This is a genomic window from Enterococcus sp. AZ104 (assembly GCF_050546705.1).
Classification (GTDB): Bacteria; Bacillota; Bacilli; order Lactobacillales; family Enterococcaceae; genus Enterococcus; species Enterococcus faecalis.
Window position 1 is genome coordinate 57672 of record NZ_CP172952.1, and the last position, 57671, is coordinate 115342.

Annotated in this window: 48 protein-coding genes and 3 pseudogenes (2 of these 51 cut by a window edge); 43 read left to right on the plus strand and 8 right to left on the minus strand. The window is 38.2% G+C overall.

Features of this window, described 5'->3' with window-relative positions:
* The 10 genes from IGJ37_RS00240 to IGJ37_RS00285 form a co-directional block, all read left to right on the plus strand.
* A protein-coding gene (locus IGJ37_RS00240) for a sigma-70 family RNA polymerase sigma factor (protein WP_325815133.1) crosses the window boundary here: on the plus strand, positions 1 to 276 show its 3' portion. The gene continues 291 nt to the left of window position 1, outside the view; the window shows 276 of its 567 coding nt (coding positions 292-567); its start codon lies beyond the left edge, outside the window; the stop codon is at positions 274 to 276.
* A 57-nt stretch (positions 277 to 333) separates the two neighbouring features.
* The gene (locus IGJ37_RS00245) at positions 334 to 636 is read left to right on the plus strand and encodes a Veg family protein (RefSeq protein WP_002383497.1); all 303 of its coding nucleotides are present in this window, start codon (positions 334 to 336) and stop codon (positions 634 to 636) included.
* Between the two features lie 180 nt (positions 637 to 816).
* The gene (gene ispE, locus IGJ37_RS00250; RefSeq protein ID WP_002356061.1) at positions 817 to 1668 is read left to right on the plus strand and encodes a 4-(cytidine 5'-diphospho)-2-C-methyl-D-erythritol kinase; all 852 of its coding nucleotides are present in this window, start codon (positions 817 to 819) and stop codon (positions 1666 to 1668) included.
* 165 nt (positions 1669 to 1833) lie between these two features.
* The gene (locus IGJ37_RS00255) at positions 1834 to 2787 is read left to right on the plus strand and encodes a metal ABC transporter substrate-binding protein (protein WP_023895205.1); all 954 of its coding nucleotides are present in this window, start codon (positions 1834 to 1836) and stop codon (positions 2785 to 2787) included.
* A 25-nt stretch (positions 2788 to 2812) separates the two neighbouring features.
* Entirely contained in the window at positions 2813 to 3505 is a 693-nt protein-coding gene (locus IGJ37_RS00260; RefSeq protein ID WP_002356064.1) for a metal ABC transporter ATP-binding protein, read from the plus strand.
* A gap of 162 nt (positions 3506 to 3667) precedes the next feature.
* Positions 3668 to 4507, plus strand: coding sequence for a metal ABC transporter permease (locus IGJ37_RS00265; protein WP_002383493.1), 840 nt, complete (start codon positions 3668 to 3670; stop codon positions 4505 to 4507).
* A 143-nt stretch (positions 4508 to 4650) separates the two neighbouring features.
* Positions 4651 to 5472: a pur operon repressor gene (gene purR, locus IGJ37_RS00270; RefSeq protein WP_002381336.1), complete on the plus strand. Its 822-nt coding sequence runs from the start codon at positions 4651 to 4653 to the stop codon at positions 5470 to 5472.
* A 201-nt stretch (positions 5473 to 5673) separates the two neighbouring features.
* A complete protein-coding gene (gene glmU / locus IGJ37_RS00275; protein WP_002356067.1) occupies positions 5674 to 7059 on the plus strand; it encodes a bifunctional UDP-N-acetylglucosamine diphosphorylase/glucosamine-1-phosphate N-acetyltransferase GlmU in 1386 nt (461 codons plus the stop codon).
* A gap of 440 nt (positions 7060 to 7499) precedes the next feature.
* Complete coding sequence (locus IGJ37_RS00280) at positions 7500 to 11615, plus strand: 5'-nucleotidase C-terminal domain-containing protein (RefSeq protein WP_430598942.1); 4116 nt, start codon at positions 7500 to 7502, stop codon at positions 11613 to 11615.
* A gap of 135 nt (positions 11616 to 11750) precedes the next feature.
* Positions 11751 to 13430 (plus strand): peptide ABC transporter substrate-binding protein, encoded by a 1680-nt coding sequence (locus IGJ37_RS00285; RefSeq protein ID WP_002361487.1) that lies wholly within the window; start codon positions 11751 to 11753, stop codon positions 13428 to 13430.
* Between the two features lie 46 nt (positions 13431 to 13476).
* On the opposite strand, the gene IGJ37_RS00290 is transcribed toward IGJ37_RS00285, so the two are convergent.
* Together IGJ37_RS00290 and IGJ37_RS00295 are read right to left on the minus strand one after the other, a co-directional pair.
* A complete protein-coding gene (locus tag IGJ37_RS00290; protein WP_002356070.1) occupies positions 13477 to 13701 on the minus strand; it encodes a DUF896 domain-containing protein in 225 nt (74 codons plus the stop codon).
* 14 nt (positions 13702 to 13715) lie between these two features.
* The gene (locus tag IGJ37_RS00295) at positions 13716 to 14702 is read right to left on the minus strand and encodes an LLM class flavin-dependent oxidoreductase (RefSeq protein WP_252671656.1); all 987 of its coding nucleotides are present in this window, start codon (positions 14700 to 14702) and stop codon (positions 13716 to 13718) included.
* Between the two features lie 218 nt (positions 14703 to 14920).
* Between IGJ37_RS00295 and ruvA the strand changes: the two genes are divergently transcribed.
* The 5 genes from ruvA (at position 14921) to IGJ37_RS00320 (ending at position 21384) form a co-directional block, all read left to right on the plus strand.
* Complete coding sequence (ruvA, locus tag IGJ37_RS00300) at positions 14921 to 15535, plus strand: Holliday junction branch migration protein RuvA (RefSeq protein WP_002361491.1); 615 nt, start codon at positions 14921 to 14923, stop codon at positions 15533 to 15535.
* 12 nt (positions 15536 to 15547) lie between these two features.
* Positions 15548 to 16564 (plus strand): Holliday junction branch migration DNA helicase RuvB, encoded by a 1017-nt coding sequence (ruvB, locus tag IGJ37_RS00305; protein ID WP_002381340.1) that lies wholly within the window; start codon positions 15548 to 15550, stop codon positions 16562 to 16564.
* A gap of 141 nt (positions 16565 to 16705) precedes the next feature.
* Positions 16706 to 17404, plus strand: a complete 699-nt coding sequence (locus IGJ37_RS00310) for an N-acetylmannosamine-6-phosphate 2-epimerase (protein WP_002370615.1) — start codon at positions 16706 to 16708, stop codon at positions 17402 to 17404.
* Positions 17405 to 17581: 177 nt separating this feature from the next.
* Positions 17582 to 19921 (plus strand): alpha-glucosidase, encoded by a 2340-nt coding sequence (ygjK, locus tag IGJ37_RS00315; RefSeq protein ID WP_078131114.1) that lies wholly within the window; start codon positions 17582 to 17584, stop codon positions 19919 to 19921.
* A 728-nt stretch (positions 19922 to 20649) separates the two neighbouring features.
* Positions 20650 to 21384 carry a Cro/Cl family transcriptional regulator gene (locus IGJ37_RS00320; RefSeq protein WP_100224588.1) on the plus strand — a complete coding sequence of 245 codons (735 nt, stop codon included), beginning with the start codon at positions 20650 to 20652 and terminating at the stop codon, positions 21382 to 21384.
* Between the two features lie 42 nt (positions 21385 to 21426).
* Here the strand turns inward: IGJ37_RS00320 and IGJ37_RS00325 are convergent, their stop codons facing one another.
* Positions 21427 to 22080, minus strand: coding sequence for a Crp/Fnr family transcriptional regulator (locus IGJ37_RS00325; protein ID WP_002356081.1), 654 nt, complete (start codon positions 22078 to 22080; stop codon positions 21427 to 21429).
* A gap of 273 nt (positions 22081 to 22353) precedes the next feature.
* On the opposite strand from IGJ37_RS00325, the gene IGJ37_RS00330 reads away from it, so the two are divergent.
* The 14 genes from IGJ37_RS00330 to IGJ37_RS00395 all read left to right on the plus strand — a co-directional run bounded on the left by IGJ37_RS00330 (position 22354) and on the right by IGJ37_RS00395 (position 30937).
* Entirely contained in the window at positions 22354 to 23247 is an 894-nt protein-coding gene (locus IGJ37_RS00330; protein WP_252671655.1) for an SDR family oxidoreductase, read from the plus strand.
* Positions 23248 to 23259: 12 nt separating this feature from the next.
* Positions 23260 to 23832 (plus strand): alkaline shock response membrane anchor protein AmaP, encoded by a 573-nt coding sequence (gene amaP / locus IGJ37_RS00335; protein ID WP_002381343.1) that lies wholly within the window; start codon positions 23260 to 23262, stop codon positions 23830 to 23832.
* A 12-nt stretch (positions 23833 to 23844) separates the two neighbouring features.
* Positions 23845 to 24036 carry a DUF2273 domain-containing protein gene (locus tag IGJ37_RS00340; RefSeq protein WP_002356087.1) on the plus strand — a complete coding sequence of 64 codons (192 nt, stop codon included), beginning with the start codon at positions 23845 to 23847 and terminating at the stop codon, positions 24034 to 24036.
* Positions 24037 to 24048: 12 nt separating this feature from the next.
* The gene (locus IGJ37_RS00345) at positions 24049 to 24561 is read left to right on the plus strand and encodes an Asp23/Gls24 family envelope stress response protein (RefSeq protein ID WP_002383483.1); all 513 of its coding nucleotides are present in this window, start codon (positions 24049 to 24051) and stop codon (positions 24559 to 24561) included.
* Positions 24562 to 24619: 58 nt separating this feature from the next.
* A complete protein-coding gene (locus IGJ37_RS00350) occupies positions 24620 to 25180 on the plus strand; it encodes an Asp23/Gls24 family envelope stress response protein (RefSeq protein WP_002356090.1) in 561 nt (186 codons plus the stop codon).
* A gap of 23 nt (positions 25181 to 25203) precedes the next feature.
* On the plus strand, positions 25204 to 25446 hold the full coding sequence (locus tag IGJ37_RS00355; RefSeq protein ID WP_002356092.1) for a GlsB/YeaQ/YmgE family stress response membrane protein: 243 nt from the start codon (positions 25204 to 25206) through the stop codon (positions 25444 to 25446).
* 164 nt (positions 25447 to 25610) lie between these two features.
* Positions 25611 to 26126 (plus strand): hypothetical protein, encoded by a 516-nt coding sequence (locus IGJ37_RS00360; protein WP_252671654.1) that lies wholly within the window; start codon positions 25611 to 25613, stop codon positions 26124 to 26126.
* Between the two features lie 39 nt (positions 26127 to 26165).
* Positions 26166 to 26681: a hypothetical protein gene (locus IGJ37_RS00365; protein ID WP_252671653.1), complete on the plus strand. Its 516-nt coding sequence runs from the start codon at positions 26166 to 26168 to the stop codon at positions 26679 to 26681.
* A 39-nt stretch (positions 26682 to 26720) separates the two neighbouring features.
* Positions 26721 to 27236: a hypothetical protein gene (locus tag IGJ37_RS00370; RefSeq protein WP_252671652.1), complete on the plus strand. Its 516-nt coding sequence runs from the start codon at positions 26721 to 26723 to the stop codon at positions 27234 to 27236.
* Entirely contained in the window at positions 27236 to 28627 is a 1392-nt protein-coding gene (locus IGJ37_RS00375; protein WP_252671651.1) for a triacylglycerol lipase, read from the plus strand. The genes IGJ37_RS00370 and IGJ37_RS00375 overlap by 1 nt, the downstream gene beginning before the upstream one ends.
* A complete protein-coding gene (locus IGJ37_RS00380) occupies positions 28624 to 28929 on the plus strand; it encodes a hypothetical protein (RefSeq protein ID WP_016616687.1) in 306 nt (101 codons plus the stop codon). The genes IGJ37_RS00375 and IGJ37_RS00380 overlap by 4 nt, the downstream gene beginning before the upstream one ends.
* A 9-nt stretch (positions 28930 to 28938) precedes the next feature.
* Positions 28939 to 29205 carry a hypothetical protein gene (locus tag IGJ37_RS00385; RefSeq protein WP_002356100.1) on the plus strand — a complete coding sequence of 89 codons (267 nt, stop codon included), beginning with the start codon at positions 28939 to 28941 and terminating at the stop codon, positions 29203 to 29205.
* Positions 29206 to 29501: 296 nt separating this feature from the next.
* Positions 29502 to 30737 (plus strand): MFS transporter, encoded by a 1236-nt coding sequence (locus tag IGJ37_RS00390; RefSeq protein ID WP_002356101.1) that lies wholly within the window; start codon positions 29502 to 29504, stop codon positions 30735 to 30737.
* A 20-nt stretch (positions 30738 to 30757) separates the two neighbouring features.
* Positions 30758 to 30937, plus strand: a complete 180-nt coding sequence (locus IGJ37_RS00395; RefSeq protein WP_002381345.1) for a hypothetical protein — start codon at positions 30758 to 30760, stop codon at positions 30935 to 30937.
* Positions 30938 to 31092: 155 nt separating this feature from the next.
* On the opposite strand, the gene IGJ37_RS00400 is transcribed toward IGJ37_RS00395, so the two are convergent.
* A complete protein-coding gene (locus IGJ37_RS00400) occupies positions 31093 to 32577 on the minus strand; it encodes a helix-turn-helix domain-containing protein (protein ID WP_002359246.1) in 1485 nt (494 codons plus the stop codon).
* Positions 32571 to 34058, minus strand: coding sequence for a helix-turn-helix domain-containing protein (locus tag IGJ37_RS00405; RefSeq protein WP_002396763.1), 1488 nt, complete (start codon positions 34056 to 34058; stop codon positions 32571 to 32573). Before IGJ37_RS00405 ends, IGJ37_RS00400 begins: the two co-directional genes overlap by 7 nt.
* Before the next feature lie 711 nt (positions 34059 to 34769).
* Here IGJ37_RS00405 and fss1 point away from each other — a divergent pair.
* From fss1 to IGJ37_RS00445, 8 genes and pseudogenes are all read left to right on the plus strand, one after another.
* Positions 34770 to 40868, plus strand: a pseudogene (gene fss1 / locus IGJ37_RS00410) (fibrinogen-binding MSCRAMM adhesin Fss1).
* A gap of 273 nt (positions 40869 to 41141) precedes the next feature.
* Complete coding sequence (locus tag IGJ37_RS00415) at positions 41142 to 42056, plus strand: diacylglycerol/lipid kinase family protein (protein ID WP_002403939.1); 915 nt, start codon at positions 41142 to 41144, stop codon at positions 42054 to 42056.
* Positions 42057 to 42137: 81 nt separating this feature from the next.
* Positions 42138 to 43643, plus strand: coding sequence for a helix-turn-helix domain-containing protein (locus IGJ37_RS00420; protein ID WP_002359252.1), 1506 nt, complete (start codon positions 42138 to 42140; stop codon positions 43641 to 43643).
* Positions 43644 to 43987: 344 nt separating this feature from the next.
* Positions 43988 to 44227 carry a hypothetical protein gene (locus tag IGJ37_RS00425; protein WP_002356115.1) on the plus strand — a complete coding sequence of 80 codons (240 nt, stop codon included), beginning with the start codon at positions 43988 to 43990 and terminating at the stop codon, positions 44225 to 44227.
* Positions 44224 to 46893, plus strand: a pseudogene (locus tag IGJ37_RS00430) (glycosyl hydrolase family 28-related protein); the annotation flags it as partial. The gene IGJ37_RS00425 and the pseudogene IGJ37_RS00430, both read left to right, overlap by 4 nt.
* A 51-nt stretch (positions 46894 to 46944) precedes the next feature.
* A pseudogene (locus tag IGJ37_RS00435) lies at positions 46945 to 47589 on the plus strand (LPXTG cell wall anchor domain-containing protein); the annotation flags it as partial.
* A gap of 176 nt (positions 47590 to 47765) precedes the next feature.
* Positions 47766 to 48527, plus strand: coding sequence for a formate/nitrite transporter family protein (locus tag IGJ37_RS00440; RefSeq protein WP_010707950.1), 762 nt, complete (start codon positions 47766 to 47768; stop codon positions 48525 to 48527).
* 155 nt (positions 48528 to 48682) lie between these two features.
* A complete protein-coding gene (locus IGJ37_RS00445) occupies positions 48683 to 49468 on the plus strand; it encodes a lipoprotein (protein WP_002356118.1) in 786 nt (261 codons plus the stop codon).
* 58 nt (positions 49469 to 49526) lie between these two features.
* Here the strand turns inward: IGJ37_RS00445 and IGJ37_RS00450 are convergent, their stop codons facing one another.
* Positions 49527 to 50147, minus strand: coding sequence for a helix-turn-helix transcriptional regulator (locus tag IGJ37_RS00450; protein WP_002383467.1), 621 nt, complete (start codon positions 50145 to 50147; stop codon positions 49527 to 49529).
* 316 nt (positions 50148 to 50463) lie between these two features.
* Between IGJ37_RS00450 and IGJ37_RS00455 the strand changes: the two genes are divergently transcribed.
* The 4 genes from IGJ37_RS00455 to serS are packed head-to-tail and all read left to right on the plus strand — an operon-like array spanning position 50464 to position 54458.
* Positions 50464 to 51570, plus strand: coding sequence for a PTS sugar transporter subunit IIC (locus IGJ37_RS00455; RefSeq protein WP_002383466.1), 1107 nt, complete (start codon positions 50464 to 50466; stop codon positions 51568 to 51570).
* Positions 51557 to 52252 carry an L-serine ammonia-lyase, iron-sulfur-dependent subunit beta gene (sdaAB, locus tag IGJ37_RS00460; RefSeq protein ID WP_002387470.1) on the plus strand — a complete coding sequence of 232 codons (696 nt, stop codon included), beginning with the start codon at positions 51557 to 51559 and terminating at the stop codon, positions 52250 to 52252. The genes IGJ37_RS00455 and sdaAB overlap by 14 nt, the downstream gene beginning before the upstream one ends.
* 14 nt (positions 52253 to 52266) lie before the next feature.
* Complete coding sequence (sdaAA, locus tag IGJ37_RS00465; RefSeq protein ID WP_002356122.1) at positions 52267 to 53160, plus strand: L-serine ammonia-lyase, iron-sulfur-dependent, subunit alpha; 894 nt, start codon at positions 52267 to 52269, stop codon at positions 53158 to 53160.
* Between the two features lie 26 nt (positions 53161 to 53186).
* Positions 53187 to 54458 carry a serine--tRNA ligase gene (gene serS, locus IGJ37_RS00470; RefSeq protein WP_002356123.1) on the plus strand — a complete coding sequence of 424 codons (1272 nt, stop codon included), beginning with the start codon at positions 53187 to 53189 and terminating at the stop codon, positions 54456 to 54458.
* A 36-nt stretch (positions 54459 to 54494) separates the two neighbouring features.
* On the opposite strand, the gene IGJ37_RS00475 is transcribed toward serS, so the two are convergent.
* A complete protein-coding gene (locus tag IGJ37_RS00475) occupies positions 54495 to 55445 on the minus strand; it encodes an alpha/beta hydrolase (RefSeq protein ID WP_002373779.1) in 951 nt (316 codons plus the stop codon).
* 130 nt (positions 55446 to 55575) lie between these two features.
* Positions 55576 to 56055: an arginine repressor gene (locus IGJ37_RS00480; RefSeq protein ID WP_002356125.1), complete on the minus strand. Its 480-nt coding sequence runs from the start codon at positions 56053 to 56055 to the stop codon at positions 55576 to 55578.
* A gap of 218 nt (positions 56056 to 56273) precedes the next feature.
* Between IGJ37_RS00480 and IGJ37_RS00485 the strand changes: the two genes are divergently transcribed.
* Together IGJ37_RS00485 and arcA are read left to right on the plus strand one after the other, a co-directional pair.
* Positions 56274 to 56786 (plus strand): arginine repressor, encoded by a 513-nt coding sequence (locus IGJ37_RS00485; RefSeq protein WP_002387472.1) that lies wholly within the window; start codon positions 56274 to 56276, stop codon positions 56784 to 56786.
* 306 nt (positions 56787 to 57092) lie between these two features.
* Positions 57093 to 57671 carry the 5' portion of an arginine deiminase gene (arcA, locus tag IGJ37_RS00490; RefSeq protein WP_002356129.1) on the plus strand. It continues 648 nt past the right edge of the window, so the window shows 579 of its 1227 coding nt (coding positions 1-579); it begins with the start codon at positions 57093 to 57095; the stop codon falls past the right edge of the window.

A 57671-nucleotide genomic window follows, 5' to 3' on the forward strand; every position in this document is an offset into this window, starting at 1 on the left:
ATTTCTCTGGAACAACGATTAGAAAGCGCTGGTGAAGAGTTAGTGGACTATTTAGGGACAGCGGCTACCGACCCATTAGGTCAATTAATGATTCAAGAAAAATTGGCAGCTTTTCCGACACGTCTTTCCTCGTTGGAACAACAAATTTTAAACGCATACTTAAAAGGCTACACGTTAGAAGAAATCGCTAAAGTGCGTGGGGGAACTTTTTCAGCTGTCCGAAGTGCCTATGATCGTGCCAAAGAAAAAATGAAATATACATTAGAAAATGAATAAAAATTCGACAAAACAGCCGGTTTGTCGAGCAAAAGTAGTTGCAAACAGACTTCTAGTATGATAAACTTGAAATTTTTTAAAAAAAGTGATATAATGTTTCTCGAGGTGAATGCAATGCCAACAACGTTATCGTCAATTAAGAAAGATTTGGAAGGCCGTATCGGCAGTGAAATTATGTTAGTTGCTCAGACTGGAAGAAAGCGCCAAACAGAACGTAAAGGAATCTTAACGGAGACTTATCCATCTGTTTTTGTTGTTGACTTGGATCCAGACGAGAACTCATTTGAACGTGTATCTTATAGCTATTCAGATGTTTTAACACGCACCGTTGAAATCGAATTCATCGGTCAAGCCGTATAATTTAGAAAGTCCGCTTAGGAGTGAAGGAAGAGCCCTTCGTTCCTAAGCTCTTTTTAATTTCAGCCATCTGTCGTCAGAGAAAGAGCAATCTTCGGTGTACTTCTTCATGGACATATGATAGAATCTAAAAGATTAAAATGTTGGTAGACAAAAGATTAAGGAAGGTGAATCAGGGAACCGATGGAAATAATCGAACGAGCTCCTGCGAAAATTAATCTTGGGTTAGATGTTCTGCATAAACGTGTGGATGGCTATCATGAAGTTGAATCTATTTTTGCAAGTGTAGATTTAGCCGATCATTTAACTTTTGAAAATCTAGAAGAAGACATCATTCGTATTGAAACGGACAGCTCTTTTTTACCCGTGGATCGACGGAATCATGTCTATCAAGCAGTTGACTTATTAAAGCGTACCTATAATATTCATAAAGGAATTAAAATATATATTGAAAAACGTATCCCCGTGGCAGCTGGTTTAGCAGGGGGTAGCAGTGACTGTGCCGCAGCATTACGAGGCTTGAACAAGCTGTGGAATCTGGGGTTGACGATGGACGAACTCTGTGAAATTGGCAGCCAAATTGGTATGGATGTTCCTTATTGTTTAAGGGGCGGAACAGCCTTTGCAAACGGACGTGGGGAGAAAATTGAAGCATTACCGACCATGCCTCAATGTTGGATTGTGTTAGTTAAACCAAGAATTAGTGTATCTACTAGTACCGTTTTTAATGATTTAGCGGTAGATGAATTGCACCATCCAGATATTGCTGGACTAAGAATAGCTATTGAAAATGGTGATTATACTGGGATGACCCAAACGGTTGGCAATGCGTTGGAAAGTGTCACGATTGCCAGACATCCAATCGTGCAACAAATCAAGGATCGCATGCTGAAGTACGGCGCTGATGCAGCGTTGATGAGCGGCAGTGGACCGACAGTCTTTGCTTTATGTGAAAAGAAAACACGAGCACAACGGATTTATAATGGACTTAAAGGCTTTTGTGAAGAAGTTTATTTGGTTCGGACATTGAAATAAATAAAAACAACAGAGCGTGGAGCAAAAACCCAAAGTGATTTTTGTCCCATGCTCTGTTGTTTTTTAAATTTATTCCTTGACGTCCCGTGATCCATTTGGTACATTATTCCTGGCAAATCGTAAATATTACGGTTTATAATAGGTAAATCGAAAAGAGGACAGAACATGACGAAAATCTACCGCCGTTTGATAATCGGCGTTACTTTAGCAATCAGTGCTTTTCTTTTAGCTAGCTGTGGGCAAACCACACAATCGCCAAAAGAGAAGAAAGAGCTCACGGTAATGACTACTTTTTATCCGATGTACGACTTCGCAAAACAAGTCGTTGGTGATGAGGGAGAGGTTGAGCTGTTGATTCCAGCTGGAACGGAACCACACGATTATGAACCAAGCGCAAAAGACTTAGCGAAAATTACTGATGCGGATGTCTTTGTTTATAATAGTAAAGAGCTAGAAACTTGGGTTCCGAATGTTATTGAAAACTTGGACACGAAAAAAGTTTCAATCGTGGAAGCCAGTCAATCCATTCAATTGATGCAAGGAACAGAAGAGGAAGAATCTGGCGAAGAAGGTCATGAAGGCCATAACCATTCCCACGAACTGGATCCGCATGTCTGGTTAGATCCCGTGTTAGCGCAAAAAGAAGTAACAGCGATTCGGGATGCGCTTATCAAAAAATATCCTGAGAAAAAAGCCGTATTTGAAAAAAATACCGCTGCTTATTTGGAAAAATTGACTGCGCTAGATAAGGAATACCAAGCTGCATTTGCAGACGCTAAAAATCGGACCTTTGTGACGCAACATGCTGCATTTGGCTATTTGGCAAAACAATATGACTTGACCCAAGAACCGATTGCTGGGATTTCTCCAGACCAAGAACCTTCGCCAAGTCGTTTAGCCGAATTAAAAAAATATATTAAAACAAACAATGTTTCTGTGATCTATTTTGAAGCATCGGCTTCTACAAAAGTAGCCAAAACATTGGCAGATGAGACAGGCGTCGAATTAGCCGTATTGAATCCTTTAGAGAGTTTAACTCAAAAAGAACAAGAAGCAGGCGAGAACTACGTGTCTGTCATGAAAGAAAACCTCGCTGCTTTACAAAAAAGCATTCATTAATCTGGCAACAGAAAGGAGCCAACTTATGCATTATATTGAAGTCGAAAATTTAACCTTCTATTATGATGATGAACCTGTTTTAGAAGATGTTTCTTATTATGTTGATCCAGGGGAATTCGTTATTTTAACAGGAGAAAATGGCGCTGCCAAGTCAACGCTGATCAAAAGTACCTTAGGGTTATTAAAACCAACAAGTGGCAAAATTACGGTCGCTAAAAAAAATAGTGCTGGTGAAAAAATCAGCATTGGCTACATTCCACAACAAGTCGCTTCTTTCAATGCGGGCTTTCCTAGCACCGTCATTGAATTAGTACGTTCAGGTCGCTTTCCCAGAAATCGTTGGTTCAAACCGTTGACGAAAAAAGATCATCTTCATGTGGAAAAAGCTTTGAAATCAGTGGACATGTGGGAAATGCGCCACAAACGAATTGGCGAGCTTTCTGGAGGGCAAAAGCAACGAATTAGTTTAGCACGAGTGTTTGCGACAGATCCAGATTTGTTTATTTTAGATGAGCCAACAACAGGTATGGATGAACAATCGCGAAACGAATTTTATCAATTGTTGCAACACAGTGCGCATGAACATGGAAAAGCTATTTTGATGATTACGCATGATCATGAAGATATCAAAACCTATGTGGATCGTCAAATTCGTCTTGTCCGCAAAGAAGATTCAAAATGGCGTTGCTTCCATATGAGTGAAGAATCGTATACGTAAATTTTCCAATAAAACGTTATCTGGCTCGATAATAACGAAAGCCAAGGAACGGCTTAGAGAAATGTTGGAAAAATTTAAAAAATAAGCAGGAATTAAAAAATTTAATTCGCTTAAACGTCGCTACAATGGTAGTGTTCATTTTAGCGGTAAGGAGTGAATCGTATGGCAGAAATGCTTTCTTATGCATTTATGCAAAAGGCCTTTTTAGCAGCACTGTTTATCTCAGTGATTGCCCCAATGCTCGGCGTCTTTCTAGTTATTCGCCGACAATCTTTAATGGCAGATACCCTTTCACATGTGTCATTAGCCGGTGTGGCACTAGGCTTCTTTTTTAATTGGAATCCTAATTTAATGACCTTAATTGTCGTGATTGTGGCTGCAATCATTCTAGAATATTTACGAATGATTTATAGCACCTATTCAGAAATTTCGATTGCTATTTTAATGTCAGGCGGTTTGGCTTTGGCGTTAGTTTTAATGAATTTAACAGGAGGCAATTCAGCTGCTAGTATTCAATCGTATTTATTTGGTTCCATCGTCACGATTACGTGGGATCAAGTGGTTATGTTGGCAATTTTATTCGTAGTTTTAGTTCTATTGTTTATGTTATTTAAACGTCCAATGTATGTTTTAACATTTGATGAAGATACTGCTCATGTTGATGGGCTACCTATTCATTGGATGTCGATGCTTTTTAATGTAATTACTGGTGTGGCGATTGCTGTGATGATTCCGATCGCGGGAGCCTTGTTAATTTCAGCAATTATGGTCTTACCAGCTGCAATAGGTATGCGAATTGGTAAAGGCTTTAACACGGTGATTATTATCAGTGTGTTTATGGGCTTGATTGGCATGCTAACAGGGTTGACTAGCTCGTATTATTTGGAAACACCACCGAGTGCAAGTATTACCCTAATTTTTATTGGTTTATTCTTATTAGTCAATATTTATCGCCGAGTGGTTGTTATGGTCCAACGAAAACAAAAAATGCAAAGAAACTAAGGAGAAAAACGAAAGTTTTTCTCCTTTATTTCTTTTTTTTAAAAGAAATGGCGAACTATTTTCAGTTATTTGAAAAAAATCCTCGAATTTTTCGGTTAAACCCCTTATAATAAGGAACGATAGAATGAAAAGGAGTGACGAATTTGAAAATTCGGAGAAGTGAACGATTAATCGATATGACCCAATATCTTTTAGATCATCCCCATACATTGGTTTCTTTGACATATTTTGCTGACCGATACCAATCTGCCAAGTCTTCCATTAGTGAAGATTTAGCAATTGTTAAAAAAACATTTAAAGAACGTGGAACAGGTATTTTAGAAACGATTCCAGGCGCTGCAGGCGGTGTCCGCTTTATCCCTGAAATTCCTTATGAGGAAGCGGAGCAGTTGATTATGGATTTGTGTGATCGTTTGTCAGAACAAGATCGCTTATTACCTGGGGGTTATGTTTATCTTTCAGATTTACTTGGGGAACCGAATTTATTAAGACAAGTGGGCCGGATTATTGCTTCTAAATATTTAGGCAAACAAATTGATGCGGTAATGACCGTTGCGACCAAAGGAGTGCCAATTGCGCAAGCTGTGTCTTATTACTTAAATGTTCCGTTTGTGATTGTTCGTCGCGATTCTAAGATTACTGAAGGTTCAACGGTGAGCGTGAACTATGTATCAGGGTCTTCAGAACGTATCGAAAAAATGGAACTTTCAAAACGCAGCTTAAAACGCGGCTCAAAAGTTTTAGTCGTGGATGACTTCATGAAAGGCGGCGGCACCGTCAATGGTATGAAGAGTATGATTGAAGAATTTGAAGCAGAACTTGTGGGCATTACCGTTTTTGCTGAGTCAAAATTCAATGGCCGTCGTGCAATCGATGACTATACTTCGCTATTGTACGTGGAAGATGTGGATACACAAACAAAAACGATTAGCGTAGTCCCAGGAAACTATTTCACAGAGAAATAATTTGAAAAAGAGCGTGGAAATGGTCCATTCCATTTTCAGGTTCTTTTTTTCTGTTTTATTCCTTTAAAAAAAGATGAGAAAATAAATTGGTCTACCTTTTAAATGCCTTATTTTGTTGAAAAAGACAAAAGAGTAAGATAAACTAGAAAAGGTATAATGAGGACGATTTAGAAGAAAATCAAACAATTTAGTTAATTTGAGGTGGCAAACGTGGAAAATAGATACGCAATTATTTTAGCAGCTGGTAAAGGAACACGCATGAAATCTAAACTTTATAAAGTATTGCATCCAGTTGCTGGTAAACCAATGGTCGAACATATTTTAGATCAAGTAGAACAAACAGAACCAACAGAAATCGTGACAATCGTTGGACACGGGGCGGAAATGATTAAAAGCCATTTAGGCGAACGTAGTCAATATGCCTTACAAGCTGAACAATTGGGAACTGGGCATGCAGTCATGCAAGCACAAGAGTTATTAGGTGGTAAACAAGGAACAACATTAGTTATTACAGGGGATACGCCGTTATTAACTGCGGAAACCTTGAAAAATTTATTCGATTACCATCAAGGTAAGAATGCAAGTGCGACTATTTTAACAGCGCATGCGGAAGACCCAACAGGCTATGGTCGAATTATTCGTGATCATGTGGGCATTGTTGAACGAATCGTGGAACAAAAAGATGCCAGTGAAGAAGAAGCACGTGTTCAAGAAATTAATACAGGAACCTTCTGTTTTGATAATGAATCATTGTTTGAAGCGTTAGCGAAAACAGATACAAACAACACACAAGGGGAATACTATTTAACAGATATCATTGAAATTTTGAAAAAAGAAGGCAAAGCTGTCGCTGCTTACCAAATGGCAGACTTTGACGAAGCAATGGGTGTAAATGATCGTGTTGCTTTATCCACTGCTAATAAAATTATGCATCGTCGTTTAAATGAGATGCATATGCGAAATGGTGTTACATTTATTGATCCAGATACAACATATATTGATGAAGGCGTGGTAATTGGTTCAGACACAGTCATTGAAGCGGGAGTCACTATCAAAGGAAAAACAGTGATTGGCGAAGATTGCTTGATTGGCGCACATTCAGAAATCGTTGATAGTCATATCGGCAATCAAGTGGTTGTTAAACAGTCTGTGATTGAAGAAAGTGTGGTTCGCGAGGGGGCCGATGTGGGTCCGTATGCACATTTACGTCCTAAAGCAGATGTGGGGGCAAACGTACACATTGGTAACTTCGTGGAAGTAAAAAATGCAACAATCGATGAAGGCACAAAAGTGGGCCATTTAACATACGTTGGTGATGCAACATTAGGCAAAGATATTAATGTCGGTTGCGGCGTTGTTTTTGTTAATTATGATGGCAAAAATAAACACCAAACAGTCGTGGGTGATCACGCGTTTATTGGCTCTGCAACGAACATTGTTGCGCCAGTCACGATTGGTGATCATGCGGTGACTGCTGCTGGTTCAACCATCACAGAAGATGTCCCTTCAGAAGATTTGGCGATTGCCCGGGCACGTCAAGTGAATAAAGAAGGCTATGCTAAAAAGTTACCTTACATGAAGGATTAACCTCAAATAAAAAAGAACGCTCTTTTGCTTAAGCAAAAGAGCGTTCTTTTTCCTCCTTAAATACTAGACCAATTGCTGCTAATATTTGTTTAGAGGCATTCAAGGACTAGACCAATGCTGTTTATTCGGTATTTTTAGTTATTTTTTTCAAAAAAATAGTTTTTGTTCTGCTTTTCCAATATAAAAAGACTTTCTTTTTTATAAAGTTCGTGTTTTGGTAAAAATTACTATTTTTTTCACAAACAAATCCGCTGTATTGTCCAAAAATAAAAACAATTTACAGGAAAAACATCTTATTTTAACGGAATTTACTGTTTTTTATTTAACGGATATATTATGATAGGAAAAGAAGAGCAGCGTGATGGGGGAAGGCTCTTTTTGTTGTTTGTTACTTTGACAATTGTTTGTTGCAAATGGGTTGAAACACAAGGAGGAAATTTGTGAAAAAGTTGAGCTTTAAAAAAGTGAAGTGGGGCATGCATTTTTTAATGGCTGTTGCGTTGATAGCGCCAAGCGTTACTAGTACGGCATATGCAGTAGAAACAACGAGTCAACAAAGTTCAGAAGCAGTAACAAGTACCACCGATTCAAGTAGAAAACAAGAACCAATCATTACACAGGAAACAACAGACATCAAACAAGAAGCACCAAATCAGGCTACGAGTGACAGTGTCAAGCAGTCACAAGAAACCACAGCACCAACAGAGACGACGAATTTAGAAACGTCAACCGCTGAAAAAGAAGAAACGAGCACGCCGCAAAAAATAACAATTTTAGGTACGTCAGATGTTCATGGTCAATTATGGAATTGGTCTTATGAAGATGATAAAGAACTACCAGTTGGTTTGTCCCAAGTAAGTACAGTCGTCAACCAAGTCCGGGCACAAAACCCAGCAGGCACCGTTTTAATTGATAATGGCGACAATATTCAAGGCACTATTTTAACAGATGACTTGTATAATAAAGCGCCTTTAGTGAATGAAAAGACCCATCCAATGATCACCGCCATGAATGTGATGAAGTATGATGCAATGGTTTTGGGAAATCATGAGTTTAATTTTGGTTTACCGTTAATCAAAAAAATTCAACAAGAAGCCACTTTTCCAATCTTGTCTGCGAATACCTACAATAAGGAAGATGGTCTTCGTTTTGTTGAAGGGACTACCACGAAGGAACTTGATTTTAATCAAGATGGGCAGCCAGATTTAAAAGTTGGGATTATCGGCTTAACAATTCCGCACATTCCTTTGTGGGATGGCCCTCGTGTTACTTCGCTTAATTTTTTACCTTTGAAAGAAGAAGCAGAAAAAGCAGTTGCTGAGTTGAAAACTAACGATCAGGCTGACATTATTGTTGCTTCGATTCATGCGGGACAACAAAATAGTGATCCGGCTGCCAGTGCCGACCAAGTAATTGAAAATGTCGCGGGGATTGATGCGTATATTCTAGGCCATGACCACCTTTCTTTTACCAAGCAAGGAGCAGCGCCGAATGGAAAAACTGTACCGGTAGGGGGACCGAAAGATACGGGGACAGAAGTTGTTAAGATTGATCTTTCAGTTGCTAAAAATGCCGATAAGTGGGAAGTGCAAGAAGGTACAGCAACGATTGTACCAACAACGAATGTTCCAGCAGATGAAGCAGTTAAGGCAGCGACAAAAGAATACCATGAAAAAACGCGAGCGTTTATTCAGAAGGAGATCGGCACAGCAACAGCTGATTTTTTACCAAAACAAGAAATTAAAGGAATTCCCGAAGCACAATTACAACCAACAGCGATGATTTCTTTAATTAATAATGTTCAAAAAGAAGTAACAGGCGCACAATTAAGTGCGGCAGCGTTGTTTAAATACGACAGTAAATTACCTGCGGGGAAGATTTCCTATGCCACGATTTTTGATATCTACAAATACCCGAATACCTTAGTGAGTGTTCCCATTAACGGTGAAAACTTACTGAAGTATTTAGAAAAACAAGGGGCGTACTATAACCAAACACAGCCAGATGATTTGACCATTAGTTTTAATCCAAACATTCGTGTATATAACTATGACATGATTTCTGGAGTGGACTACAAGATTGACATTTCAAAACCAGTGGGTGAACGAATTGTAGATGCGAAAATTGACGGCCAACCGCTGGATCCTGCCAAAGAATATACGATTGCTATGAATAATTATCGTTACGGCGGTTTAGCTAGCCAAGGGATTCAAGTAGGGGAACCTATTAAAAATTCTGATCCAGAAACCTTACGAGGAATGATTGTTGATTATATTAAGAAAAAAGGAACTCTTGATCCAGAACAAGAAATCGAACGAAATTGGTCAATTATTGGGACAAATTTTGATGAAAAATGGCGAGCCAAAGCAATCGAATTAGTGAATGACGGCACTCTTCAAATTCCGACTTCTCCTGATGGACGTACACCAAACGCCGCTGCTATTACGAAACAAGATGTCCGTAATGCGGGCTTTGATTTAGATAATGCATATACCATTATGCACACAAATGACGTTCATGGCCGACTAGAAGCAGGGAAAGGCGAATTAGGTATGGCGCGTCTAAAAACCTTTAAAGACCAAGAAAACCCAACCTTGATGGTGGATGCAGGAGATGTTTTCCAAGGATTACCAATCTCCAATTTCTCCAAAGGCGCGGATATGGCCAAAGCAATGAATGAAGTTGGTTATGATGCCATGGCGGTGGGAAATCACGAGTTTGATTTTGGTTTAGAGATTGCACTAGGTTATAAAGATCAACTGAATTTTCCGATTTTATCTAGTAATACGTATTACAAAGATGGCAGTGGACGGGTTTTTGATCCGTATACTATCGTAGAAAAAGCCGGGAAAAAGTTTGCCATTGTAGGTGTGACGACCCCAGAAACAGCAACGAAAACACACCCGAAAAACGTGGAGAAGGTGACATTTAAAGACCCGATTCCAGAAGTAGAAGCAGCGATTAATGAAATTAAAGAGAAATACGCGGATATTCAAGCTTTCGTGGTTACTGGGCATTTAGGCGTAGATGAAACGACGCCGCATATCTGGCGTGGTGATACGCTAGCAGAAACCCTTAGTCAAACATATCCTGAGTTAGATATCACTGTGATTGATGGCCATTCGCATACAGCCGTCGAAAGCGGCAAACGTTATGGCAAAGTGATCTATGCTCAAACAGGTAATTATTTAAATAATGTTGGGATCGTCACAGCACCAGAGAGTGAACCAACTAAGAAAACAGCAAAATTGATTTCAGCAGCAGAGTTGCTAGAATTGCCAGAAAACCCGGCAGTTAAAGTCATCGTTGATGAAGCACGTACGAATTTTAACGCTGAAAATGAAAAAGTAATTGTCGATTATATTCCATTCACATTGGATGGACAACGAGAAAATGTGCGCACACGAGAGACCAACTTAGGGAATTTGATTGGTGATGCGATTATGTCATATGGCCAAGACGCGTTTAGTCAACCTGCTGATTTTGCAGTAACTAATGGTGGCGGCATTCGCGCTGATATTAAACAAGGGCCAATTAAAGTTGGTGATGTCATTGCTGTGTTACCTTTTGGCAATAGCATTGCGCAAATTCAAGTAACCGGCGCTCAAGTTAAAGAAATGTTTGAAATGTCTGTTCGTTCGATTCCACAAAAAGATGAGAATGGCACAATTTTACTAGATGATGCTGGCCAACCAAAACTTGGCGCAAATGGTGGTTTCCTACATGTTTCAAGCTCCATTCGTATCCACTATGATTCCACAAAACCAGGTACTCGCTTGGCTAGTGACGAAGGCAATGAAACAGGACAAACGATTGTCGGTAGTCGCGTATTAGGAATAGAAATTAAAAATCGGCAAACACAAAAGTTTGAACCATTGGATGAGAAGAAACAATACCGGATGGCTACCAATGATTTCTTAGCTGCTGGTGGTGATGGTTACGATATGCTAGGTGGTGAACGAGAAGAAGGGATTTCACTAGATGCTGTCTTAATTGAATACTTGAAAAGTGCAACCAGCTTGCGGTTGTATCGTGCAGCAACGACGATTGATTTAGCACAATATAAAGAACCATTCCCAGGCGAACGAATTGTTTCTATTTCGGAAGAAGCTTACAAAGAGTTAATCGGTGGAGGAGAGACGCCAAAACCAGATCCAAAACCAGATCCAAAACCAGATCCAAAACCAGATCCAAAACCAGATCCAAAACCAGATCCAAAACCAGATCCAAAACCAGATCCAAAACCAGATCCAAAACCAGATCCAAAACCAGATCCAAAACCAGATCCAAAACCAGATCCAGACCCGAAACCAGACCCAACATCAGATCCAAAATCAGACCCGAAACCAACACCAGAAACACCAGTAGCAACCAATAAACAAAACCAAGCGGGAGCAAGACAGAGCAATCCATCCGTAACAGAGAAGAAAAAGTATGGCGGCTTTTTACCTAAAACGGGTACAGAAACAGAAACGCTTGCATTATATGGTTTACTGTTCGTTGGACTTTCTTCTTCTGGCTGGTATATTTATAAACGACGTAACAAAGCTAGTTAGTCATTTTTTAAGAACCGTCCTTCGGGATTGGTTCTTTTTTTATTTTAATGCTTGCCATTTGTTTTTAATTTTAGTATTATAAGAATATTCTAAAAATTAAAAAATGAAGAGTTTTTTCTGTGAAGGGAGAAAGGCATGAAAAGTAAACGTATAAAAGGACTTATCGGGTTAAGTTTAACAACGCTATTAGTTTTAGCTGCTTGTGGTGGTGATGGGGGAGCTGGCGCCGAAAAAGCAAAAGGCGGATCAGAGAAAACTGCCGCTAAACAAGAATTTAAAGTAGTAGTTCAACAAGAAATGCCTTCTGCAGATTTATCTTTAGGAACAGATACAATTAGTTTTACGGCACTGAATAATGCGTATGAAGGAATTTATCGTTTAGATGATAAAAGCAAGCCGCAACCAGCAGGGGCTAAAGAAAAAGTGCAAGTCAGTGATGATGGTCTGACGTACACAGTGAAACTAAGAGAAGAAGCAAAATGGTCCAATGGTGATCCTGTCACAGCTGCCGATTATGTTTTTAGTTGGCAACGTACAGCAGATCCTCAGACTGGCGCTGAGTATGCTTATTTTCTAGAAATGATTGAAAACGGCGCAGATATTGTAGCTGGTAAGAAACCAGTTTCTGAATTAGGCATTAAAGCAAACGGGGATTATGAGCTAGAAATTAAACTGGCAAAACCAACACCATATTTTGATTATTTACTGGCCTTTCCACTATTTTTCCCGCAACATCAAGCAACCGTAGAGAAATATGGCAAAGATTACGCTGCTTCCAGTGAAAAAGCAGTCTATAATGGTCCGTTTGTCTTAGCTAACTTTGAAGGGGCTGGCTCAGATACCAATTGGACTTTGGAAAAAAATGAAAACTATTGGGATAAAGACAATGTCAAATTAGATAAAATCAATTTTGATGTCGTCAAGGAGGCACCAACTGCCTTGAACTTATTCCAAGATGGTCAAGCAGACGATGTTATTTTAAGTGGCGAATTGGCCCAGCAAATGGCGAAGGATCCAGAATTGGTTATCGAAAAAGAAGCACGAACCAGCTATTTGGAATTTAATCAGCGAGATAAGAATTCACCGTATAATAATGTGAATTTACGCAAAGCAATTTCAGCAGCGATTGATCGCAACGCATTAGTAGATAAAATTTTAGGCGACGGCTCAGTAGTCGCTACAGGCTTAATTCCAGAAGGGATGTCGTATTCGCCGACAGATGACAAAGATTTTGCTGATGAAAATAAAAAAATTGTTGAATATAGCCCAGAAAAAGCAAAAGAATATTGGGCAAAAGCGAAGAAAGAATTGGGCATAACAACACTCAAAATGGATATTGTTGCCGATGATGTCGATTCTACGAAAAAGTTAGCGGAATATATTCAAGGTACGTTAAAGGATACTTTAGAGGGCATTGATGTAACAGTGAGCCCAGTGCCGTTTTCAGTTCGAATTGATCGAGGTAGTCGCGGCGATTTTGAGACAATCTTAGGTGGTTGGGCTGCGGATTACGCAGATCCAAGTAGTTTCTTAGACCTTTTTGTTACTGGTAATAACTATAATCGCGGGCGTTTTTCAAGTAAAGCCTACGATGAGTTGATCGAGGCTTCAGCTACAAGAGATGCTTCAGATCCTGAAAAACGTTGGGAAGACATGGTTAAGGCTGAGAAGTTATTGATTGGTGAAGAGACCGCTTTAGCACCACTTTATCAAAAGGCGACTGCCCATCTACGCAGTAAAGAAGTGAAAGGCGTCGTTGCCCATGGTGCTGGCGCACAATATGATTATAAGTGGACATATGTGACAGAAGAGTAGTTAAAAAGAGACACAGAATAGTCAAATCGACTGTTCTGTGTCTCTTTTAATCAAAATATTTCTGCTGTTCTTCTTTTAATTTTTCTGGGGTTACATCTTCACCAGTAGGATCATAAATAGTGACGCCCATTAATGTTTTATTGAATTGTTCACGAATGGTCCGCAAATATTCTTGTCGCAAATCGACACGAAGAGCTTGTTCTTCAGATGTTAAACCTTGTTCACGCTCTTTTTGTGCAAGCGTATTAATTCTTTTTAAAACCTCTAACATTTCTCATTTCCTTTCTATAATAATTCTTTTGCTAGGCGTTCAAACGATTGAAAGCGCGTTTGTTTGTCATAACCTGGGGTGATTAGCATCGCTTCTGTCAACCCTAGTTCTTCTTGTTGGTGGAAAAACTCCGCAACTTCTTGGCTACTGCCAATGACAAAGCGTTGTTTATTTTGTTCTAAAACCAGTTTGTCCATTTCACTGTAAGGGAAAGCTAGGGCTTCTTCTGGCGATAAAAATTTATTTGGAAGCCCATGTTCGGTGGCAAAGATATAATGCTCGAAACTAGCCGCATGGTATTCTGCTTCTTCTTTCGTGTCGGCGGCGAAAGTGAAATACGCAGCGCTCACTTGAGGCTCTTGTTGTTCAGTTACTGGTCGGAAATGCTTGTAATATGCTGACAATACTTCTTTGGGCAAATGTCCATGAATAAACTGCGCAAAGGAAAAATTAATGCCATATTCACCAGCTGAACGTGCGCTTTCTTTACTAGCACCTAGTAACCAGGGTTGTGGTAATAGAACTTCCCGCGGAACAGCTGAAATTTTAGAATATAAATGATCTTCAGGAAATTCCTCTCTTAAAAAGAGTAAAATTTCAGGTAATTTATCAAATTGGTCTAGCTGTGGTGGCTGACCATTATTTAACGCCAACGTAGTTAAAGGTCTGCCGCCAGGCGAGCGGCCCATGCCTAAATCGATTCGATCAGGATATAAAGCTGCTAATGTTTTAAACGTTTCTGCGACTTTAAATGGCGCATAATGCATGGTCATGATGCCACCCGCGCCAACACGAATTTTTTCGGTGGCGCTAGCAATATGTGCAACTAAAATTTCTGGCGTTGCACTGGCAAAGGCGTCTGAACCGTGATGTTCGGCATACCAAATTCTTGTGTAGCCAAGTTTTTCCGCTAATTGAGCGAGCTCTTTGGCTTCTTGTAATGTGTCGCTTGCTGATTGATTTTTAGGAACCGTTAATTGATCTAAGATACTTAATTTCATGTATGTAGTCTCCTTTTTGGTTATTTTTTTGAAGCTACCGCTATTATCACGCAAGCATGTCAAAAAAAACAGTACGCACTTTTTAATTCCCTAGTGAGCGAAAAGTAACAAATAGATGTAGCCAAGATCGATGATAAAAAATTCTCCGCTATGGCTTTTTGATGCTTTGTGTTAAAATGGAACATATGTACGCAATCAGCAATTGGAAAGGTGACAACATGTACGAATATATTATTGGAAAAGTAACGTTTGTTAGCCCATACTATATTGTCGTTGAAACAAATGGCATTGGCTATCAGATTTCAGTCGATAACCCGTATCGCTATTCAGGAAAAATGGATACGGATATTAAACTATATCTTCACCAAGTCGTGCGGGAAGATGCACAACTTTTATTTGGTTTTGGCAGTTTAGAAGAAAAACAATTGTTCTTAAAATTAATCAGTGTCTCTGGAATTGGACCTAAAAGTGGCTTAGCTATCATGGCTTCTGTGGCTGATCATGGTGGTTTAATCAATGCAATTGAAGGGGAAGATGTTACATATTTAACGAAGTTCCCAGGTGTTGGCAAGAAAACAGCCCAACAAATGATTTTAGATTTAAAAGGAAAACTAGGCGAATTAGAGTCTTCCGAAGCAGCGGTGGCGGCCATGACCGCAACCGAAGTAGTGACAACAAGCAATCAAGCATTGGCAGAAGCGTTAGAAGCATTAAGTGCCCTAGGCTACAGTGACCGAGAGATTAAGCGTATCACTAAGCAATTGGAAGCGTTAGGTGAGACAACGACAGATGTTTATTTGAGCAATGCGTTAAAATTCATGATGAAACGCTAAGGAGGAATAACGATGACAGAAGAAGAACGGTTGCTTTCAGCTGCAAGTCAAGAAGCAGAAGCTTCAATTGAAAAATCGTTACGTCCACAATTTTTAGCACAATATATTGGTCAAGACAAAGTAAAACAAGAACTAACGATTTATATTGAAGCGGCGAAAAATCGGAATGAAGCGTTGGATCATACCCTTCTTTATGGTCCGCCAGGTTTAGGGAAAACGACAATGGCGATGGTCATCGCCAATGAAATGAATGTGAACATTCGTACCACAAGTGGACCAGCCATCGAACGGGCGGGAGATTTAGTCGCTATTTTGAACGAATTAGAGCCTGGTGATGTGTTATTTATCGATGAAATTCATCGTTTGCCGCGAGTTGTGGAAGAAATGCTGTATTCCGCAATGGAAGATTTTTACATTGATATCATGGTCGGTCAAGGAACCACGGCACATCCCGTTCATTTTCCATTACCGCCTTTTACTTTAGTGGGCGCTACCACACGGGCAGGGATGCTTTCAGCGCCATTACGAGATCGTTTTGGGATTATTTCTCACATGGAGTATTATCAAGAGCAGGATTTAAAAGAAATCGTTCTTCGTTCCGCGGATATTTTTCAAACGGAGATTTTTGAGGAAGGTGCCTTTGAAATTGCGCGCCGCTCAAGAGGAACCCCCCGAATTGCTAACCGTTTGTTAAAACGTGTCCGTGATTTTGCCCAAGTCCAATCAGATGGCAAAATCGACCGAGCGATTGCAGACAAAGCGTTAACCTTACTGCAAGTGGACCATCAAGGCTTGGATTATGTCGATCAAAAATTGTTGAAAACAATGATTGATTTATACGGTGGCGGTCCGGTTGGTTTAAGTACCTTGTCTGTAAACATCGGTGAAGAAACCGAAACGGTGGAAGATATGTATGAACCCTATCTTATTCAAAAAGGTTTCATTAAACGAACACCGCGAGGACGAATTGCAACGCCATTTGCGTATGCACATTTTGGGTATGATTATTTAGAGGGTCGTAAAAATTAAAAATAAGTCAAAAGAAAGCAAGCCTTAACCGCTTGCTTTCTTTTGTTTCACGTGAAACGTTTGTTCTTATTTAGAAGAGTGGCATATTTCAGCTGTTGTAGTTATACTGTGTTTGTAATCGCTTTTAAATTGGAGGGATCAATGTTGAATAAAGAAATCAAAGGGGCATTAATTGTTTCTTGCCAAGCGTTGGCAGACGAACCGTTGCATAGTTCTTTTATCATGTCCAAGATGGCTTTGGCCGCTAAACAAGGAGGGGCTAAAGGTATTCGAGCAAATTCTGTGGTAGACATTCGAGCAATCCGGAAAGAGGTTGATTTACCAATCATTGGGATTATTAAACGAGATTATCCTGATGCAGAAGTATATATTACTGCAACTATGCGTGAGGTAGATGAATTAATGGCTGTTCAGCCAGAAATTATCGCTCTCGATGCAACCCATTCGAAACGACCAAATGGCGAAACGTTAGCCACATTTTTCAAAAGAATAAAAGAAAAGTATCCTAACCAAGAATGGATGGCGGATTGTTCCACACTGGAAGAGATGATTGAAGCGGCGGAGTTAGGTTTTGATTATATTGGCACAACGTTAGTCGGCTATACGCCGCAAAGTGAAAATCAGCGGATTGAACAAAATGATTTTGAACTGTTAAGAGAAGCAAAGAAGCATTTTACTACACCAATTATTGCAGAAGGAATGATTGATACGCCAGCAAAAGTCCAACGTGTTCTGGAGCTAGGTGCTTATAGCGTGGTGGTGGGATCTGTTATTACACGACCGCAAAAAATTACTGAAAAATTTGTGGAAGCTACGAAAATAAAACAGAATCAAGCATAAACTAAATACACTATCGATACACTCGTTATTTTTTGATCAATACACTTCGATACGGTCGCTTTTTTTCTAGAGAAAGTTGAATCTTTCAATAATAAAAAGGGATACACTCCATTTGGCATAGTCCTTGCTGATAATAAATCAGTGTATAAAGCGCTATCATTTTATAGGAGGGGTTTTATGAAGGGTTTATCAAAAAAGAAACGGGTGTCTACTTGGTTAGCGTTAGGAATCACCGTAGTCAGCTGTTTTGCGTTAAGCGGGGAAGTGCAAGCAAGTGTTGAAAGAACAAAAGTTGATGAATTTGCAAATGTTTTAGATGTGAGTGCATCACCAACCGAACGGACGAATGGCGTATACGATACCAATTATTTTAATAATTTTTCTGATTTAGGTGCATGGCATGGCTACTATTTACCTGAAAAAAGCAATAAAGAGCTACTGGGTGGTTTTGCGGGGCCATTGATTATTGCGGAAGAATATCCAGTAAACTTGGCGGCAAGTTTAAACAAATTAACGGTCAAAAATAAAAAAACGGGAGAAACCTATGATTTAAGCCAAAGCAACCGCATGGACCTGTCTTATTATCCTGGGCGCCTAGAGCAAACCTATGAATTAGACGATTTAACGATTCATTTAGCTTTAATTTTTGTCAGCAATCGAACGGCGCTTATCCAAACGACACTTGAAAACACTGGTGAAGAGCCCTTGTCACTTGGAGCAAGCTGGACAGGTGCGGTCTTTGACAAAATTCAAGAGGGAACGGAAACCTTAGATATTGGCACTCGTTTAACTGCTAAAGACAATGACATTCAAGTGAATTTTGGTGAAGTCAGAGAAACGTGGAATTATTTTGCTACGAAAGACACAAAATATACGATTCATCATGCGGATAAAGTTTCAACAAAAATTGATAATCGGAATTATACAGCAACCGCTGAACCAATTGAATTGAAGCCTAAACAAACGTACAACACCTATACGACAGAAAGCTATACTTTTACAAAAGAAGAAGAGGCAAAGGAACAACAACAAGCACCCGAATATACCAAAAATGCGGCGCGCTATTTCAAAGAGAACAAGCAAAGATGGCAAGGATATCTAGATAAAACGTTTGATCAAAAGAAAACAGCAGAATTTCCTGAATATCAAAATGCGCTAGTCAAATCGATTGAAACGATTAATACCAATTGGCGAAGTGCGGCAGGTGCCTTTAAGCATGACGGGATTGTTCCGTCCATGTCTTATAAATGGTTTATTGGTATGTGGGCTTGGGATTCGTGGAAAGCGGATGTAGCAACGGCTGATTTTAATCCTGAGTTAGCTAAAAATAATATGCGGGCCTTGTTTGATTATCAAATTCAAAAAGATGATACCGTACGTCCACAAGATGCAGGAGCGATCATTGATGCTGTCTTTTACAATCAAGACAGTGCGCGTGGTGGTGAAGGTGGCAACTGGAATGAACGAAATTCTAAACCACCATTGGCTGCATGGGCAGTTTGGCATATTTATCAAGAAACCAAAGATAAGGAATTTTTAAAAGAAATGTATCCCAAACTTGTGGCTTATCATAATTGGTGGTATACCAACAGAGACCACAATAAAAATGGGATAGCAGAATATGGAAGCATGGTCAGTGATGCTCACTGGCAAAAAGACGACAAGGATCAAATCATTAAAGATAAAAATGGCCAACCTAAAGTGGATGATGATGCTGTTATTGAAGCAGCCGCGTGGGAAAGTGGCATGGATAACGCTACACGGTTTGACAAAGAAGGTGTGGGCAAAGGCGACGTTGGAGTTAAAGTTTTTGAAAACAAAAATAAAGGAAAAGTAGTGGGGTATTCGATTAATCAAGAATCAGTGGATTTGAATGCGTATCTCTACGCTGAAAAGGGCTATTTAGCTTCGATAGCAGAAGAACTAGGCAAAAAAGAGGACTATAAGAACTATCAAAAAGAAGCGAAGAAACTAAAAAAATATATTCAAGAAAATATGTTTGATGAAAAAACAGGCTTCTTCTATGACTTACAAATAAATGAAGACGGCTCGAAAACAAAATTGTTAGTCAATCGTGGCAAAGGAACAGAAGGCTGGTTGCCGCTCTGGGCAAAAGTAGCGACCAAAGAACAGGCGGCGGCAGTTAAGAAAAACATGATGAATCAAGAAATGTTCAATACCTTTATGCCATTCCCAACGGCATCCAAAGACAATGAAAAATTTGCTGCAACGAAATATTGGCGGGGACCAGTTTGGCTTGATCAAGCCTTGTTTGGTGTAGAAGCTCTTCAAAACTATGACTATACAAAAGAAGCGAAAGAAATGACACAAAAACTCTTCTTACATGCCGAAGGATTGATGGGAGAAGGCCCTATTCATGAAAATTATGATCCACTGACAGGGAAGGGCTTAAGTACGAAAAACTTTAGTTGGTCAGCAGCAGCGTACTATTTATTGTATAAAAACACCTTATTAAGTAATAACCCCACAACGCAAACTGCTTTTGAGATAAAATAGAAAAACAGCTCTTGAGAAAATATCTCTCAAGAGCTGTTTTTTTCTTCACTTGCTACAATCTGTTTCCCTCTGATTTAATTAAATGTAATTTATTTGTTTAAATAAATATATTCCGTATAATTAAATAAAACATCTAAAAATAAACGATATGTACTTTTATTAAAAATGTTATTTAATAAAAATGAAATAGATATTCAGTGAAATTGATTGTACAATGGTTAGTGAAGAGTGGGTTTAACGGAATAGTGTAATAAGGAATAAGCTGATATCAAAACCAAACATATGCAAAACCTCCTTCTTTGTTAGCTATATTGACTTCTATTATAGAACATTTCTTTTGGTTTTTTCAAGGGAAGTTAAGTATATAAGTTTTTATGATTATCAAAATATTACAATATTATAATTACGGAAATAATAAAAATGAATATTTTGAAATATTTATTAATGTTTTCGCTGATTTTGTTTAATTTGTACAGGTATTGTTGGATCTTTAAGTTAATAAAAAAATAATATTTAATATTATTTTTATTATAAAAGGGGGATATTATGGATGTTCTAGGTGCTCTAAAATATTTTAGAAAAAAGAAAAAAATTGCTCAGAAAGATGTTTTGCCAAAAAAGGGGAAACAAACCTATCGAAGAATCGAAATTGGTGAAGCCAAGCTAAGTTACGAGGATTTAATGACGGCATTACAGTCATTGGGGATTACTTTTAATGAATTTTTTTTATGGTATCTGATACGAGAATCATGGCTTCTTCAGAAGTCAAACATCAAATTGAATGTTGTCAAATGGGGTTGAACAATACAAGTGAAAAAAAGAATCTGATTCATTATTTTTATCAATTAGAGCGCAATCCTCATAAAAATGCGTTGGAAATGTCTATTTACACAGATATTAAATTAACGTTTAGTAATGATTGGGAGGAAATTCCAGAATTTGATGAAACCGATCGAATGGTAATTCTCGCGCTTATCTCTAGCAAAAGCTACTATACATACTACGATTATCAAATGGTGACTAATCCTGCCGCCTTGTTTTCTGAAAATGAAGTCCTTCAGATTCTTGAGCAGATGTTTCCTGTCAAAGATGCTGAATTACGTGATACCCAAACACTAAATGTTGCCTATGGTTTTTACCTAAATATCATTACTGGGGAACTTTATAAGAAAAATTATGCGAAAGCTCGGGAATATTTAGCGCTAGTGAGTGTTACCACGATTCCTGCTGAAATCTACTATATTCATTTTAACTTACGTTACTTAAAAAACCTTACGTATTATCTGTACACTGGCAAAATGAGATATTATAAAGAAGTAATCGCCGTTATTGATATGATTGAAAGCTTTGGCGATGTACGTTTGGCGGAAGGCATGAAAAAAGAAATGCTTCAGCTGACGGCTGGTCGGACATTTAATTTAGAAAAAGGTCAGTTTCCATTGAATATTGTCACTGAAAAATAAAAAGCACCCCCCGCAAGGTCAAACTTGCGGGGGGTGCTGATGTTAAACAATAATGTTATCTCTAATCATATCTAAATCTTTAATCAAAATTTTGCGGTTACGTAGTTCAATTGCCCCTAACTCTTTTAGTTGCTGCATCATCCGGTTAACGCTACTAGCAGAAGTTATCCCACAAAAATGTGCAATTTCTTCATTGGTCACCACGAAATCAATTAAAATACCTTCCTCTGTTTCTACGCCAAATGAATCGTACATTTCATAGATTTGTGTACAAACGGCCCCAAATTTGCCATTCATCAACATTTGCTGCATCTTTTTCATGGAATGCATTAAACGGTCCCGATAGTATTCTTTGACATACATTTGCAAGTCTTTACTATTATTGATATCCCGCCAAAATTGAACACGGTCGATTTGGTAAAGTTCTGCTTGTGGAGATTCGATGCGAATATTAAAAGGTGCATCAATAAATTCTGAATATTCATCACGTAGCAATGAAACAATTTCCAAATTGTTGATATAACGTAAATTAAATTCACGACCGTCTTTGGAAATAACGCTAGTTTTGATGATGCCACTTTTTAAAATATAGGCATAACGATCTTGCAGTCCTTCATAAGTTAAATAATTTTTCTTCTTTTTTACAACGACTCGAAAGGAATGTTCATCTAAGTAGTCTTGTAAAACATTTCTCATTGGCGGTAACTCCTCAATTATCTCTAAATATTTTTGTTTTTGCCTGTTGGGCTTCTTTCTTATTTAAGCGAATTGGACATCATATGTCAATAACAAATGTTGATAAAAAAGGTCAATTAAACGCTATTTTGAAAAATAAAATCAGCTTTTAGATAATTTTGCCAAAAATTTCGCTTAATGAGTATTAAAAATATTTTTTTTATTTTATGTGCTCAAATATTTTTCAAAAAGAAAAAATTGTATTAAGGTAATAGTAGAAAGGGAGGAGATTTAATGACAGAACCAAACTTAAAAGACCCAAGAAAGTTATTTTATAGTGATGGATTTCCGCAACAAGATCAAGAAACTCCCGCATTACAGGACAAAATGGTCCCTAAACCAGATTGTGGGGAAGACAGCTATGTCGGAAATCACAAATTAGAAAATCGTCGGGTATTAATTACAGGCGGTGATTCTGGGATTGGACGAGCTGTGGCGATTGCTTTTGCTCGCGAAGGCGCAGATATCGCATTACATTTTTTCCCAGGTGAAGAAAAAGACGCCGAAGAAGTGGCGCACTATATACGAGAAGCTGGCCGAAAAGTCGTTCTTTTGCCAGCAGATTTAAGAGATAAACAGGCACCTGAAGAATTGGTTGCACAAGCTCGTGAATCTTTAGGCGGCTTGGATACCCTCGTTTTAAATGCAGCCCAACAAATTTCCTGTGCTGCTATTGAAGAATTGCCAATGGAACAAGTGATAGACACTTTCCATGTCAATATTATTGCGATGTTTGGCATTGTCAAAGCAGCAGTGCCTCACTTGCCTGCCGGAAGTAGCATTGTGACAACGACTTCCGTCCAAGCTTTTAATCCCAGTGAGCATTTGTTGGATTATGCAGCAACGAAGGCATCAATTGCCAACTTTACCGTTGGTTTAGCAAAACAACTGGCACCAAAAGGCATTCGGGTAAATGGCGTGGCTCCAGGACCAATCTGGACACCGTTACAGTTAGATCATGGACAACCAATTGAAGAGTTGCCAGAATTTGGGCAACATTCTTTACTGGAACGTGCGGGTCAGCCTGCTGAATTAGCCCCTGTTTATGTTTTCTTGGCGTCCAATGATGCAAGTTATGTTACGGCTCAAGTTTATGGCGTAACTGGTGGAGAAGCAATTAATCTTTAGGAGGGATGTTCCGTGAATAAAGTTGTTAAAATACTTTTGCTTCTAGGTTCACTGATTTTAATGGCATTATTTGGCGCGGTGGCCATTACCACTTGGTCAGCCGATACAGCTTGGCAACCACCAGATAATGTCCAATGGTTCTTGCAAGACAACGAGTACGCACGTCAAGCAATCTTTTGGGTAGCGCTAGTTTTACTAGGAATTATGCTCTTTCTCTTTTTATTCATTCTTTTATTCCCAAGAAGAAAAGGCACGTTTGAATTAAAAGAAGAGCAAGGAAAGTTAGTGTTACACCGTAAAGCCATCGAAGGATTTGTACGCTCTAGCTTGCAAGACAGTGACTTTCTGGAAGCACCAACCATTCGTGTAAAGGCGACAAAACGGCGCATTAAGGTCAATGTCAAAGGCACACTGAAACGAACGGCAGATTTAATTGGACAAACAGAAGCTTGGTCAAAAACAATGGAAGAACGGCTTGCTCGTTTGGTGGGAACTGGTCACAAGATTACGATTGATGTTCATTTTGAAGATATTCAATCAATGAAACGACCACAACAACAGCAAACACAAGCACGTGTGGAGTAGGAGGGATGTACAATGGTTGAATGGATAAAACAATATGCCGTTCCGTTAATTGGTGGCCTAGTCGGCTTGGTTTTTGCAATCTTGTTTCTGTCAATCGGCTTCTTTAAAACATTGTTAGTAGTACTCCTGACAGGACTAGGTATTTGGCTAGGTTTGTATTTGGAACAGACAGGCATTGTCAAAAATTATTTTCATCATAAATAGGAGGTTTTGGCTATGGAAAATGCAAATGTATCGATTGTTAAAGGTGAGTTGACGTTTGAGGATAAAGTAATCCAAAAAATTATTGGCATTGCTTTGGAAGAAGTCGACGGTTTGTTAACTGTGGACGGTGGTTTTTTCTCGAATTTACGAGATAAAATGATTAATAGTGAAGATGTTACAACAGGCATTCACACCGAGGTCGGCAAAAAACAAGTCGCAGTGGATATGGACATTGTAGCCGAATACGGGAAAGATATCGAGACCATTTATGATCAAATGAAAGAGGTTATTACTCGCGAAGTCCAACAAATGACTCACTTGGAAGTAATCGAAGTCAATGTCAACGTAGTAGATATCAAAACACAAGCAGAGTACCAAGAAGAAAGTGAAACGGTCCAAGATAAACTTGGCAACGCCGCTGAAGCGACAGGTAGTTTTATGTCAAAACAAACCAACAAAGCCAAACATGCGGTAACTAAAGGCAAGACAAAAGTCAAAGAAAACACGGCACCTCGTGTTCAATAATTGGTTATTATTTTATTAAAAATAAAGCAATAATAGAAGAAACTAGGAGGAATGAACCATGAGTAACGAAAAATTCAATAATGTACCAAAACCAGCAGGAAACGGACCACACACACCAGAAGATCATGCAATCAAAGGTGAATTAACATTTGAAGATAAAGTCGTTCAAAAAATTATCGGTTTAGCCTTAGAAAATGTCGATGGTCTATTAACAGTCGATGGCGGCTTTTTCTCAAATATTGCTGAAAAATTAGTAAACACAGATAACGTCACAGCGGGTATTGATACCGAAGTTGGTAAAAAACAAGTCGCTGTTGATATGGATATCGTGGTAGAATACGGCAAAGATATTCAAGACATTTACGAAAAAATGAAAGAATTAATCAGCCGTGAAGTGAAAAAAATGACCCACTTAGATGTGATTGAAGTGAATGTTAACGTAGTCGATATCAAATCAAAAGAAGAATACGAAGAAGATAGCGAAACGGTTCAAGATAAAGTCACAGGCGCTGCCAAAAGTACCGGTGAATTTGCTTCTGAACAAACAGAAAAAGCAAAAAAAGCTGTGAATAAAGGAACAGAACAAGTCAAAGAAAATATGGAACCACGTGTAGAATAAACAGTTAAAGGGAGGAAACAATCATGGGCTTTATTTGGGCATTAATTGTCGGTGGTGTCATTGGGGCAATCGCTGGAGCAATTACTAAAAAAGGATCATCGATGGGTATTATTGCCAATATCATTGCAGGGTTAGTTGGTTCAACAATTGGTCAAGCCATTTTAGGCACATGGGGACCAAGCTTAGCTGGGATGGCTATTGTGCCATCGATTATCGGGGCAGTGATTTTAGTTGCCATCGTTTCATGGATTTTAGGACGAAAATAGAGAAGATTTTTCAGAAGAGTTTGGGCGATTGTCCAAACTCTTTTTTTATATTCTTTAATATTATCCAGTTTATTAAAATTAGATTAAATATAACTTTCCTTTGATAGGTGGTTTTGTTAAAATTTAATTAAAAAATCGTTGCGTGGCAAAAAGGAGGTGAATCAGTGAAGCATAAAAAGCAATGGTTAATCGGACTACTCATTATTTTAATCATCGGAATTGGAGGGAAATGGTACATGGACGAACAAGAAAAAGCAAAATTACACGAAATCCAAACAGATTTAGCGAACTATTTGTATAATAACTATCGGTTATATACAGTGAACGAAAAAGAAGAAGAGAAAATTTTTAAAGAATTTAATAGAGGTAAAGGTTCCCTGACAGAACAAGAGTTTTTTGACAAGCTTGAAAAACTAAAAGAATACTCTGATATCAACAAAATAGAATTTACAAGTTTTTCAATAGGCCCAGTAAACACGTTGAAAGTTTATTTTACCATCAACGACGTGTATGAAGAAGAAGTGGATTTAGACACGATATCAGCAGAAACTGAAAAGTTCATTTATAGCATAACAAATGGTACAGGCAAAGGTCCCTATTACATTGAAAAAAAAGATAAACCTACAAAGGAAAGAATGCCAGAAGACTTAATTGTGTATGATGAAGGAGGGATAAAGTAATGGATAACTATCGTACATAAAGAACAAGGAGGTGAATCAGTGAAACATAGGAAGCAATGGTTAATCGGATTACTCATTATTTTAATCATAGGAATTGGAGGGAAATGGTACATGGACGAACAAGAAAAAGCAAAACTACACGAAATCCAAACAGACTTAGCGAACTATTTGTATAATAACTATCGGATTTATACGAGAAATCAAAAAAAAGTCGAAGAGATTTATCAAGAGTTTAATAAGGGAAAAGGAAGTATTTCAGAAGAGGAGTATTTTAATAAATTAAGTGCGTTAAGAGAATACTCCGACATTACCAAAATAGAATTTACAAGTTTTTCAATAGGGCCAATGAAAGGTTTAGAGGTCGAATTTATTATTAACGATGTGTATGAAGATAATACAACATTAAGTACTATCTCAGCAGAAACAGGAAAATTTCGCTATAGTTTGGATCCAGGAAATACGAGAAATAATTATGTTTTAGAAGAAAAAGAACAGCCAACTTCTGTAACAATGCCCAAGAATAAAATTATGTATTATGAAGGAGGGATAAAGTAATGGATAACTATCGTACATAAAGAACAAGGAGGTGAATCAGTGAAACATAGGAAGCAATGGTTAGTTGGAATACTCATTATCTTAATCATAGGAATTGGAGGAGCAATGTATATGAACGAAAAAGAAAAAGCAGAATTACACGAAATCCAAACAGACTTAGCGAACTATTTGTATAATAACTACAGACTTTACACAGTAGATGAAGCAAAGGATGAACAGCTAAATAAGGAATACAACAGAGGAGAAGGTAGTTTAACTACGGAAGAATTTTTAAAAAAATCAGATGAACTAAAAGAATACAGCGATATTAAAAAAATAGAATTTACCAGATTTTCGGTGAGTCCAATGAAGATGTTGAAAGTACACTATACAATAAATAATAAGCTAAATAAACAGACGTATCTCAACACTATTTCCGCAGAGACAAATAAGTTAGTATTTAAAATCGGTGTGCATGAGGGCGAAGGCCCCTATTATCTTGAGAAAAAGCCAATAGCAACCAATTTATCTGTACCAGAAAATTTAGTGACGTATGATGAAGGAGGAATTCGTTAATGGATCAGAATAGAATTTTATCAGATCAAGTGTATGGTGTCCAATATGAAAAAATTAAAATAAATACTAGAATAGAAAATACAAATCACATTGTAATAGATACCATCGATACCGATAAAGATACTCTCGGATACGAACATGAACCAAGAAGCAACAGCATGCAAGCTATGACAGTGGCTGAAATCAAAGATGAATATAAGTCATATAAGGATAGTAAATTAAAAGAAATCAAAGGCTATCCCCAATCCGTAATCAGTCAAAACCTCACCATTGTCTACGCTGGTACCAAATCATGGCAAGATTGGAAAACCAATTTTCGAGAAATTGGCTTTAATGACAAACACCAAGCTGGAGCGTTCCAATCTGCTTTAACATATGCCAGTCAGATTGAGCGCCAATATTCTTCTGGAGCTGGCTATACAATTAACACGACAGGTCATTCTCTTGGTGGTGCCGAAGCAATTTATGTTGCGGTTTTGAAAGGCTACAATGCCATCACGTATGGTGCGGCTGGTTCAGGATTGACAGACGAACAAATTAAAAACTACAAAGGTCAAATTATTAATTTCTATGATACTTCAGATGCGGTCACCAGCAGTTTTGTAACAGGTGGACAAGGGAAAATTCCTTTTTATAGTTTTGGAGTTGATAATTATAGTGGCGTAATTGTTGGCTGGGTTAAAAAGACGTTCGGCCATGATTTGGATATGTTTGAAATTGATGATGCCGGTAATTATATTGATAAATTTGGCGATATTGCTGTCTATTCAGATGGGCATGGTGGGGTTGCAATCGAGCAAACCATTCTGGCGCAGCAGATTTTAGAAAATAAAAATAGAATCCGTGGGCTGGAGACTTACGACGGCACGAATCCTGAGACATTGGCAGAAATCAACCGTTTAAAAAAAGAAAACAAATGGCTTCAAGAACAACTGAAACAATTTAATCAGTTGAATGAATTACGTGTTTCTTTAACGGCGAGCGGTGGCGGATTATCTAGTAATGAACGGATTTATTTAGAAGATAGTCAAGCCTTAGCGGTTGTTAAAGTCGCCGCATCACAATTTGATGTAGCGATGGAAGAGTGCCTACATATTTACAAAAAAGTGATGCAAGAATTACAAGAAGATTGGGAAAACGGATTGCAACTCATTCAACGACATACACCAGAACTTTCGTATGCAGAAATGAGAGAGGCGATGGATCAAGTCCAATGTACGAAACAAACGATGGTTGACCAAGATCTGGAATATTTCCAGCAAAAATTCAGCAAAATCAATCGTATTAGAACTTCATTTGTTCAATTAACCCAACAAATTACCGCTAAAATAAATGAATTGGTTCAGAGAGATCAAGAATTAGCGAACCAACTGAAAGGAGCCTTAACATGACGACAGCCGATGAGCTAGAAAGATGCCGCAGACAATTGCGGGAGTTAGATGAGCAAGAAATGATCTTAGCTTCTTATCAGAGAAAAAGCCAACAACTCGCTGAAGAAACCTATTATAACATTCAGTCTGCTATTCGAATGATTGCCGAAAATCAGCAACCACTACAACAAGCGAGACAAGAGCTTGGCCGATTAGAATATGACTTTTCAGAAGAAGTAAGTCATGCTAAGAGAAAACTTTACCGTCAGAGGGAAGAGCTAGAAATAACGTATAGAAAATTAAATGCACAGCGGGAAAGTTAACGAAGGAGGATGTTCATGGAGTTATTGGAGAAATTATGGAAAGAATACCAAAAGAATCTGCAAAAAGTAACAGCGCAGTCTCTCGGTTTATCGCTGTTACAACAACAGAGTAAAAAAGTACAGAAAAGCAAGCGAAGGGAAAAAAATGCTTTAGGACAAGCCAAACGCTCAATAGAAAATGCAAATACTGGCTTAGAAAAGTCGGTCCAAGGACAATTTGGTAAAAAAGTAACCGATGTCTTAGACATACAGAGTCAAACTATAGACAGTTTGTAATAGATGTGAACTTATTTTTAATTAAAAGAAAGAGTCCTCAACCATTCGATATTTTGAGAATAGTTGAGGACTCTTTCTTCAACAAAAATCAACAACATTTGTTGAAGTTATTTGTAGATAACGTTTATCATTCACAAATTTACATTTTTTTGTAACGGATATCTCGTATAGTAATAACTGCAAATGAATTTCAGAAAATTTTTTGATAAGTCATCAAAGTGAGGGGATAGCGGTCTTTTATTGAAAAATAGCAACACAAAATAAACAGAACAAAAGAGAGAGGAATTCAAAGAATTATGACAGAACAAACACCAACAAAGCTTTTGAATAAAGGCTTTATCAGTATTACAGTGATTAATTTCATTGTCTATCTTGTTTATTATTTATTAATGGTTATTATTGCGGTGATTGCGCAAGATAGCTTACACGCTACTTTAGGTCAAGCTGGTTTGGCCTCAGGAATTTACATCATCGGGACATTGCTTGCACGACTTTTCATGGGGAAACTCCTTGAACTGATTGGGCGCAAACAAGTCTTACGTTATGGGGCTTTGTTTTATCTTTTAACGACTGTTGCGTATATGTATATGCCAAGTATGGGCATTCTTTATCTGGTCCGTTTTTTAAATGGGTTTGGTTACGGAACCGTTTCGACAGCGACCAACGCAATTGTTACCGCCTATATCCCTAAAAACAAAAAAGGGGAAGGGATCAATTATTATGGTTTGAGTACTAGTTTAGCAGCCGGCATTGGGCCATTTATTGGGATGTTATTGTTAAATGTTTCCAACTTCCATGTCATTATTAACTTTTCAATTATTTTAATTTTGTTAACAACCATTGCTTGCTTCATTTTCCCAGTGAAAAATATTGAGTTAACACCTGAACATCGTGAAGCTTTATCTAAATGGAATTTTGATAGTTTTGTTGAAAAGAAAGTTTTATTTATTACATTTATCGCCTTTTTAATGGGTCTTGCTTATTCAAGTGTCTTATCTTTCTTATCTTCTTATGTCAAAGTAATCGATTTAGTTGACGTCAGCACCTTCTTCTTTATCGTCTATGCGGTCGTGATTACCTTAACACGTCCATCGACAGGTCGGATTTTCGATGTCAAAGGGGAACGCTACGTTATGTATCCGAGCTACATTTTCTTAACACTAGGCCTGTTCTTATTAAGTATGACTACGTCTGGTTGGATGTTATTAGTCTCAGGTGGGTTAATTGGCTTAGGTTATGGTACTTTCATGTCAAATGGCCAAGCGGTTTGTCTTCAAGAAAGCCCAAGTCCTCACCGTATCGGGATTGCTTTATCGACTTATTTCATCGGTTTAGACCTTGGATTAGGGGTTGGTCCGTACGTTTTAGGTGAATTACGTAACTTTATGTCATTCCAACAAATGTACTTCTTAGCAGGCTGTATCCCAATCGTTTGTACCATTTTATATATGGTCTTCCACAAAGCTAAAAATGATGCCAAAGATTTGTCTCTTGAAACGATTGAAGAGATTGAACACGGCTCAGAACTATAAATGGACAAGGAGTGATTTCAATGCCTAACGATGAACGGATTTTAAATGTTTTACAACAAACACTAACGGAAATTCAACGCATGAACACGCGTTTAGCTAAAATTGAAACAGAGTTAGCCGATGTCGATCAACATCACGCGACTTTGGATCATTACTTGCAAGAGCTAGAATTGGTGACAGAAAATAACAACGTCATGTAAAGTGAGTAGTTAGTAAATGAATGTTCTACGTTTCGGTATCACTAGAGTGGAACATTGAAAGTTTTCGTAAAAAACGCCAAAAGGTAGCAGTTTTTCTGCTACCTTTTGGCGTTTTTTGTAATTTCTATCACTTAAAATGTTTCACGTGAAAACTTTTAAAAGTGGCGTGGACTTTGTTTGGTGACAATTTGTGTATTTAAATTTTCTAAGCTTTGCGCTAGTTCACCAATGCTAGCGGAAAAATCAACATAATAAGTGGGAACCGTTGATTTGACACTAACTTCTGAAAAGATATCTGTAATAATTACATCGAAAGGCTTTTCTGGTGAAGCGACAAAAATTAATTTTTTATCCACGGCTTTACTTAGCTTTTCATAAAGGGTATCTAAAATTAAATTACTTTGATTGGTCCTTACTAAGACACGAATCGGTGGTAAAGATTTCGTTTTCAATGTACAAAAAAGAATAAACAAGCAGTCAACTAACAATTTTTCATTGCCAATCAATGTCGGAAGCATTTCAATTGTAAGGCGCTTCACATCTTTGTAGAGACTTGGATTTTTTTGAAGTGCTTCTTTTAAAAAGCTTTCTTGCACAAATGGATTGGCAATCGTGACAAAGGTCTTAAAAAAGACACTTAAATTTTGGATAGAAGTATATAGATAAAGATACTCGTGAAATGTCAATTTAATTTGATAAAAAGACGTTAGTTGATAAATGATCTCTTTAATGGGTGAGCCTAATAGCTGGACCATATGCATCCGTGCTGCAGGAATTTCCAAGACATCTTGTGTGGCGTAGCTGACACTAATCGTCAATAAGAAAAAGGCAAAAAGGCCTTCTTTTTGTATAAATTTTGTTGGAACTTGGTGTAAGGCTTCTTCTTTAAAAAACAATTCAAATTCACTCAGATTAACAAAGGGATTAACAATCGCTTCTTCCTCCACGAAAGTTTCTTTGATAAAAAAGCCCTCTTTCCAACGCGCTAAAATCACCGCAGAAAAAATCAAGTCTTTTGTAAAATCTTGTGTTGTATTGAAAGAAACAGAGTGTTTTAAACGTCGAAAGAGACTGTGGACTTCTTTTTTAGTAATCGTGTGTAACGGCCAATCCCCTTCAGAGTAATTGTTCCAAAAAAGCATCATAAAGAAAATCCGGATATCTTTTTCTTTGCCCACCAACACATTGGTACGTTTTAAATTGATTTCAATCTGATATTTTTGGAGCCATTGGTTTAATTGTCCAATTTTTCGTGTAAAGGTTGATGAAGAAATCTCTAGGACTTTTTCAAAATGTTTGCTATCAATTGCATTATGGTTAAAGGCATAGGTCAGTACTTGATACGCGAAACTTTTTTTTACAAAGTAGGGCATCAAAAACGACAGTTGGAAATAGGGTGCAAACCAAAATGTGATTTCTTTGGCATTTGCTGATAAAGAAAATAAGTTCTCCCAGCCGTTTTTTTCAATTTCTGTTTGGAGCAAAGCTACAGATTGTAGAATGGTATTTTGTTGCATTTTTAATTGAGTCGCTAAAGTAGAAATCGCCAATGTTTGTTCTTCTGCTTCACGACGTTCGAGTAACTCTTCTAAAAGAGCAAAACTTTTACGATAAGGTACATCAAGTAACCCTGTTAACATCCGATTCCCTCCAAACTGTTTTCCCCACGCAATTTAGCAAAATAAATTTTGCGAACTACTTGTTTTAGGTTATAGTATTCGTCTAAATAAGGAACGGGATGCCAATAAAAAGTTTTACTGGCGTGAAAAAGCGGATTATTTTTGTCAGTAATGACTAAGTCAGGCACTTCTTGAATATGATTAACAAATTTCAAAGGAACATCGCAATAATTATTGATTTCCTTCGCTAACCAATTTTCTTGTATCTGATTAATAGATGAATGAAGTAAAATTTTAACAGGAATTTGTTTATTTAATAAAACACTCCGAATAATTAAAAAAATGGTTTCTTTAAATAATGCATCTAGTGGATGTTGTTTGTCAAAAGGCAAACGCTTTAAGAAATAGTTGGTTGTTCGTGAAACATTTGGGTATTGTTTTTCATACAAAGAGACATTAGCAACCTCATAGCTCAATTCCTCTTCCACAGGGAAATGAATCAGTCGTTCACTGGCATTGGATAAATTAACCAACAAAAAGACCACTTCTATTGCGCTTAAATCCAACTGTAATTGCGTACATTTTTCAAAAATCCAAGTAGCGTGTGGACTGTTATCCATTCCCATGATCGCTAAGTTGGCAAAGTTGATGGTTTCCATTTGGACCAGAGAGTACATCGTTAATGTGCTGAAGAAATCATAATAAAAATGAATCTCAGCTTGCCAAGTGTCAGGCTCTTTTTGTTCATCAATAAAACAATCATTCACTAATAGTTGGAATTCTGAATAAGGAAAGGCCAAATTAATAGCAGCAACTTCTGGATAATTGGTGATTGTAAAACCGGATTGATAACGGAGTAAACCTATGGACATAATTAATTTTAATTTGCGTAAATCAGTATATGTAAAGTAAGGGTAACGGTTTTTGATGATTTCAATGAAGTTCTGCAATTGTGCTTGATTAGTCTTAGATAGAAATGGTACTAGAGAAGTTCCTGAAATGAAGAATAAGGAATAAAAGAAACTGCGAAAATCTTTCTCGTTACCACAAATTTTTTCTCGTCTTTTTAAGTTTAAATAACAATTAAATCTAGCTAGATGATTATTTAAACGGTCACTGACTTGTTTAAAAATAGAAAAGTTAATAAAGTGCTCTTCACAAAAATCTTTGGCTGAAGTGTAGCGTTTTAAAAGTAAATCTAAGGCTAACATATAGGTTAATGACCCGCGAACTACGGCTTCTTTCATTAACTCAATCGGGATATTTTCATCGGCGACTAATTCTATGGACTGTTGATTATTAATAATGCGAATATGTACATTTTCATGTGTATTGACTCGAGAAATTAATAAAGTCAATTGATTCAATAAATTGTTGATATTGTAATGGGAAAATTCATATTTTCGCCGAAGTACTTGCATGGGGACTTTTTCTTTACTGTCATACAAGTATTCAATTAGGGAAAGCAACTGAATTTCCTGTTTGGTTAATAAGTTATGCATAATAACCACCTTTCTAATTGGTTATGATTGTTTGATTTTTCAGATAATACAGATAGGGCATTCTTTTCTAAACGACATTTGACAATTGCCAGTGAAAGAACTAGTTGTTCTTATGCTACTGTATCTATTCTTAAAAATCAAGAAGAACTGAATGTGTCAAACGGAAGAAAACATGGACAAAAAATGGTAGAGCAAAAAATTATTAAGAAAAACAACCAGTTTATATAAAACATTTAAATAACAAAAATGATAATTTGAGTCTATTGATTTTTTAGCTTAAATAGCTTATACAAATAGGCTTTTTTGTCTGGTTAGTTCTTATGAAAAAAATTAAAAAAAAACGGTATAGTGGAAGAAGGAATAGTAAAAATAAGAAAGGATAAGGACGTGTTTTCATAAAGATGAAAAGGGTTTCTGGGATTTCATCAACTTTTTCTATTTGGAGGAGAAGTTGTTGATAATTTTTGCTGAAAAATCTCGTTATACTCTTCTTATTCTTATAGAAGAGTCTATAGGAAAAAGCAGAAAATGAATCCGCATTCGAAGTAAGAGTGCGTTTTGAGGAGATAAAAAGAAAAGGTGTGTTGGCTGTCTGTTTTAGCAAGGAAGAAAGACAACAGAAGAGCACTCACTTATTTGGTTTAAAATAAAAAATTGGTACGAAGTGAACGTTCTCTTCTATGTGTCGTTGGTAGAGGAAGGATGAAAGAAATGAGAAAGAATGGTCCAATGGTAAACCGTTGGCTCTACGGGTTGATGTGTTTGTTACTTGTTCTAAATTATGGCACACCACTCATGGCTTTGGCGGAAGATGTTAACAGCGATGGCCAGTTAACGTTAGGAGAAGTGAAGCAAACCAGCCAGCAAGAAATGTCCTTAGCGCTTCAAGGAAAAGCACAACCAGTAACACAAGAGGTTGTAGTGCATTATAGTGCCAATGTGTCAATCAAAGCTGCACATTGGGCAGCGCCCAATAATACGCGCAAGATTCAAGTGGATGACCAGAAGAAACAGATTCAAATTGAATTGAATCAGCAAGCGTTAGCAGATACGTTAGTCTTAACGTTGAACCCTACAGCTACAGAAGATGTGACGTTTTCTTATGGACAACAGCAACGAGCGTTGACGTTAAATACTGGTACTGATCCGACAGAATCAACGGCAATCACGAGTTCGCCAGCCGCATCAGCGAATGAAGGTTCAACAGAAGAAGCATCTACAAACTCCTCTGTTCCTCGTTCGTCCGAAGAAACTGTCGCCAGCACGACGAAGGCGGTAGAAAGTAAAACAACTGAATCGACGACTGTCAAACCGCGCGTAGCAGGACCAACAGATATCAGTGATTATTTTACAGGTGATGAAACAACGATTATCGATAATTTTGAAGATCCGATTTATTTAAATCCTGATGGCACACCAGCAACACCGCCGTATAAAGAAGATGTGACCATTCATTGGAACTTTAACTGGTCGATTCCAGAAGATGTGCGAGAACAAATGAAAGCAGGCGATTACTTCGAGTTTCAATTACCTGGCAATTTGAAACCTAATAAACCAGGTTCAGGTGATTTAGTTGATGCAGAAGGCAATGTCTATGGAACCTACACAATTAGTGAAGATGGTACGGTTCGTTTTACCTTTAATGAGCGAATCACGTCTGAAAGTGACATTCACGGGGACTTTTCTTTAGATACTCATTTGAATGATTCAGATGGGCGGGGCCCAGGAGATTGGGTGATTGATATTCCTACACAAGAAGATTTGCCGCCTGTAGTGATTCCAATTGTCCCAGATACCGAACAACAAATTGATAAACAAGGCCATTTTGATCGAACGCCCAATCCTAGTGCGATTACTTGGACGGTAGATATCAATCAAGCGATGAAAGATCAAACAAATCCAACTGTGACGGAAACATGGCCAACAGGGAATACCTTTAAGTCCGTGAAAGTCTATGAGTTAGTGATGAATCTTGATGGAACAATTAAAGAAGTGGGTCGCGAACTTAGTCCAGATGAATATACCGTTGATAAAAATGGCAATGTGACGATTAAAGGTGACACCAACAAAGCGTATCGTCTTGAGTACCAAACGACGATTGACGAGGCGGTTATTCCAGATGGCGGCGGCGATGTGCCTTTTAAAAATCACGCGACGTTAACAAGTGATAATAATCCAAATGGGTTAGATGCTGAAGCAACTGTTACCGCCACATATGGCAAAATGTTAGACAAGCGCAATATAGATTACGACGAAGCCAATCAAGAATTCACTTGGGAAATTAACTACAACTATGGTGAACAAACCATTCCAAAAGACCAAGCAGTCATTACAGACACAATGGGGGATAATTTAACGTTTGAACCAGATTCTTTACATTTATATTCAGTGACATTTGATGACAAAGGAAATGAAGTCGTTGGAGCAGAACTTGTGGAAGGAAAAGATTACAAAGTGGTAATCAACGGAGACGGTTCCTTTGCAATTGACTTTTTACATGATGTGAATGGCGCAGTCAAGATTGATTATAAAACCAAAGTTGATGGAATTGTCGAAGGCGATGTTGCCGTGAATAATCGTGTGGATGTTGGTACTGGTCAGCATTCAGAAGGTGATGGCACAGCCAGTCAACAAAATATTATTAAAAACACTGGTGCAGTTGATTATCAAAATTCAACGATTGGTTGGACGTTAGCTGTGAATCAAAATAATTATTTGATGGAAAATGCCGTGATTACGGATACGTACGAACCAGTTCCTGGCTTAACTATGGTACCCAATTCGTTGGTTGTCAAAGATACAACCACTGGTGCTCAGTTGACGTTAGGCAAGGATTTCATGGTAGAAATAACTCGTAATGCAGATGGTGAAACAGGCTTTAAGGTAAGTTTTATAGGGGCGTATGCCAAAACAAGTGATGCCTTCCACATAACTTATACTACCTTTTTCGATGTTACCGAGTTAGACGCTAACAATCCAGCGTTGGACCATTACCGAAATACTGCTGCCATTGATTGGACGGATGAAGCAGGAAACAATCATCATTCAGAAGATAGTAAACCGTTTAAACCTTTACCTGCTTTTGATTTAAATGCGCAAAAAAGCGGTGTTTACAATGCCGTCACCAAAGAAATCACTTGGACGATTGCGGTTAATTTAAGTAATAATCGTTTAGTCGACGCCTTTTTGACGGATCCAATTTTAACCAATCAAACCTATTTGGCTGGGAGCTTGAAAGTCTATGAAGGCAATACAAAACCAGATGGTTCGGTTGAAAAAGTGAAACCAACGCAACCGTTGACGGATATCACAATGGAAGAACCAAGCGAGAAAAACCAAAATACTTGGCGTGTTGATTTTCCTAATGATAGTCGTACGTATGTGATTGAATTTAAGACGTCTGTTGATGAAAAAGTTATCGAAGGTTCGGCTAGCTATGACAATACCGCATCTTATACAAACCAAGGTTCTTCACGTGATGTGACAGGAAAAGTTTCTATTCAACATGGTGGCGAATCAGTGAAAAAAGGTGGCGAATACCACAAAGATGATCCAGATCATGTGTACTGGCATGTAATGATCAATGGCGCCCAATCGGTTTTAGACGATGTGGTTATTACTGATACACCCTCACCAAACCAAGTGCTAGATCCCGAGTCATTGGTGATTTACGGTACCAACGTAACAGAAGACGGAACTATTACGCCAGATAAATCTGTTATTTTAGAAGAAGGAAAAGATTACACACTGGAAGTTACCACCGATAATGAAACAGGACAACAAAAAATTGTCGTTAAAATGGCCCATATTGAAGCACCTTATTATATGGAATATCGTAGTTTAGTGACTTCTTCAGCGGCGGGGAGTACAGACACGGTATCCAACCAAGTGTCAATTACTGGAAATGGTTCAGAAGTCGTTCATGGGGATGACAATGGCGATGTGGTCGTTGACATTGATCACAGTGGCGGGCATGCCACAGGGACTAAAGGCAAAATTCAGCTGAAGAAAACAGCCATGGATGGGACGACTATTTTAGCAGGCGCCCATTTCCAAATTTGGGACCAAGCTAAAACACAAGTCCTACGTGAAGGTACAGTAGATGCCACCGGGGTTATCACATTTGGTGGGTTGCCGCAAGGGCAATACATTTTGGTGGAGACAAAAGCACCAGAAGGCTATACAGTTTCGGACGAATTAGCTAAAGGTCAAGTCATCACTATTGATGAAGAAACTTCAGCCGAAGGAGCACAACCAACCATTATTAAAAACGATGTCAGTAAAGTATTTTTAGAAAAAACAGATGAGAAGGGTAAAAAGTTAGTCAATGCTCGCTTTAAATTAGAGCATGCCGTAACCACGCCGTTTACTCATTGAGAAGAAGTTCCCCTTGCGCCGGATCGAACCAACGCGAATGGCCAGTTAGAGGTGGATAGTTTAAAACCGGGGCTTTATCAGTTCACAGAAATCGAAGCACCGACAGGCTATCTTTTAGACACGACACCCAAACGGTTCATTGTGACACAAAACACGAGCGGACAAATTCGTGATGTTCATGTTAAAATGCTTAATTACCAAGGTTCTGCTGAACTAATTAAAAAAGACCAAGCAGGCAATCCATTAGCAGGTGCTGAATTTTCAGTCCTTGATACCACAGGACAAGCGGTTCGAGAACACTTAGTTTCGGATGCAAACGGAAAAGTCACAGTGACGGATTTAGCCCCAGGCAAATATCAATTTGTGGAAACCAAAGCGCCAGCAGGGTACCTTTTAAACACTGAACCAAGTGCTTTCACGATTGCAGCAAGCGATCGGGGCAAACCAGCAACAGTTATAGCAACGGCTAACTTTGTTAACTATCAAGGCGCAGCTAAATTAATCAAAAAAGATGTGAATGGACACTTATTAAGTGGTGCGACATTTAAAGTACTTGACGCGAAGGGACAAACGATTCAAACAGGCTTGACGACAAATAATCAAGGGGAAATTGTTGCAGAGCACTTAGCCCCAGGTAAATATCGCTTTGTAGAAACCAAAGCGCCAACAGGCTATTTATTAAATACCACGCCAGTCCCATTTGAAATTGCTGAGAAAAATGCTGGTAAACCAGCGGTCGTTGTTGCTAGTGACAACTTTGTGAATTACAAAGGGGCTTTCCAAATCGTGAAAACGAATAGCGCAGACCAACCATTAGCAGGTGCTGTTTTTGAACTATATGATCACAATAAACAATCATTAGGGATTACAGCAACGAGTGGCAAAGATGGCAAAATTATCTTTAGAGACTTGGCGCCAGGTACCTATTATTATAAAGAAATCAAAGCACCAAAATTACCAGATGGCGCAGATTATATTATTTATCCTGAATTAGTAAAAGTAGAAATTCGTGGTGATTTCAAAGGCGATCCGGAGATCTTCCAATTAGGGGCCTTCGCCAATTTCAAAGGACGCGCCGTCTTTAAGAAAATTGATGCCAATGCGAACCCACTTCCAGGAACGATTTTTAAATTGTATCGAATCGAAAACGGGGAAAAAATCTTTGAAAGAGAAGTAACTGCTGAAAAAGATGGTTCATTGGCTATGGAGGATTTAGGCGCTGGTAGCTATGAATTAGATGAACTGGATGCAACGGATGGCTATATCGTCAATAAACAACCCATTTATTTTGTAGTGAAGAAGAATTCAAATGATAAACAACCACTAGATGAGTTAGAGTTTGTAAATTATCAAGCGGAAGTAACGGGACGTAAAGTCAATGAGCAAGGTCAAACCTTAGCGGGTGCAGTTTTTGCAATTTACAATGCCGATGAGCAGAATCAGCCACAAGGTTCACCGATAACATTCTTGAATCGTACAGGAGAAAAAGTTTCTGAAATAACAACGGATAAGACTGGCGAAATTTACGCTAAAGGGCTGAATGAAGGGCATTACGTTTTAGTGGAAACGAAAGCACCAACAGGCTATCTGTTAGACACAACGCCACATCCATTTGATGTAACCGCCCAATTAGGAAAAGAGCAGCCAATTGCTTTAGGCGATCTTATCAATTATCAAGGAACTGCTCAATTAACCAAAGAAAACGAAACAGGTGAAGCATTGGCAGGTGCGGTGTTTAAGATCATTGATGAAACAGGGCAAACTGTAGCTGGACAAACCAATCTGATGTCTGACAAGCAAGGCAAAGTCATTGCGAAAAATTTAGCACCGGGAACGTATCGTTTTGTGGAGACACAAGCGCCAACTGGCTATCTTCTTAATGAAACGCCAAGCGCAAGCTTTACGATTGCCAAAGACAACCAAGGCAAACCAGCCACTGTTGTACTTAAAGCACCTTTTATTAATTACCAAGGTGCTGCCAAGCTGGTGAAAATTGATCAGCAAAAGAATGCCTTAGCAGGTGCTGAATTTAAAGTGACAGATGCAGAGACAGGTAAAACTGTCGCTCGTTCATTACGTTCTGACAACCAAGGGTTAGTTCAAGTGAACCACTTACAACCAGGAAAATATACCTTTGTGGAAACAAAAGCACCGGATGGTTACCAACTGTCTAAGCAAGCTGTCGCATTCACTATTGCAGCAACAGCGAAAGACAAACCTGAACTCGTGGATGCGGGCACGTTTGTTAACGAGAAACAACCTTTATCCAAAAAAACAAAACCAAATCAGCCAACAACGAAACAAGCAGCTAGAGAGACAGGTTGGCTTGGTTTACCGAAAACCAACACACAAGTCAATTACTTCTTTGTCTTTATCGGCCTCCTGTTGGTCAGTTTGGCAAGTTGGCTCTTCTATAAAAAGAGCAAGAAATAAGCAAAAGCTATAAAAAAACAGGCCATCCGTTCTTTCGACGGATGGCCTGTTTTTTCATCTTAAGCTAATCAACTGAACAAAAGCAGCTCCTTCTTATTGACATTCTCAGGTAACCCTTCATCGCAGTTTAGCCTTTGAACAGAACTTACTGAGTTCTTGGAGCAAACCGCTTGTGCCTCAGCCTTTGTTTTTCGATGCTATCTTTAGGTATTTTGGCTAAAATATTGTACACTTTACATGTGCAAGAAATTTAGTTAGAGATATGAGGATAGAATGATGGAAAAGATGATGGTTTTATACAACGAAACTTCAGGAAGTAGTGAAAGTAAAGAGATTGCAGAACGCTTTAAAAAAGCTGCAGAAGCGAAAGGGGAAGCGGTTATTTTGCAACCTTCCAATCCAGACATTGATCCTGAAGAAATGCGGAAAAATGCCAAAGAAAATCAAGTGGGTGTCTTGGTCGTCATTGGTGGTGACGGGACCATTCATCATGCCGTTCAAAATTTTAAAGACACCATTCGTGACTATCAAATAGGGATTATTCCAGGTGGAACAGTCAATAATTTTGCGCGTGTGTTAAGTATTCCTTTGAAAGAAGAAGACGCCTTTGAGACCATTTTGGCAGGACAGACCACGCCAGTTGATTTTGGGATGGTAAATCAAGATGTGATGATTTCGACCTTAACGATTGGACTATTGGCGGACACAGCAGCAAATGTGACCCAACAGGAGAAACAAAAATATGGTCCTTTAGCCTTTACAAAGCAATTTTTCCGCTTATTAATGAAAAAGAAAAAATACAAACTAAAAATTGATGGCGATGAAAGACGTTGGCATGGCAAAGCCCAATTATTAACGATGACCATGACGAATTCTGCTGGCGGCTTTACCAATTTCGATGCCAATGCCACGCCAGATGACGGCGAAGTCCACATTATCATTTTACCTAAGTTAGTTTTTTACAAGTTTGTCTATTATTTACCTAAAATTATCAGAGGACAATTAAATGAAATTCCTGGTGTCGTGTATTTCTCTGGGAGTCAATTTAAAATTAGTGGCGAAAAAGACAAGAAAGTCCAAACACGAACAGATGGCGACCCTACCGATGATTTACCGATTAAAGTAACGGTGGAAGCTGGGGGACTCAACGTGTTTGTTCCTGAAACGTCCACATCTACGAAAGAATAAAAGAAACAACTGTTATTTTTTCGTGGAATAGATTTCTCATTTTGTGTACAATAGAACAGAAGAGAGGCAGTTGAGTGAACAGTGAAATGGGATGAATATGTTGATATATTCGATACAGATGTCGTTTCTAAAATTATTATTTTAAGAAACTTGCCAATTAATGAAGGCTGGATTGACATCAATGAGTTAGCAGAAGAATTACAATTAAACAAAAAATCAGTCAAAAAATACGTAGAACTTCTAAAAGATGACATTACGTATTATGCTGTGGATAATGATGCTTCTTTGGCTTTTGAAAAGGGGCATGGCTATCGCTTGAACTTGGCGTCCAGTCAAGCATTCCAGAAACTTTATACAGCAATTTTTCGGGATAGTTTAACTTATCAAGTAATGGAAGATTTATTCTGGGGTCGATTTAATGGAATTGTGCCAGCGACAGCAAAGTATCATACCAGTGATGCCACGATTCGGCGCTTGCTTAAAGGGTTTACAGAAATTTTAGCGCCATTGGGGTTAGTGATTAATAAAAGCACCTGGAAAATTGAAGGCAATGAAGCGTATTTGCGCCATTTTGCTTACACTATTTTTATGGACTTAATCCGTGATACTTGGCCTTTTGACTATATACAAGAAACGGAAGTCGCACAAACTGTCCAAAAAATGATGGCTTTTTTCAACGTAGAAGTTGCGGAAACGGTGATACGCCGAGTTAAATATATGGTCGCTATCTCAAAAGTCCGTAGTGCGCAAGGCGCCGAATATCGACCTTCAGCCGAGCAAGAAACTTATTTAGAAGGTAATAAACATTACCAAGCCTTTATAGAAGAAATGACAGCTACAACCCTTTTCCTTAACAAAAACGATTTAACTTTTGTGTACTTTTTCTTGTTAGCCAATGACCAATTTTATCAAGACGAAGCCACTGCACAAGCAATTTTAGCGCATTTTGATGAGTCTGAAGCGCCTGTTTATATGTTGACTCATTTAGTCCAACATTTCTTATTAGAAGAAATACACATGACGCCGCAATTGGAGAAAATTCGTCCGCAAATTTTTTATTATTTGTTTGCTACACATTTATTTGCCGAACTTTACTATGTCCAAAATGTGAAAATGTACAATGTCTTTTGGAATAAAGTTAAAGAAAAATATCCAGTTCTTTTAGAAGAATTAAGCCAAGGCTTAAATCAACTTTACGAACAAACAGGCAATGAATTATTTACAAATAAAGAATTTTTGGCTTTGCGTTATTCTAGTGTTTTGGCGCTTTCTAATGATTTAATTCATCGTGAACAAAAAATTGTTTTAGGGTTAAAATCAGGCTTGCCAGTACTGGAAGAAGAACGGGTGAAACTTTCGATTGAAAATAATTTTCGTCGGTTTTATGCATTGGAAGTCTTACGATACAGTGAAGCAAGCAAAGAAGAATGGCAAAATATTGATTTACTATTAGTGACTTCTTTGGCAGATGTAGAAACGGGCCATCCAGAGATCTTTTTACTTTCAAGTGAGTTAACGTTTGAGCAATATAATCGTTTGAACCAAAAAATAGTAAAAATTAACGAGAAAAGAACCACGTCACTTTAATAAAAAATCAAAAAAATGGGCTTTTTTGAGGTATATGTCCGATAAATTGTAAAAAAATTTTTCTAAAAAGTAAAAAAAGACAAGAAGAAAACGTCAATAAGTAGGTAATCAACACCTACTTATTGACGTTTTCTCGTTGTTTTTTAATAAATACTGCGTCAATTCTTCTGAAAATTATGTCAAAAAGGTACTTTTTTTGCTTTTTTTATCGTAAATAATAGATGATTAGCTATTGATAGTAAAGGAACTACTACTTTTTTTAACAGTCAGTTAAAAAATATTGAGGGTTCTCACAAGAATTTTTCTATATAATAGAAAGAGCAAGGGAAGGAAGGCGGGATAGAATGAAAAAACGGATGGAACAAATTGAAGAAATCTTAAGTTGTGAAGAAAATAGTGCCGGTGTTCGATTAAAGGAATTGGTTGAGGCCTTAGAATTAGAAGTCACAAATCAAAACTTGTTAAAGGTAACAAGTATCTTACATATGAATCCAAAATTTAAAAAAATTTATGCATACGAAGACAGTCGTGTTATTACGCTGTATCAACTTTTACAAAATAAGCCGTTGGAAGTAACGGAATGAAAAGAGGAAAACACATGAAGAAAACAATACTTATTCTTCTATTTGGTTTATTGACGGTGGTGGGTCTACCAATGGTGACTGAAGCGGCTGAACCAGTTGATGCAACAGATGCAACAATTTTTGGTGCGCAAGCGATGGTACCTAATAGCACAGAGGATCAAACAGAGAAGTTACAGACATTACTGAGTCAGACAGCAAAGGAAGGACGGGCATTATTTTTACCACAGGGAAGTTATGCTCTGTCAAAAGATATTGCGATTTCTTCAAATTATCAATTAATTGGCGATACAACAGGAGCCACTATTTTACATAATGCTACAGGTGCACCGATTCAGCTAACAGACACAACGTACGGGACGAAAACCAATGTACGACTTCAAAATATTGCTTTTGACGGCATCAATGTGACCTTAAAATTGACGAATCAATTAACGCTAGCAAACAATATCTTTTATAATCCATTAAAAGGATTCGTGGTCAATTTAAATGCAGATATTGGCGTTAAAATTTCAGGTAATATTTTCATGCGAGACACAGCACATATGCAGCCAGGGATTGATTTTAACCGAGCGATTTACATTGGTGGTTATTCAACACCAAGTCGCTTCCAGTATATGTCAGATGTAGACATCGTGGACAATTTATTTGGGTTAAAAGTGACGGAATTAGATGCGATTAAAAGCACCAGTCGTTCAGACTTAGCAGCAACTATTACACGTTTACAAACAGCCATTGAAGCAGGTGCTATTTCAGTACCTAATGAACAAAATTATCTATCCACCGGGGTTAATTCTTTTAATATGTTGAAGGATGTAACTGTCCAACATAATTTTTTCTATTCACCCTATGACAATGAAAACTTAAACGGCTTAGGTGGCGATCATGCGATTTATTTCCGTGGTGCCCAAAATATCACGGTGGTGGGGAATCACTTACGTGGACTACAAAATGGTCCAGCTGGCGGATTTAAGTTTAAATCAGGCCGTAATATTACGATTATGAATAATTATTTGCGAAATACAGGTCTCATTATGTATGGAACACCAGAGATTGGTTTGGCAGAAACGCAAGCAGAGGGTGCTATCTCAGAACTCTCTAACTGGTTAGTGGCTAATAACATTTTTGATTGGAAGTATTGGAACAATCAATATGCAATTGGAATGGAATACAATCGACATACAGGAAATAACAATGTGTTCAATGGCGTATTTATCAACAATCAGTTTGTTAACTACCACAATATTCCACAAAACCGACGTCGGGAATTGTTAATCGCTAGTGGCGGTGGTTTCCGACCAGAAACGAGTTTTGTGAAAGACAATACTCGAGATGATGGCCTTAAAAACGGCCAATTATTGGTAGAAAATTGGACAGAGGCGGACTATCGCTTAATGCCAGCAACATGGGAATCGTTAATTTCACCAACACTTTATGAGCAATATAAAAATACGCCAATTCCGGTTAGAAATACTTTAGCAACCCCTGTGGCTACAACGATTGTGCAAGGACAATCAATCGATCCGCAGCAACTGGTTGCTAATACAAATGACGCGGATGAAGCAGTCCCAGCCGCTAAAATCGTCAATCCAGAGGTCTTAAATGAAATCGGCCAACAAAAAGTGACTGTTCAATTAACTTATGAAACAGGGTCATTGGTAACAGTGAACGTACCGGTGACGGTAGAGGCCCCTGCAAAAAAGCTTGATTTGTCCCAGCTACAAACCGTTTATGCTTCGATTGGTGAAGCAAACCAATATACAGTTTACTCTTGGCAGCTATTCACTGCCATTGGGCCTAAAACAATTGTTCCTTCCTATTATCAGCAGGCGACACAATTGTTAGCAGAAGGTCAGGAGAGTCAGGACAAAACCCAAGAGCAAGTGGATCAGTTAACAAGTAATTTGCAATCTGCAATGAAAGTATTAGTCAAAAAAGCCGATATCACGCTAGAGCGTACAGAAGCAGAAAATGAACTGGCAAGCGTCCATAAATTAGACGAATCTGTATATACCACAGACTCTTGGCAAGCCATGCAAGAAGCCTTAATAGATACAACAACTGGCGAAGGAAGCTCTAAGCAGTTACAACAACTGCTTGCTTGGTCAGATGAAGAATTATTAGAGCCAATACTTGGTGGCTTTAAAACGCCTGCAGATGCACAAAAGCGTATTAATCAATTAACACAAACCATAAAAACGGCGTTACTTCTGTTAGTTGAAAAATCAACAGAGACAACTAGTAACACAAGCGAAAGCAGCACCTCAAGCACAACCAGTGAAACCAGTAATACAAGCGAAAGCAGCACCTCAAGTACAACAAGTGAAACAAGCAATACAAATGAAAGCAATACACCAAGTACAACCAGTAAAACCAGTAATACAAGCGAAAGCAGCACCTCAAGCACGACAAGTGAAACAAGCAATACAAATGAAAGCAACACACCAAGTACAACTAGCGAAACCAGTAATACCAGCGAAAGTAGTACCTCAAGCACGACAAGTGAAAGCAGTAGTACCAGCGAAAGCAGCACGCCAAGCACGACAAGTGAGAGCAGTAGTACCAGCGAAAGCAGCACCTCAAGCACGACAAGTGAAACCAGTAATACCAGCGAAAGCAGCACGCCAAGCACGACAAGTGAGAGCAGTAGTACCAGTGAAAGCAACACGCCAAGCACAACCAGCGAAACCAGTAGTACCAGCGAAAGTAGTACCTCAAGTACGACAAGTGAAACAAGCAATACAAATGAAAGCAACACACCAAGTACAACCAGTAAAACAAGTAGTACCAGCGAAAGTAGTGCTTCAAGTACGACAAGTGAAAGCAGTAGTACCAGCGAAAGCAGCACGCCAAGCACGACAAGTGAGAGCAGTAGTACGAGTGAAAGCAGCACGCCAAGCACGACAAGTGAGAGCAGTAGTACGAGTGAAAGCAACACGCCAAGCACAACCAGCGAAACCAGTAGTACCAGCGAAAGTAGTGCTTCAAGTACGACCAGCGCAACCAACAGTACAAGTGAGAGTAGCACCCCAAGCACTGTAAACGAAAGCAGTCAAAACAAAGGCCAGAATTCTGTCATTTACGCGGTAGAGTCTAATCAAGATCCTAATGACGCTCAAAGTAATTCAAAGCCCTCTGCCAAGGCTAGTCAAACAAAGGAATCAGTAGCAGAAAACCAAGCAACTAAACAGATACAGACAAATCAAGAATCGTCAGGAACAGTCAAAAAAGCGGATAATACGACCAAAATTGCCAAGAAAAAATTCCCCAAAACAGGGGAACAATCTTCAGCAGTTGTGAGCTTCCTAGGCCTAAGCTTTTTATCGTTAGCCATAGCAACCTATTGTTTTAAAGTGAAAAGATAACTCTTTAAAAACGGATAAGTAAGCATCCTGAAACAAGAAATAGGACTTGTTTCAGGATGTTTTCATATAAAATTAAAAGAACTACAGTTTTTAGTGAAAAAATACACAAAAGTACTTGAATTTCTGTGATATAAGGGTAAAGTAAAGGAGGACAAAAAACAAAGGAAGTGAAATGTTTGTATACACCAGATGAAATTTTAAGTATTAGTATTGAAAATGGTCAGAAAAAAATTCAAAAGCCTTTGGTAGCAAAACTCATTTTAGGATTTATCGGCGGTGCCATGATTTCCCTCGGCTATTTGGCTTATGTGCGTGTTTCCGCCTCTATTCCAGCAGATTTAGCCAGTGTTCAAGCTTTAGTGGGAGCTGCGGTTTTCCCGATTGGTCTAATTGTTATTTTAATGGCTGGCGGTGAGTTAATCACAGGAAATATGATGGCGGTGAGTACGGCTTGGTTTGCTAAAAAGGTCTCTTTCAGAGAATTACTCGTGAACTGGGTCACAATTACATTGGCAAATATGGTTGGCGCCCTATTTGTTGCCTATTTTTTTGGCCATTATTTAGGTTTAACCAGTAGCGGCGCCTATTTAAATCAGGTTCTTTCTCTTGCAGAACATAAAGTTGCAGCAACTTGGCTTCAAGCAATTATTTCAGGTATTGGCTGTAACTGGTTCGTAGGTCTGGCCTTATGGCTTTGTTATGGTGCGAAAGATGCAGCGGGGAAACTATTAGGCATCTGGTTTCCAGTAATGATTTTTGTTGCAATTGGCTTTCAGCATAGTGTGGCGAATGCATTCATCATTCCAGCCGCAATTTTCGAAGGCGGCGTTCAGTGGGGGGATTTTTTCCGTAATTTTGTTTTTGTTTATTTAGGTAATATCATTGGTGGCGCTATTTTTGTTTCTGGCTTTTACTATTTAAGCTATCGCAAACATTAAATCCATTTAGCAGATAAAAACCTGCACAAAGGCTAAATACCTTTGTGCAGGTTTTTTCTTTTTAAACAAAAAGGAAAACGGTTGAAAAATTATTGCTAGATTTTTAAAACAATGTTACATTAATGTTACAAAAAGATTTCTGGAGGTAACGAAAAATGAAAAAAATTGCTTTGTTCAGTATGTTAACGTTCAGTGTATTGTCTTTAAGTCTAGCAGGATGTGGAAACAAAAAAACAGCAAGCACAAATGATTCTAAGCCAAAGCAAGAAACAAAGAAAGCCACGCAGAAATCCTCTAGCCAACAAGAAATGAAAAGTAGTCATTCGTCTGTCACGGGTCAAAATTCTAATGTGACAGGGGAAAATCCGTCAGAAAATGCCACGCAGCCTTCTGCAGGAACTGATGAAACGAATGAAGTCCCTCAAAACCAAGCACCTGATACAAACATTACAATTACCAATGTTGTTTTCAATCCTGAAAGAAATGAAATTAATGGTACTACATTACCTAATGCAACCATTACAGCAACGGTAGTCGGTGATGCTTCTGCACAAGCAGGTGTTTTTTATGCGGATGCCAATGGCAATTTTACAGTAATTAGTCCCAGAGCGGGAGCGACTACTCAATTAATCGCAACCGTTGATCAACGGAATAGTGCACCTGTCCAAATTGATATTCCAAGTTCAGGACAAGAAGCAGCGCTTTCTTTTAGCAATATTACGATTGATCCGAAACAAGGGACAATTTCTGGTAAAACAGCACCGAATGCAACTATTTTAGTGTCACGTGCAGATGATGCGCGGGTGATTTTAGCAAGTTTTACTGCGGATGCCCAAGGGAATTTCACAGCCAGTAATTTAGTTCCCGGCACAAAAAATCGCTTAGATGTTACGTTAAATGGAGAAATAGGGACACCTTACTTGTTTGATTTACCAAATTAAAATAGAAGAGAAGTGATCAAAGCCACCAACGCTAGTTAGCGTTGGTGGCTTTGATGGTTTAAGCTTCTTCTTTTTTATGATTGCGGATATGTAAATAGATGGTATTTTTTGAAATACCTAATCGATCGGCAATCTTTATGACAGAATCTTTGAGATTAAAAATTCCTTGATCATATAAACGAATAACAATTTCTTTATTTTGATTCAAATGTGATACATTTGGATCGCTTTCTACTGCTTGTTTTACTTTTGTCAGTGAAGTAGTGATTAATTCGTCAATATTGTCAGAAAAATGTTCAGAATTTTTAAGCTCTTGGGACATATCATTTTGTTGTCCTGAAGGTAATAAGTCTTGCAAGTAATCAATTAATGGCATTTCTAAATGCATATTGATACAGATCAATCCAATAATACGATCATTTTCACCGATAACTGGAATGGTGGAAGATTTTAAAATAACCCCTTTTTGATTTTTATTGTAGTAGGGTTTCACAGCGTAATCATGTTCCGACTCTACTTGACTTAACATTTTTAACGCCATATCAGTAATGGGGGCACCTTCCTTGCGGTTACTGAAATGGCCATTGATGACTTTGATAGCCGAACTTTCCAAATTTTCTAAACTATGAAGAATGACTTCATGGGTACTACCAAAGAAGTTCCCTAATCCATCAAGCATTAAGGCATGTGAATGTAAGATTTGTTTATCTACTTCACTTAAACGTAAATATGACTCCAAGTGATATCCTCCCCTACACTGAAATTAATTTTAGTGTAATACTTTTTTAATGGAAAAGCAATAAGATTCTTTACGTTAAAAAAATACATTGACTAAACTTTTGTTTAGTCGTATACTCTGAATGTGGAATGAAATTTTTGTTACTCATTGTACTTTAGTTCATCGGAATGCTCGCTCATTCTTTCACTTGTTGAGCAATAAAAATTTTATTCAGGAGTACCATCCGTTATAAAAAAATATAGTTGGAGGCAAAGAAATGAAAACGTTATCAGGAATCTTGATGTTAGTCTTAGTTTTATGTGGCATGTCCCTATTCTCTTTTAAAGCACCGCGAGGGAAAAAATCTTTAAGTGCTTTGTCTGGTGCAGCTTGTGCCACCTTTCTACCAGAGGCATTTTTGCGGTATGCAGTAGGCGGCGTTTTTCATTTAGATTATGTGTCGCAAATTGGTGAAACTATGGGTAGTCTAGGTGGTTTAGCAGCTGGAGCTCTTGTGCCGCTCGCTTTCGGGATTAGTCCAGTTTTTTCAATTATTTTAGGTCTGTCATTGATTAAAGTCAGCTTGTTACCAGCCTTTATTACCGCATATCTTTTATCTTTTGTTGTTGAGCAGATGCAAAAACGTATTCCAGAAGGGATTGACTTATTAGTCGTTATTTTAGTCATTCCAGTCGCTGCTTCGTTAGTTGCTGGTTTTATTCAACCCGTTGTATTAGGTGTCCTAGAAGTTATTGGGGGCACGATTTTAAGTGCAGTAGATGGCAATCCATATGTGATGGGCGCAATTTTAGGTGCTATTATCCCGATTGTTGGTATGACACCGTTAAGTTCAATGGTTTTAACTGCCTTGATTGGTTTGACTGGTGTACCAATGGCTGTCGGTGCGTTGACTTGTTACGGCAGTTCCATTGTCAATGCGGCGCTATTTAAAAAGTTAAAACTAGGCACAGCTTCAACCCCGTTAGCTGTGGCAATTGAGCCATTAACACAAGTCGATATCATCAGCTCCAATCCAATTCCTATTTACGCAACGAATTTATTTTCAGGAATGGTTAGTGGTATTGTAGTGACTTTCTTTGGCTTAAAAGTACCTGTGACAGGAATGGCAACGCCGTGGGCTGGTTTACTTGTGACATTAGGTAACAATGCCATTCAAACGACTTTACTAGCAGTAGCGATTATCACAGTGGTCAGTCTGATGTTTGGATTTTTAGGTGCGCTGGTCTTTAAACGTTACAGAATTGAAGCGGTGGATAATACACCAGAATTTGAAGGAACGACGGAAGTAACCAGTGAAAAAGAAAAAGAAGCAGTAAAAACCAAAGGAGGAGTTACGTATGAACACAGCTATGGCCATCAATAAACCTAAAAAAGTGAACAAAGTAATGAACTACAAAAGTTGTTTTGACATTATCGGTCCTATTATGATTGGTCCTTCTAGTTCGCATACAGCTGGGGCCTTAGCGATTGGCTTAGCGGCAAGAAAGTTATTCGGCGGAACGCCAGAAAAAATTGTGATTAAATACTATGAATCTTTTGCAGACACGCATAAAGGACATGGAACTGATTTTGCAATTATTGGCGGAATTCTTGGACTAGCAGCAGATGATGCCAACGTAACACAATCCATTGAACTTGCGGAAGAACAAGGAATCGAGATTCAATTTTTAGAAATGAGTGAAGAAAGTCCAGTGAAGCATGCTAATACAGCATGTGTGACACTCAGTGATGCAACGCACGAAATTCATTTAACAGGAATTTCTGTAGGTGGCGGCACTATCGAGGTGAAATACATTGAATTAGACGGTTTCAATGTCCAACTACATGGTCCTTTACCTATTTTGTTAGTCATTAATCAAGAAGAGCAGGCGATGCAAGCTTTTAAAGATACGTTACAAAAAAATAATATTCAAGTGAATGCGGTGTCTCGTTATGTGGAAGGGAATCAAATTTTATTCATCTTTGACTTAGATTCGGCACCAATTTCCTCGGTGAAAGAACAACTGTTTTCACTAGATGACACATCGAAAATAATCTTATTATGATAGGAGTTTGACATATGTATCTTTCGATTGAAGAATTTATCGATAAAGCTGAAAAAACAGGAAAAAAAATCTCTGATTTAATGATTGAGCAAGAAATGGAACGTAGCCAAAAAAGCTATGAAGAAATTTGGACACAGATGGGTCAAAATTTGGATGTCATGGATGCTGCTGTCAAACGCTCGCAAGAAGGAGCAGGCGTTTTTTCTCCTACTGGGTTAACGGGCGGTGATGCGGCTCGTTTAAAAAAATACCGCGCAGCTGGCAAAACGTTATCAGGTGATTTAATGATGTCTGCAGTTCAAGCCGCACTAGGTACTAATGAAGTCAATGCAGCAATGGGCGTTGTTTGCGCAACGCCAACCGCTGGTGCAAGTGGCACCTTACCAGGGGTTTTAACAGCGATTAAAAATACCTTGAATTTAACGCGTGATCAACAAATTCGTTTCTTGTTTACCAGTTCTTTATTTGGAATGGTCACAGCCAACAATGCGATGATTGCTGGTGCTGTTGGTGGATGTCAAGCCGAAGTAGGCAGTGCTTCAGCGATGGCCGCCGCTGCAGCTGTTGAAGCGGCTGGCGGAACACCACGCCAATCTTCTGAAGCTTTTGCTATGGCTTTAGGGAATTTATTAGGTTTAGTTTGTGACCCAGTGGCTGGGTTAGTCGAAATTCCTTGTGTTAAACGAAATACAGTAGGTGCAGGCAATGCGTTAATCGCTGCAGATATGGCTTTAGCTGGAATTGTAAATAAAATACCAGCAGATGAAGTGGTGGAAGCCATGAATAAAGTCGGCCGTCAATTACCACGAGAATTGAGAGAAACGGGTTTAGGTGGCTTAGCTGGCACAGCGACTGGCCAACGAATGAAGAATGAGATTTTTGAAAAAGTAAAATTCACCATTGTTTAAAATTTAATCATGAAGAGGGAAATAAGATGCTGGATATGAAAAAAATTCGCCAAAATGTAGAAGTGGTACAGAAAAAGTTAAAAACACGTGGTGTGGACGAGGAAGTTTTATTACGCTTTTTGGCTTTAGATGAAGAACGGAGAGCGTTACTTGTTAAAGTTGAAGAACTGAAAAAACACCGTAATCAGGTATCAGGAGAAATTGCACAATTAAAGCGTGCACAAAAAGATGCTTCACAACAGTTGCTAAATATGCAAGAAGTTAGCGAGCAAATTAAAGTTTTAGACCAAGAAGTTGTTCATTTGCAAGAACAATGCACAGCCATTGCAGAACGTCTGCCTAACTTACCTCATGAGAGCGTGCCTGTTGGCGCAGACGAAGCCGCCAACGTAGAAGTTCGGCGGTGGAGTACGCCGAAAACTTTTTCATTTGAACCGAAACCACATTGGGAAATCGGTGAAGCCTTAGGAATTTTAGATTTTGAAAGAGGCGCGAAAGTATCTGGTAGCCGTTTTCTTTATTACAAAGGCTTAGGGGCTCGTTTAGAACGAGCGGTCTATAATTTTATGTTAGATCAACATGTTAATGAACATGGTTATACCGAGGTGATTCCTCCTTATTTGGTCAATAGCAAAGCAATGTTTGGCACCGGTCAGTTTCCTAAGTTCAAAGAAGATGTCTTCCAAGTTGCAGAAAGTGATTTGACGCTGATCCCCACAGCGGAAGTCCCATTAACTAACTACTATAATAATGAAATTTTAGATGCGCAAGAGTTACCGATTTATTTCACTGCTTTAAGTCCTTCTTTTCGTTCGGAAGCGGGTAGCGCAGGCCGTGATACCCGAGGATTAATTCGTTTACACCAGTTCCATAAAGTAGAAATGGTTAAATTTAGTGATGCAGAACACTCTTATGAAGAATTAGAAAAAATGACCAACAATGCTGGAGACATTTTAGAAAAATTGGGCCTCCCTTATCGAGTGATTACTCTTTCGACAGGTGACATGGGCTTCTCGGCAGCGAAAACCTATGATTTAGAAGTTTGGATTCCGGCACAGAAAACGTATCGAGAAATTAGTTCTTGTTCAAACTGTGAAGACTTCCAAGCACGTCGGGCGTTGATTCGTTATCGTGATAAAACGGGTCATGTTCAATATGCCCACACTCTTAATGGGTCAGGACTTGCTGTTGGTCGAACAGTGGCTGCCATTTTGGAAAATTATCAAAATGAAGATGGCACCGTAACGATTCCAGAAGTTCTACGTCCTTATATGGGCGGTTTAACGAAAATAGATTAAAAAAGAAGGTTGATGTCACAACATCAACCTTCTTTTTTAATTCGTTAAATCCGTTAACCAATGCCCAATTTCTTGAAAAACTGTTGCTTTTTCCGTTTCTAATAAAATTTCATGACGCAATGTGGGAAATAGTCGTAACGTCACGTGCTGAAAACCTGCATGCTTTAATTGCTTTTGAATTTTCGCTGGCCCCTTGCTGAAATCACCAACTGGGTCTTCAGCGCCACTAATGATCAAAATAGGCAATTCTTTTGGGATCGCTTGGTACCAATTCTTTTGATTGGCTCGTTTAACAAGTGAAAAAAGGGTAGCAAAACCATTATTGGTAAATACGAAGCCCATTAATGGGTCATTTTCATAGTCAGCCACATTGGCTTGATTTTTAGAAAGCCAATTAAAGGAACTTGCTTCAGGAAATTTTTTACTAAAAGAACCAAATGCCAGCTTATCAATGAACGGAGCTGGTTTTTTCGGCTGTTTCTCGGCCATTTTTTTAATAAAAGGCAATGCTGCGGTTAAAGGTAACGGACTTGTTCCAGTGCCCATGAAAATGACTCCTTGCACAGTCACAGGATAGTCTTGCAGATAGTTGCGCAAGGCGAAAGACCCCATGCTGTGACCCATCATAAAATAGGGCAATTGTGGATAGCGATTCACAGCCCATTGTTTCACTTGATGAATATCTGTAACGACATTTTCAGGCCCTTGTTCTCCAAAAAAACCATAGATCGGTGCGCTTGGTTGTACAGATTCGCCATGACCTAGATGATCATGACCAATTACGGCAAACCCTAATTGATTTAAAAAACGAGCAAATTCATCATAACGTTGGATATGCTCTGCCATGCCGTGAATCAATTGAACTACGGCTTTGGGTGAAGGGCAGGGCCAATGACGTACATTGAGCTGAGTTTGTTGATCGTTTGAAGTGAGTATGAATTGTTCAGTCATAAGAAACCCTTTCTTTGCTTTTTGATTATTATACAAAAAAAAGACGGTGTTCAAAAGAAAAACTCATGAGAAAACGCCTCAGCTTTCACTGAGACGCCTTTTTTTATTTATCTTTAATAAAAATAGCAATGATGTCAAAAAATAGTCGATTTTACTAAGTGATGAATTATGGGTGGTACAAATACTGCTGGAAATAGTTGTTAACTTCAAGGGCATCTTCTTTATTTTTTGAAAGAATTAAGATGGTATCATCCCCAGCGATGCAGCCCAAGATATGAGGGTTGTGGATACGTATGCGATCAATTAAAACCCCAATGGCTTGCCCGTTGCCAGGTAAGACGGTTAAAAGATTTGTGAACTCTATTTGTGTTAAAGAAACACCAGTTTCAATAATAATGTCAACAAGACGTTCTTCATCTGTTTTATATTTTGGACGAAGGGCAGAATTATTCAAGATACGATAATAGGCTTCTCCTTGACCATTGTCTACTTTGTTTAAATTCAGCTCACGAATGTCACGAGAAATAGTTGCTTGTGTGGTGTGAATATTTTCTTTTTCCAATAATGCTAGTAATTCACTTTGTGTATGGATTTCATTTTCTGTGACCAATCGCTTAATCATCGTTTGGCGTTTTAATCGGTTCATTACTTTCCTCCAGTTCAGTTAATCATGCAAAAAAACATCATTGCTGTTATTTAAAACGGTGCCAGTAATTCCCTAAAATCACTGTACAACGTTTTACTAAATTGTGCAAGTCTCACTTTTTTAAATGCGAAATATCCGACAAAATCAATGAGAACCTTTTAGCTAAACGACCCTTTTTCTATTCTAATAAGAGAGATTCTGCTAGTATTGCTTTGTAAATGTCTGGAGGAAGGGTGTTATTTGTGAATAAGCAAACACGCCAAAGTTTGATTAAAGAAATCATTCAAACAACTGTAATTCATAGTCAAAATGAGTTGTTAAGAGAATTAAAAAAGCGCGAGATAAATGTCGCACAAGCAACGATTTCACGGGATTTATGGGAATTAAAAGTCGTCAAAGCATTGGATGAGTCTGGCGAGATGCGGTTAACGATTTTTGAACAATTCACTTCTTTAGAAGAACGAAAAAAAGAACAGTTGATACAAGCAATTCGTGAGGTAGTGACCAAAGTTGAACGTGTCGCCTTTTTACTAGTGGTTCATACATTACCAGACAACGCAACATTGTTTTCAGCTGTACTTGATGAAGTGTCTTTGTGTGAAAAGAAATGTTCTGTCGCTGGCTTCGACACTGTTATTATTGTTTCATCATCCGAGGAAAAAGCACAAGAACTAGAGCAGTATTTTCAACAATTTATTCAGCCAACACCTTTGTCAAAAAGTAACGCATAAAAGTAAGGGAGCCAGAAGTCGTTTTGACTTCTGGCTCCCTTACTTTTCCTTACTTTTACCTCTATAAGATTATAACTTTATGAAATGCATGGAGAAATATTTTTTTTTGAATAAATGCATTTTTTTTTATTTAATTATGCATTATTTTTTTAGAATATCTATGAAAGCGCATTCTTTTAGGCTTGAAATATACATAAGAAAGAATACCGTTGCATATTTAGTATTTTGTTTGGCAAATGGCTCACGTCCTAGGTTAATCAGGTCTGTTATTCTGTGTTTGTAATTAAGTTGAGGAGGTTATTTCACATGAGTCATCCAATTAATGTATTTTCTGAAATCGGGAAATTGAAAACAGTGATGTTACATCGTCCAGGTAAGGAATTAGAAAATTTAATGCCAGATTATCTGGAGAGACTGTTGTTTGATGATATTCCGTTTTTAGAAAAAGCACAAGCAGAACATGATGCATTTGCAGAGTTGTTACGATCAAAAGATATCGAAGTGGTCTATTTAGAGGACTTAGCTGCTGAAGCGTTGATTAATGAAGAGGTCCGCCGACAATTTATTGACCAATTCTTAGAAGAAGCCAATATTCGCAGTGAATCAGCAAAAGAAAAAGTTAGAGAGTTAATGTTAGAAATTGACGACAACGAAGAACTGATTCAAAAAGCGATTGCTGGCATTCAAAAACAAGAATTACCTAAATATGAGCAAGAATTTTTAACAGATATGGTTGAAGCGGATTATCCATTCATTATTGATCCAATGCCTAACTTATACTTCACGCGTGATAACTTTGCGACAATGGGGCACGGGATTTCTTTAAATCATATGTATTCAGTAACTCGACAACGGGAAACCATTTTTGGGCAATACATTTTTGAT

Coding starts and splice junctions, on each gene's coding strand:
- ruvB (WP_002381340.1), top strand. CDS start 15,548: ATGACAGAAGAAGAACGGTTGCTTTCAGCTGCAAGTCAAGAAGCAGAA.
- IGJ37_RS00405 (WP_002396763.1), bottom strand. CDS start 34,058: ATGCATAACTTATTAACCAAACAGGAAATTCAGTTGCTTTCCCTAATT.
- IGJ37_RS00455 (WP_002383466.1), top strand. CDS start 50,464: ATGAAAACGTTATCAGGAATCTTGATGTTAGTCTTAGTTTTATGTGGC.
- IGJ37_RS00310 (WP_002370615.1), top strand. CDS start 16,706: ATGTTGAATAAAGAAATCAAAGGGGCATTAATTGTTTCTTGCCAAGCG.
- sdaAB (WP_002387470.1), top strand. CDS start 51,557: ATGGCCATCAATAAACCTAAAAAAGTGAACAAAGTAATGAACTACAAA.
- IGJ37_RS00265 (WP_002383493.1), top strand. CDS start 3,668: ATGGCAGAAATGCTTTCTTATGCATTTATGCAAAAGGCCTTTTTAGCA.
- IGJ37_RS00380 (WP_016616687.1), top strand. CDS start 28,624: ATGACGACAGCCGATGAGCTAGAAAGATGCCGCAGACAATTGCGGGAG.
- IGJ37_RS00340 (WP_002356087.1), top strand. CDS start 23,845: ATGGTTGAATGGATAAAACAATATGCCGTTCCGTTAATTGGTGGCCTA.
- ygjK (WP_078131114.1), top strand. CDS start 17,582: ATGAAGGGTTTATCAAAAAAGAAACGGGTGTCTACTTGGTTAGCGTTA.
- IGJ37_RS00400 (WP_002359246.1), bottom strand. CDS start 32,577: ATGTTAACAGGGTTACTTGATGTACCTTATCGTAAAAGTTTTGCTCTT.
- IGJ37_RS00295 (WP_252671656.1), bottom strand. CDS start 14,702: ATGAAATTAAGTATCTTAGATCAATTAACGGTTCCTAAAAATCAATCA.
- IGJ37_RS00325 (WP_002356081.1), bottom strand. CDS start 22,080: ATGAGAAATGTTTTACAAGACTACTTAGATGAACATTCCTTTCGAGTC.
- ispE (WP_002356061.1), top strand. CDS start 817: ATGGAAATAATCGAACGAGCTCCTGCGAAAATTAATCTTGGGTTAGAT.
- sdaAA (WP_002356122.1), top strand. CDS start 52,267: ATGTATCTTTCGATTGAAGAATTTATCGATAAAGCTGAAAAAACAGGA.
- IGJ37_RS00350 (WP_002356090.1), top strand. CDS start 24,620: ATGAGTAACGAAAAATTCAATAATGTACCAAAACCAGCAGGAAACGGA.
- IGJ37_RS00260 (WP_002356064.1), top strand. CDS start 2,813: ATGCATTATATTGAAGTCGAAAATTTAACCTTCTATTATGATGATGAA.
- IGJ37_RS00255 (WP_023895205.1), top strand. CDS start 1,834: ATGACGAAAATCTACCGCCGTTTGATAATCGGCGTTACTTTAGCAATC.
- IGJ37_RS00355 (WP_002356092.1), top strand. CDS start 25,204: ATGGGCTTTATTTGGGCATTAATTGTCGGTGGTGTCATTGGGGCAATC.
- IGJ37_RS00345 (WP_002383483.1), top strand. CDS start 24,049: ATGGAAAATGCAAATGTATCGATTGTTAAAGGTGAGTTGACGTTTGAG.
- IGJ37_RS00425 (WP_002356115.1), top strand. CDS start 43,988: ATGAAAAAACGGATGGAACAAATTGAAGAAATCTTAAGTTGTGAAGAA.
- IGJ37_RS00320 (WP_100224588.1), top strand. CDS start 20,650: ATGGTATCTGATACGAGAATCATGGCTTCTTCAGAAGTCAAACATCAA.
- IGJ37_RS00385 (WP_002356100.1), top strand. CDS start 28,939: ATGTTCATGGAGTTATTGGAGAAATTATGGAAAGAATACCAAAAGAAT.
- IGJ37_RS00450 (WP_002383467.1), bottom strand. CDS start 50,147: ATGCTTGATGGATTAGGGAACTTCTTTGGTAGTACCCATGAAGTCATT.
- IGJ37_RS00480 (WP_002356125.1), bottom strand. CDS start 56,055: ATGAACCGATTAAAACGCCAAACGATGATTAAGCGATTGGTCACAGAA.
- IGJ37_RS00285 (WP_002361487.1), top strand. CDS start 11,751: ATGAAAAGTAAACGTATAAAAGGACTTATCGGGTTAAGTTTAACAACG.
- IGJ37_RS00415 (WP_002403939.1), top strand. CDS start 41,142: ATGATGGAAAAGATGATGGTTTTATACAACGAAACTTCAGGAAGTAGT.
- IGJ37_RS00390 (WP_002356101.1), top strand. CDS start 29,502: ATGACAGAACAAACACCAACAAAGCTTTTGAATAAAGGCTTTATCAGT.
- IGJ37_RS00485 (WP_002387472.1), top strand. CDS start 56,274: ATGTCTGGAGGAAGGGTGTTATTTGTGAATAAGCAAACACGCCAAAGT.
- IGJ37_RS00290 (WP_002356070.1), bottom strand. CDS start 13,701: ATGTTAGAGGTTTTAAAAAGAATTAATACGCTTGCACAAAAAGAGCGT.
- IGJ37_RS00375 (WP_252671651.1), top strand. CDS start 27,236: ATGGATCAGAATAGAATTTTATCAGATCAAGTGTATGGTGTCCAATAT.
- IGJ37_RS00330 (WP_252671655.1), top strand. CDS start 22,354: ATGACAGAACCAAACTTAAAAGACCCAAGAAAGTTATTTTATAGTGAT.
- serS (WP_002356123.1), top strand. CDS start 53,187: ATGCTGGATATGAAAAAAATTCGCCAAAATGTAGAAGTGGTACAGAAA.
- IGJ37_RS00445 (WP_002356118.1), top strand. CDS start 48,683: ATGAAAAAAATTGCTTTGTTCAGTATGTTAACGTTCAGTGTATTGTCT.
- IGJ37_RS00245 (WP_002383497.1), top strand. CDS start 334: ATGATAAACTTGAAATTTTTTAAAAAAAGTGATATAATGTTTCTCGAG.
- IGJ37_RS00395 (WP_002381345.1), top strand. CDS start 30,758: ATGCCTAACGATGAACGGATTTTAAATGTTTTACAACAAACACTAACG.
- ruvA (WP_002361491.1), top strand. CDS start 14,921: ATGTACGAATATATTATTGGAAAAGTAACGTTTGTTAGCCCATACTAT.